The 57671-nt window shown below is 58.6% G+C and carries 46 protein-coding genes and 1 pseudogene (1 of these 47 running past the window's edge); 15 read left to right on the top strand and 32 right to left on the bottom strand.

The window, feature by feature from the left end; all coding sequences use genetic code 11:
• A protein-coding gene (gene parE, locus M6G53_RS16800) for a DNA topoisomerase IV subunit B (protein WP_253333121.1) crosses the window boundary here: on the top strand, positions 1-583 show its 3' end. The gene continues 1313 nt to the left of window position 1, outside the view; only the last 583 of its 1896 coding nucleotides appear in the window; its start codon lies beyond the left edge, outside the window; it ends in the stop codon at positions 581-583.
• Positions 584-666: 83 nt separating this feature from the next.
• Positions 667-1581: a LysR substrate-binding domain-containing protein gene (locus M6G53_RS16795; protein WP_253333119.1), complete on the top strand. Its 915-nt coding sequence runs from the start codon at positions 667-669 to the stop codon at positions 1579-1581.
• A 5-nt stretch (positions 1582-1586) separates the two neighbouring features.
• Here M6G53_RS16795 and M6G53_RS16790 read toward each other — a convergent pair whose 3' ends face one another.
• Entirely contained in the window at positions 1587-1895 is a 309-nt protein-coding gene (locus M6G53_RS16790; RefSeq protein WP_253333154.1) for a putative quinol monooxygenase, read from the bottom strand.
• A gap of 33 nt (positions 1896-1928) precedes the next feature.
• Complete coding sequence (locus M6G53_RS16785; RefSeq protein WP_253333117.1) at positions 1929-2510, bottom strand: NAD(P)H-dependent oxidoreductase; 582 nt, start codon at positions 2508-2510, stop codon at positions 1929-1931.
• 316 nt (positions 2511-2826) lie between these two features.
• On the opposite strand from M6G53_RS16785, the gene parC reads away from it, so the two are divergent.
• The 4 genes from parC (at position 2827) to M6G53_RS16765 (ending at position 9158) form a co-directional block, all read left to right on the top strand.
• Positions 2827-5100, top strand: coding sequence for a DNA topoisomerase IV subunit A (gene parC / locus M6G53_RS16780; protein ID WP_253333115.1), 2274 nt, complete (start codon positions 2827-2829; stop codon positions 5098-5100).
• 247 nt (positions 5101-5347) lie between these two features.
• Positions 5348-6082: a 1-acylglycerol-3-phosphate O-acyltransferase gene (locus M6G53_RS16775; RefSeq protein ID WP_253333113.1), complete on the top strand. Its 735-nt coding sequence runs from the start codon at positions 5348-5350 to the stop codon at positions 6080-6082.
• A gap of 132 nt (positions 6083-6214) precedes the next feature.
• Positions 6215-7630 carry a cell division protein FtsP gene (gene ftsP, locus M6G53_RS16770; RefSeq protein WP_253333111.1) on the top strand — a complete coding sequence of 472 codons (1416 nt, stop codon included), beginning with the start codon at positions 6215-6217 and terminating at the stop codon, positions 7628-7630.
• Between the two features lie 232 nt (positions 7631-7862).
• Positions 7863-9158: an SGNH/GDSL hydrolase family protein gene (locus tag M6G53_RS16765; protein ID WP_253333110.1), complete on the top strand. Its 1296-nt coding sequence runs from the start codon at positions 7863-7865 to the stop codon at positions 9156-9158.
• A gap of 306 nt (positions 9159-9464) precedes the next feature.
• On the opposite strand, the gene M6G53_RS16760 is transcribed toward M6G53_RS16765, so the two are convergent.
• The 4 genes from M6G53_RS16760 to M6G53_RS16745 all read right to left on the bottom strand — a co-directional run bounded on the left by M6G53_RS16760 (position 9465) and on the right by M6G53_RS16745 (position 14375).
• Positions 9465-10340: a LysR family transcriptional regulator gene (locus M6G53_RS16760; RefSeq protein ID WP_253333108.1), complete on the bottom strand. Its 876-nt coding sequence runs from the start codon at positions 10338-10340 to the stop codon at positions 9465-9467.
• A gap of 743 nt (positions 10341-11083) precedes the next feature.
• A complete protein-coding gene (locus tag M6G53_RS16755) occupies positions 11084-11887 on the bottom strand; it encodes a hypothetical protein (protein WP_253333106.1) in 804 nt (267 codons plus the stop codon).
• 52 nt (positions 11888-11939) lie between these two features.
• Positions 11940-13016: an HBL/NHE enterotoxin family protein gene (locus tag M6G53_RS16750; protein ID WP_253333104.1), complete on the bottom strand. Its 1077-nt coding sequence runs from the start codon at positions 13014-13016 to the stop codon at positions 11940-11942.
• A gap of 30 nt (positions 13017-13046) precedes the next feature.
• Positions 13047-14375, bottom strand: coding sequence for a hypothetical protein (locus M6G53_RS16745; RefSeq protein WP_253333102.1), 1329 nt, complete (start codon positions 14373-14375; stop codon positions 13047-13049).
• Positions 14376-14501: 126 nt separating this feature from the next.
• Here M6G53_RS16745 and M6G53_RS16740 point away from each other — a divergent pair, with 126 nt between their 5' ends.
• On the top strand, positions 14502-14987 hold the full coding sequence (locus M6G53_RS16740; RefSeq protein WP_253333100.1) for a lysozyme: 486 nt from the start codon (positions 14502-14504) through the stop codon (positions 14985-14987).
• 42 nt (positions 14988-15029) lie between these two features.
• On the opposite strand, the gene M6G53_RS16735 is transcribed toward M6G53_RS16740, so the two are convergent.
• Positions 15030-15953, bottom strand: coding sequence for a LysR family transcriptional regulator (locus M6G53_RS16735; RefSeq protein WP_253333097.1), 924 nt, complete (start codon positions 15951-15953; stop codon positions 15030-15032).
• A gap of 137 nt (positions 15954-16090) precedes the next feature.
• Here M6G53_RS16735 and xapA point away from each other — a divergent pair, with 137 nt between their 5' ends.
• Both xapA and M6G53_RS16725 read left to right on the top strand, forming a co-directional pair.
• A complete protein-coding gene (gene xapA, locus M6G53_RS16730; protein ID WP_253333095.1) occupies positions 16091-16912 on the top strand; it encodes a xanthosine phosphorylase in 822 nt (273 codons plus the stop codon).
• An 81-nt stretch (positions 16913-16993) separates the two neighbouring features.
• Positions 16994-18241: a nucleoside permease gene (locus M6G53_RS16725; protein ID WP_253333093.1), complete on the top strand. Its 1248-nt coding sequence runs from the start codon at positions 16994-16996 to the stop codon at positions 18239-18241.
• A 33-nt stretch (positions 18242-18274) separates the two neighbouring features.
• Here the strand turns inward: M6G53_RS16725 and M6G53_RS16720 are convergent, their stop codons facing one another.
• Positions 18275-19207, bottom strand: coding sequence for a PfkB family carbohydrate kinase (locus tag M6G53_RS16720; RefSeq protein WP_253333091.1), 933 nt, complete (start codon positions 19205-19207; stop codon positions 18275-18277).
• Positions 19204-20601 carry a purine-cytosine permease family protein gene (locus M6G53_RS16715; protein WP_253333089.1) on the bottom strand — a complete coding sequence of 466 codons (1398 nt, stop codon included), beginning with the start codon at positions 20599-20601 and terminating at the stop codon, positions 19204-19206. Before M6G53_RS16715 ends, M6G53_RS16720 begins: the two co-directional genes overlap by 4 nt.
• 657 nt (positions 20602-21258) lie before the next feature.
• Between M6G53_RS16715 and M6G53_RS16710 the strand changes: the two are divergent.
• Positions 21259-21993: pseudogene (locus M6G53_RS16710) on the top strand (GntR family transcriptional regulator).
• 80 nt (positions 21994-22073) lie between these two features.
• Complete coding sequence (locus tag M6G53_RS16705; RefSeq protein ID WP_253333087.1) at positions 22074-24242, top strand: YgiQ family radical SAM protein; 2169 nt, start codon at positions 22074-22076, stop codon at positions 24240-24242.
• A gap of 63 nt (positions 24243-24305) precedes the next feature.
• On the opposite strand, the gene M6G53_RS16700 is transcribed toward M6G53_RS16705, so the two are convergent.
• The 3 genes from M6G53_RS16700 to yqhD all read right to left on the bottom strand — a co-directional run bounded on the left by M6G53_RS16700 (position 24306) and on the right by yqhD (position 27328).
• Positions 24306-24911: a transglycosylase SLT domain-containing protein gene (locus tag M6G53_RS16700; protein WP_253333084.1), complete on the bottom strand. Its 606-nt coding sequence runs from the start codon at positions 24909-24911 to the stop codon at positions 24306-24308.
• A 142-nt stretch (positions 24912-25053) separates the two neighbouring features.
• Entirely contained in the window at positions 25054-25878 is an 825-nt protein-coding gene (gene dkgA, locus M6G53_RS16695) for a 2,5-didehydrogluconate reductase DkgA (protein WP_253333082.1), read from the bottom strand.
• A 286-nt stretch (positions 25879-26164) separates the two neighbouring features.
• Positions 26165-27328, bottom strand: coding sequence for an alcohol dehydrogenase (gene yqhD / locus M6G53_RS16690; RefSeq protein ID WP_253333080.1), 1164 nt, complete (start codon positions 27326-27328; stop codon positions 26165-26167).
• Between the two features lie 226 nt (positions 27329-27554).
• Between yqhD and M6G53_RS16685 the strand changes: the two genes are divergently transcribed.
• Entirely contained in the window at positions 27555-28442 is an 888-nt protein-coding gene (locus tag M6G53_RS16685) for an AraC family transcriptional regulator (RefSeq protein ID WP_253333152.1), read from the top strand.
• Positions 28443-28449: 7 nt separating this feature from the next.
• Here M6G53_RS16685 and M6G53_RS16680 read toward each other — a convergent pair whose 3' ends face one another.
• Positions 28450-29478 (bottom strand): zinc-dependent alcohol dehydrogenase family protein, encoded by a 1029-nt coding sequence (locus M6G53_RS16680; protein WP_253333078.1) that lies wholly within the window; start codon positions 29476-29478, stop codon positions 28450-28452.
• A 107-nt stretch (positions 29479-29585) separates the two neighbouring features.
• Here M6G53_RS16680 and M6G53_RS16675 point away from each other — a divergent pair, with 107 nt between their 5' ends.
• Entirely contained in the window at positions 29586-30506 is a 921-nt protein-coding gene (locus M6G53_RS16675) for a LysR family transcriptional regulator (protein WP_253333076.1), read from the top strand.
• A gap of 10 nt (positions 30507-30516) precedes the next feature.
• On the opposite strand, the gene M6G53_RS16670 is transcribed toward M6G53_RS16675, so the two are convergent.
• Both M6G53_RS16670 and metC read right to left on the bottom strand, forming a co-directional pair.
• A complete protein-coding gene (locus tag M6G53_RS16670; protein ID WP_253333074.1) occupies positions 30517-31176 on the bottom strand; it encodes a DedA family protein in 660 nt (219 codons plus the stop codon).
• Positions 31177-31321: 145 nt separating this feature from the next.
• Positions 31322-32518, bottom strand: a complete 1197-nt coding sequence (metC, locus tag M6G53_RS16665) for a cystathionine beta-lyase (RefSeq protein ID WP_253333072.1) — start codon at positions 32516-32518, stop codon at positions 31322-31324.
• A 431-nt stretch (positions 32519-32949) separates the two neighbouring features.
• Between metC and exbB the strand changes: the two genes are divergently transcribed.
• A complete protein-coding gene (gene exbB / locus M6G53_RS16660; RefSeq protein WP_074188568.1) occupies positions 32950-33927 on the top strand; it encodes a tol-pal system-associated acyl-CoA thioesterase in 978 nt (325 codons plus the stop codon).
• 3 nt (positions 33928-33930) lie between these two features.
• Positions 33931-34353, top strand: a complete 423-nt coding sequence (gene exbD / locus M6G53_RS16655; protein WP_025304282.1) for a TonB system transport protein ExbD — start codon at positions 33931-33933, stop codon at positions 34351-34353.
• A gap of 55 nt (positions 34354-34408) precedes the next feature.
• Here exbD and M6G53_RS16650 read toward each other — a convergent pair whose 3' ends face one another.
• The 17 genes from M6G53_RS16650 to M6G53_RS16570 all read right to left on the bottom strand — a co-directional run bounded on the left by M6G53_RS16650 (position 34409) and on the right by M6G53_RS16570 (position 56337).
• Positions 34409-35452, bottom strand: coding sequence for a LacI family DNA-binding transcriptional regulator (locus M6G53_RS16650; RefSeq protein WP_253333069.1), 1044 nt, complete (start codon positions 35450-35452; stop codon positions 34409-34411).
• A 21-nt stretch (positions 35453-35473) separates the two neighbouring features.
• On the bottom strand, positions 35474-36883 hold the full coding sequence (locus M6G53_RS16645) for a sucrose-6-phosphate hydrolase (RefSeq protein WP_253333150.1): 1410 nt from the start codon (positions 36881-36883) through the stop codon (positions 35474-35476).
• The gene (locus M6G53_RS16640; RefSeq protein WP_253333067.1) at positions 36883-38253 is read right to left on the bottom strand and encodes a sucrose-specific PTS transporter subunit IIBC; all 1371 of its coding nucleotides are present in this window, start codon (positions 38251-38253) and stop codon (positions 36883-36885) included. Before M6G53_RS16640 ends, M6G53_RS16645 begins: the two co-directional genes overlap by 1 nt.
• Positions 38254-38316: 63 nt before the next feature.
• The gene (locus M6G53_RS16635) at positions 38317-39726 is read right to left on the bottom strand and encodes a carbohydrate porin (protein WP_253333148.1); all 1410 of its coding nucleotides are present in this window, start codon (positions 39724-39726) and stop codon (positions 38317-38319) included.
• A gap of 195 nt (positions 39727-39921) precedes the next feature.
• Positions 39922-40848, bottom strand: coding sequence for a fructokinase (cscK, locus tag M6G53_RS16630; protein WP_253333065.1), 927 nt, complete (start codon positions 40846-40848; stop codon positions 39922-39924).
• 197 nt (positions 40849-41045) lie between these two features.
• Positions 41046-43169 carry a TonB-dependent receptor family protein gene (locus M6G53_RS16625; RefSeq protein ID WP_253333063.1) on the bottom strand — a complete coding sequence of 708 codons (2124 nt, stop codon included), beginning with the start codon at positions 43167-43169 and terminating at the stop codon, positions 41046-41048.
• Between the two features lie 159 nt (positions 43170-43328).
• Complete coding sequence (locus M6G53_RS16620) at positions 43329-44465, bottom strand: ABC transporter substrate-binding protein (protein WP_253333060.1); 1137 nt, start codon at positions 44463-44465, stop codon at positions 43329-43331.
• Between the two features lie 86 nt (positions 44466-44551).
• Positions 44552-46699, bottom strand: coding sequence for a phosphocholine-specific phospholipase C (locus M6G53_RS16615; protein ID WP_253333058.1), 2148 nt, complete (start codon positions 46697-46699; stop codon positions 44552-44554).
• Between the two features lie 124 nt (positions 46700-46823).
• Positions 46824-47663, bottom strand: coding sequence for an NADPH-dependent 7-cyano-7-deazaguanine reductase QueF (gene queF, locus M6G53_RS16610; RefSeq protein WP_253333146.1), 840 nt, complete (start codon positions 47661-47663; stop codon positions 46824-46826).
• A complete protein-coding gene (locus M6G53_RS16605) occupies positions 47641-48537 on the bottom strand; it encodes a queuosine precursor transporter (protein WP_004937338.1) in 897 nt (298 codons plus the stop codon). Before M6G53_RS16605 ends, queF begins: the two co-directional genes overlap by 23 nt.
• On the bottom strand, positions 48538-49152 hold the full coding sequence (locus M6G53_RS16600; RefSeq protein ID WP_253333056.1) for a helix-turn-helix domain-containing protein: 615 nt from the start codon (positions 49150-49152) through the stop codon (positions 48538-48540).
• Between the two features lie 532 nt (positions 49153-49684).
• Positions 49685-50986 carry a cytosine permease gene (locus tag M6G53_RS16595; RefSeq protein ID WP_253333054.1) on the bottom strand — a complete coding sequence of 434 codons (1302 nt, stop codon included), beginning with the start codon at positions 50984-50986 and terminating at the stop codon, positions 49685-49687.
• A gap of 20 nt (positions 50987-51006) precedes the next feature.
• Positions 51007-51696: a helix-turn-helix transcriptional regulator gene (locus tag M6G53_RS16590; RefSeq protein ID WP_033636032.1), complete on the bottom strand. Its 690-nt coding sequence runs from the start codon at positions 51694-51696 to the stop codon at positions 51007-51009.
• A 27-nt stretch (positions 51697-51723) separates the two neighbouring features.
• The gene (locus M6G53_RS16585) at positions 51724-52134 is read right to left on the bottom strand and encodes a GNAT family N-acetyltransferase (RefSeq protein ID WP_019453029.1); all 411 of its coding nucleotides are present in this window, start codon (positions 52132-52134) and stop codon (positions 51724-51726) included.
• Positions 52135-52562: 428 nt separating this feature from the next.
• Complete coding sequence (locus M6G53_RS16580; RefSeq protein WP_253333053.1) at positions 52563-53477, bottom strand: alpha/beta hydrolase; 915 nt, start codon at positions 53475-53477, stop codon at positions 52563-52565.
• A 628-nt stretch (positions 53478-54105) separates the two neighbouring features.
• Positions 54106-54990, bottom strand: coding sequence for an ATP-grasp fold amidoligase family protein (locus M6G53_RS16575; protein ID WP_253333051.1), 885 nt, complete (start codon positions 54988-54990; stop codon positions 54106-54108).
• 51 nt (positions 54991-55041) lie between these two features.
• The gene (locus M6G53_RS16570) at positions 55042-56337 is read right to left on the bottom strand and encodes a lysine N(6)-hydroxylase/L-ornithine N(5)-oxygenase family protein (RefSeq protein ID WP_253333049.1); all 1296 of its coding nucleotides are present in this window, start codon (positions 56335-56337) and stop codon (positions 55042-55044) included.
• Between the last annotated feature and the right edge of the window lie 1334 nt (positions 56338-57671).

Here is a 57671-nt window from a genome sequence, read left to right as displayed (position 1 = left end):
CATGCCGCTGAAGGGCAAGATCCTGAATACCTGGGAAGTCTCCTCGGACGAAGTGCTGGCCTCGCAGGAAGTGCACGACATTTCCGTGGCGATCGGCATCGATCCGGACAGCGAAGATCTCAGCCAGCTGCGCTACGGCAAAATCTGCATCCTGGCGGATGCGGACTCCGACGGCCTGCACATCGCCACGCTGCTGTGCGCGCTGTTCGTGCGCCACTTCCGTTCGCTGGTGAAAGGCGGCCACGTTTATGTCGCCATGCCGCCGCTGTACCGTATCGATCTCGGTAAAGAGGTGTTCTACGCGCTGGATGAAGAAGAGAAAGCCGGCGTGTTGGAACAGCTGAAACGCAAGAAGGGCAAGCCGAACGTACAGCGCTTTAAAGGGCTGGGCGAGATGAACCCGCTGCAGCTGCGCGAAACCACCCTCGATCCGAACACCCGCCGCCTGGTGCAACTGACGGTGGCAGAGGATGACGTCGATCAGACGTTGGCGGTGATGGACATGCTGTTGGCCAAGAAGCGTTCGGAAGATCGCCGCAACTGGCTGCAAGACAAGGGCGACATGGCCGAACTGGCGGTCTGAGCCTGACCCTGGCCCGGTGAAACGCCGGGCCTGCTTTCCCGCAGGGCGTTGCATGCGGCGCCCGTCAACCTGGGGCGAACCGCGTGAAGATCACCCTCGAAGAGCTGCTGGCGTTCACGGCGGTGGTCGACAGCGGTTCGGTCACCGCCGCCGCCGATCGGCTCGGCCAAACCACCTCCGGCGTCAGCCGCGCACTCAGCCGCCTGGAAACGAAACTCGACGCTACGCTTTTGCGCCGCACCACGCGCCGCCTGAGCCTGACCGAAGAAGGGCAGAGCTTCCTGGCGCCCGCGCGTGAAATACTGCGTTCGGTGGATCAGGCCGAAGAGTTGATGGCGCTGCGGCGCCGGTTGCCCGCCGGTCGGCTGCGGGTCAACGCCGCCGCCCCTTTCATGGCGCACGTGCTGGTGCCGATGGTGGCGGAGTTTCGCCGCCGTTATCCGCAGATTGAGCTGGAGCTGGACACCGACGATCGCAATATCGACCTGCTGGAGAAACGCGCCGATATCGCGATCCGCATCGGCGCGCTGCGTGACTCCACGCTCCACGCGCGCCTGCTGGGCAACAGCCGGTTGCGCATTCTCGCCAGCCCGGATTACCTGCAACGGCATGGCGAACCGCGCGGCGTGGAAGATCTGCACCGCCATTGCCTGTTGGGATTCACCTACCCGGAGGCGCTGAACCAGTGGCCGCTGCGTCATCGGCAGGCGCGGCATTTCGCCATCGAACCGACGATCTCGGCCTCCAGCGGGGAGACGCTGCGTGAGTTGGCGCTGCGCGGGGCGGGCATTGTCCAGCTGGCGGATTTCATGACCCGACGCGATCGGGAAGCGGGCAGGCTGGTGCCGCTGCTGGTGCGGGAGACGCTGGACGTGCGTCAACCGATCAACGCGGTGTATTACCACAACGCCCAGCTGGCGGCGCGCCTCACCTGTTTTCTCGACTACGTCAGCGCCCGCCTTGAGGGGGAGCCTTCAGAGGCCGCAGAGGGCCTCTGAAGGGATTACCGCGCGTTTTCCAGCACGTAGATCTCGGTGCCCAGCACGGAGTCCTTGATGGTCTCGCGGTGCTTGAGCATATGCTCGATCTGCAGGTGTTTTTCCAGATGCGCCTGGCTTTGCCATTTTTCCAGCATAAACACCGAGTCCGGCGACAGTTTCTGCCAGGGCGCCTGCGTGTGGCTGTCTACCATCGGCGTGTATTCGCCGCAGCCTTCTTCCGCCAGCACCAGCGGCACCAGTTTTTCAATGGCTTGCAACACGGTGGCGCGGTGGCCGGGTTTGACTTTGATTTCTGCGATTACGGTGATCATCATTACCTCGTTGGTTAAGCCCTTCGCTGCCAGTTAAGCAAATATTTCCGCCAGATGCTCGCGATAACGTGCGATGTCCGTTTCGATATCCGGTTGTTTTATCACGTCATTGCAGATAAAGGTCGGCAAGGCTTCCATCCCCAGGAACTGGTTGGCCTTGTGGAAGTGCAGGTAGACGCCGTCGACGCCGACACCGTGGAAGAACTGGTTCGGATCGGTGAAGGCCTCGAGCGGGGCGTTCCAGGTTAGGCTCAGCAGGTATTTTTTTCCCTGAATCAGGCCGCCGGAACCGTACTTTTTGCTGGCGTCGGCGCGGCTGCGGCCATCGCTGGCGTACAGGCTGCCGTGGCCGGCGGTGAACACTTCGTCGAGGTATTTTTTCAGGATCCACGGCTCGCCCATCCACCAACCCGGCATCTGATAGATGACCGCGTCGGCCCACAGGTATTTCTGTACTTCGGCTCCGATGTCATAGCCGTCGTCGACCACCGTGACCTGCACCTGGTGCTGCAGATCGCGCAGGAAGCTTTCCGCTACGTCGCTCAGGGTTTGGTTGAGTTGGCCGTTGGAATGGCCGAATTGCTTTTTAGCGTTGATAATCAGGATATTGCTCATCTTTTGCGGCTCCCGTCAGAGTTAAGATAGAGACCGTTTTTCCGCGGCGACGCGCAAAAACGGCTTGCTGACCGAGAGTGTAATCGCTGGCTAAGCAAGTAAAAATGTGACGGCAGGCACAATAGTGTTGATTCCTAGTCAACAATAGCGACGGGGTTTTGCCTAAACCACCCGCTGGCAGCGGCTTCGACCGGCGATCCTTGCGCCAACTGTGACAGCCACCCCGCAGATGGGTTACTATCGCGGGCAGAATCGACAAGCGATACCTTATTGTCGTCCAGGGATTGCCAAGCCACGGTCTGAGGATAATTGAGTAATGAGTGATCTGACTCATGACGGTGTAGAGCGTTTACCGCTGCACACATTCACTGAAAACGCCTATCTGAACTATTCCATGTACGTCATCATGGATCGGGCGTTGCCGTACATTGGCGACGGCTTGAAGCCGGTACAACGCCGCATCATCTACGCCATGTCTGAGCTGGGGCTGAACAACAGCGCCAAATTCAAGAAATCCGCCCGTACCGTGGGTGACGTGTTGGGTAAATATCACCCGCACGGCGACAGCGCGTGTTATGAAGCCATGGTGCTGATGGCGCAGCCGTTCTCATATCGCTATCCGCTGGTGGACGGCCAGGGGAACTGGGGGGCACCGGACGATCCCAAGTCGTTCGCGGCGATGCGTTATACCGAATCGCGCCTGTCCAAATACGCCGAAGTGCTGCTGGCCGAGCTGGGGCAGGGCACCGTCGACTGGATCCCGAACTTTGACGGCACGCTGCAAGAGCCGAAGATGTTGCCGGCGCGTCTGCCGAACATCCTGCTGAACGGCACCACCGGCATCGCCGTCGGCATGGCGACCGACATTCCGCCGCACAACGTGCGCGAAGTCGCGGCGGCGGCGGTGGCGCTGCTCGACAAGCCGGGCGCCTCGCTCGACGATCTGCTCGAGTTCGTGCAGGGGCCGGACTTCCCGACCGAAGCCGAGATCATCACCCCGCGCGATGAAATTCGCAAAATTTACCAGAGCGGCCGCGGCTCGGTGCGCATGCGCGCCGTGTGGAAGAAAGAAGACGGCAGCGCGGTGATCACCGCCTTGCCGCACCAGGTGTCCGGCGCCAAGGTGCTGGAGCAGATCGCCAGCCAGATGCGCGCCAAGAAGCTGCCGATGGTCGAAGATCTGCGCGATGAGTCCGACCACGAAAACCCGACGCGTCTGGTGATCGTGCCGCGCTCCAACCGCATCGATCTGGAGCAGGTGATGAACCACCTGTTCGCCACCACCGATCTGGAACGCAGCTACCGCATCAACATGAACATGATCGGTCTGGATAACCGCCCGCAGGTGAAAGGGCTGGTGGAGATCCTCACCGAATGGCTGGCCTACCGTCGCGACACGGTGCGTCGCCGCCTGAACTACCGCCTCGAGAAAGTGCTGAAACGCCTGCATATCCTCGAAGGTTTGCTGGTGGCGTTCCTCAATATCGACGAGGTGATCCACATCATCCGCAGCGAAGATGAGCCGAAGCCGGTGCTGATGCAGCGTTTCGGCATCTCCGACACCCAGGCGGAAGCGATCCTCGAGCTGAAACTGCGCCACCTGGCCAAGCTGGAAGAGGTCAAGATCCGCGGTGAGCAGGATGAGCTGGCGAAAGAGCGCGATCAGCTGCAGGCGCTGCTGGCGTCCGAGCGCAAGCTGAACACGCTGATTAAGAAAGAGATCCAGGCCGACGCGCAAACCTACGGCGACGATCGCCGTTCGCCGCTGACCGAGCGTGCGGAAGCCAAGGCGATGAGCGAGCACGACTTCGTGCCGTCCGAGCCGGTGACCATCGTGCTGTCGGAAATGGGCTGGGTGCGTAGCGCCAAGGGCCACGACATCGATCCGGCCGGCCTGAGCTACAAGGCCGGCGACAGCTTCCGCGGCGCGGCGCGCGGCAAGAGCAACCAGCCGGTGGTGTTCATCGACTCCACCGGGCGCAGCTATGCGCTCGATCCGCTGACGCTGCCATCGGCGCGCGGGCAGGGCGAGCCGCTGACCGGCAAGCTGACGCCGCCGCCGGGTGCCACCATTGAGCAGGTGCTGATGGCGGCCGACGATCAGAAGCTGCTGATGGCGTCCGACGCCGGTTACGGCTTCGTCTGTACCTTTAACGATCTGGTGGCGCGCAACCGCGCCGGCAAGGTGATGATCACGCTGCCGGACAACGCCAGGGCGCTGCCGCCGATGGAGATCCACGGCGCAGACGACATGCTGCTGTCGATCACCGCCGCCGGGCGCATGCTGATGTTCCCGGTTGCCGATCTGCCGCAGCTGTCGAAGGGCAAAGGCAACAAGATTGTCTCCATTCCGGCGGCCCAGGCGGCGGCCGGTGAAGACAAGCTGGCCTGGCTGTTCGTGCTGCCGCCGCAGGCGTCGGTCACGCTGCACGTCGGCAAACGCAAGCTGACGCTGCGGCCGGAAGATCTGCAGAAATTCCGCGCGGAGCGCGGCCGCAAGGGCACCCAGTTGCCGCGCGGCCTGCAGCGTATCGATCGCGTCGAAGTGGATGCGCCGGTGCGGGTGCCGGGTGGCGACAGCGAAGAGTAAGCGTTACCGTCGGCGTTAACGGGCGGGGGCAGCATGCTGCGCCCGCCTTATTTATTTTTACTGGCGTTTATTTTCCAAATAGTTAACATTTCTGCGCATAAAATTATTGTGCGTATTGCCGGCTGGCGGGAAAATAGCGAGAAAGGTTAGGCGACATCGGCGTGCTTGTCGCCTGGCCGGCAAATAATGAGTAAAGGAATCTGCGCAGCGAAGTGAACTGCGTTGGCAGTGTGCTAATGAGGTTGTTATGTTATTGATTTTGCGTGCCGTTCTCGCCACTCTTTTCTGTATTCTGGTGTGTATTTTCGGTTCTGTTTATTGCTTGTTCAGCCCGCGCAATCCCCGCCATGTGGCGACCTTCGGCCACCTTTTCGGCCGCCTGTCGACGCTGTTCGGCATCAAGGTTGAGACTCGCGTGCCGGCCGATGCGGCCAACAATGGCAACTGCATCTATATCGCCAACCACCAAAATAACTACGACATGGTGACGGCCTCCAATATCGTGCAGCCGCGCACCGTGACCGTCGGTAAAAAAAGTCTGGTGTGGATCCCGTTTTTCGGCCCGCTGTATTGGCTGACCGGTAATCTGCTGATAGATCGTGATAATCGCGCCAAGGCGCACGGCACCATCGCCCTGGTGGCGGAGCAGTTCAAAAAGAAAGACATTTCGATCTGGATGTTCCCGGAAGGGACCCGCAGCCGCGGTCGCGGGCTGATGCCGTTTAAAACCGGCGCGTTCCATGCGGCCATCGCCGCCGGTGTGCCGGTTGTGCCAATCTGCGTATCGACCACCAGCGGTAATATAAATCTTAATCGCTGGAATAACGGTCATGTGATCGTCGAGATGTTGGCGCCGGTGGATACCAGCAAATACGGCAAAGAAAACGTGCGTGAGCTGGCAGCCCATTGCCGCGAGCTGATGGAGGCGAAGATCGCCGAATTGGATGCCGAAGTCGCCCAGCGCAACGCCGCCAAAAAATAATCGTCTACCGGCTTCAAAGAATATGTTTTTAATTGGCGTTCAGCGCCGTTAACGCCTGAGCGCCTGCTAATCTTGATTGGCGGGCGTTTGGGTTTTGCACACGGTTTAGTCATTGCTTTTCATGGAGAAAATATGTCACTCAGTCGACGTCAGTTTTTACAGGCATCGGGCCTGGCGCTGTGCGCGAGCGCCGTGCCGCTGAGGGCAGAGGCGAGCGGAACGCAGACCCCGTTACCCATTCCCCCACTGCTGGAGTCTCGCCGCGGCCAGCCGCTGTTCCTGACCCTGCAGCGCGCCCACTGGGCGTTTATGGATAACCGCAAAGCGGCGGTGTGGGGCGTCAACGGCATGTATTTGGGGCCGACGGTGCGGGTTTACAGCGGCGACGACGTCAAGCTGATCTACAGCAACCGCCTGCAGGAGCCGGTGGCGATGACCGTCAGCGGGCTGCAGGTGCCGGGCACGCTGATGGGCGGCGCGCCGCGCATGATGTCGCCGAACGTCGACTGGTCGCCGGTGCTGCCTATTCGTCAGGCGGCGGCCACCTGCTGGTACCACGCCAACACGCCGAACCGCATGGCGCCGCACGTTTACAACGGGCTGGCCGGGCTGTGGCTGGTGGAAGATGCCGTCAGCAAAGCGCTGCCGCTGCCCAACCACTACGGCGTCGACGATTTCCCGCTGATCATTCAGGACAAGCGCTTCGATAACTTCGGCACGCCGCAATACGATGCGCCGTCGCAGGGCGGCTTCGTCGGCGATACGCTGCTGGTTAACGGCGTGCAAAACCCGTATGTCGAAGTATCGCGCGGCTGGGTCCGTTTGCGCCTGCTCAACGCCTCCAACGCGCGCCGCTATACCCTACAGCTCAGCGACGGGCGGCCGTTCAACGTGATCGCCAGCGATCAGGGCTTCCTGCCCGCGCCGGTCGCGGTGCAGCAGCTGTCGCTGGCACCGGGCGAACGCCGGGAAGTGCTGATAGACATGTCGAAGGGCGACGAGGTGACCATAACCGCCGGTGAAGCGGCGGGCATCATGGATCGCCTGCGCGGCCTGTTCGAGCCGTCGAGCATTCTGGTGTCCACCCAGGTACTGACGCTGCGCCCGACCGGCCTGCTGCCGCTGGTGACCGACAACCTGCCGATGCGCCTGCTGGCGGATCAGCTGTTGGACGGCAGTGCCAGCCGCACCCGCGATTTCCGCCTGGGCGACGGCGGCGTCGGCATCAACGGCGCGATTTGGGACATGAACCGCACCGACGTACAGGCGCAACAAGGCACCTGGGAGCGCTGGAACATCCATGCAGATACGCCGCAGGCGTTCCATATTCAGGGCGTGCAGTTCCTGATCAAGCGCGTCAACGGCGCGCAGCCGATGGCGGAAGATCGCGGCTGGAAGGACACCGTCTGGGTCGATGGCGACGTCGAGCTGCTGGTGTATTTCAACCAACCTACCTCCGAACACTTCCCGTTCCTGTATTACAGTCAGACGCTGGAGATGGCCGATCGCGGCACCGCCGGCCAGCTGATGGTGCAGCCGGCGATGTAATCTGCGCAGCAGGCCCCTGCGATCGCAGGGGCCATTAAGCTTCTGCCCGTATTGTGGTTCGGTTTTAATTTTTATTTTTTATATTCTCGTTTTTCCTTTTTAATAACGTCAATTATTGAAATAGCACCCTGCCAAATAGTCCTGATATGCGTCTTTAAAGGACCTTTCTATGCCATTTTCTCGGTGTCATATTTTTATCGCACGATTAGGTGCGATAAACGGGAAAATAGCTATGAAGAAGATACTCTGTACTTTGTTTTTATTATCGACAGCGGCTTTTGCCAAGGGCGATTTATCACCATTGCCGGACGGCGGAGCCAATAATTTCCTCTCCCCGAAGGGGCCGGATATTATAGAAAAAGGGTCGCCTTTATTATTAGGCAAGGCAAATCGCACCTATACGTATATGCGCTGCTATTATCGCATTAATTCCGCCAGCACCACGCCACAGGCGGATTATCTCTGGGCAAGAGCGCTGAATTCAACGGCATATTATCGCCTGGAGGGAAATTGGTGGTCGTCGCTGGCAGTATCATGGAAAAACATGTTTTACAGCGACACGCCACTCAGCGCCTTGCAGCAAGTGTGTGACAACACCTTGAGCCGGGCCGGCGTTCACCAGCCTCTGGCGATGATTGCCGCGGCTAACAATAAGTTGTCCTTCAACTATACCGTCTGGAGTAACGATCCGCCGGCACAGAGCGCCGCGATCAATAAAATCATCGTATTTGGCGATAGTTTAAGCGATACGAATAATGTTTTTAACGCCTCTCTATGGCGTTTCCCTAACCCGAAAAGTTGGTTTTTGGGGCGGTTCAGCAATGGCCCAACGTGGGTGGAATATCTGGCTAAACAAAGTCGGCTGCCCCTTTATAATTGGGCTGTGGGCGGTGCGGCTTCCAAGCAGCAAAAATGGGTGATACCCGGCCTACTTGAGCAGGTGGACTCGTGGTTGATTTATATGAAGGAGGCCAAAAACTATCGACCTGAAAACTCACTGTTTACCGTTTGGATCGGAGCCAATGATTTGGTGACCTACAATCAAGGTGTCGACGGGCTTATTGAAAACCAAGGCAAGGCGTTAACGCGATTAGCCAGCGCCGGTGCGAAAAAGATATTGGTGCTTAATCTGCCAGACATTACGCGCGCGCCTGAATTTGCTCATCGTAAGGATGGAGCAGAGATAAAACGACAGATTGATGATTATAATCGGCGCATCAAACAGGTGGCGGATGATATCAACAGCCGTTATCCATCACAGCCGGTGATGTTGTTTGATCTTGCGGCGCTGTTTACGGATATGCTGGATAATCCGGAACGTTATCAGGTCAGCGAAGTGAAAACGTCGTGTCTGGATATCCAGGCACCTTCATCACTGAATTATATCAATGCGATCCCTGTGCGCGCTGCTTGCACTGATGCGGATAGCTACGTGTTTTGGGATCTTCTGCACCCGACAACACATACTCATCGGCTATTGGCGGAGCATATTTTTAACTATTTGAAACAACAGCAGGTGTGGCGCTAACGCCATTGGGCGTCGTGACAACGGCCTGTAAAGTATCATTAGAACCTTAAGTGAAAGTTGCCGGTCTGAATTCCGTCCATGGCGGGGTTCAGGCCTTTTTACCTGCCCTGAAGCATAACGATGTCTGCCGCCTGGCATAGGTTGGCCACTCAGGGGGAGTTAATCGCTTGCTATTTCAAGTGAAGTAAAAATGAGTGGGATTGGTGGCCCGATGGCCAGGGCAAGGAAACTGGTGTTGTGCGCAGGCAAAAGTACCTGAAAGTAATTTAAAATTCAAAGCAAGTTGAATCGGTCATGCTCTACTTGTTATACGGGCATTGATACCGAGTGACTCCACTGTTGCGCGCCCCTTTTGGCCATATGCGCGATCAGTTGTTGGCTGTCATTTAACTGCGCCACATTACTGTAGATGTGGTGGGTTAAATTGGTGTTGGGTAAACATAGGCTGTGGCATTCGTATTCGTCGAAATTGATGACGGATCTCATCGACTCGAGAATAAAGGTGACGGCTTTGCCTTGCCTGATCAAATTAAGCCGCAGTTGAAGGTTATCGATATTCATCACGTCTCGGGAAAAGCCCTGCAGCTGCAGCTGTGCATGATAATGCTTGAATATCGGTGTCTCGGAGACATAGTTGCTCTGTACCCAAGGCAATGTGCGGTAGCGTTCAGAGGGCTGTTTTACCTGGTGAAGCAGCAACAGTCGCTCTTCGGCGCATAAATGTTGGGTGAAGGGAGAGAGTTCAAGAGGCTCTATGCTGAAGAGCAAATCAAGCCGATTGAGCTCGTTACGGCTTATGCCATCGGTCGGCATCAAACGCACCAGATTAATGGTCATTGCGGGGTTTTTCATTAGCAGATAGTCAATCACCGTATTGACGTGAGTGGGCTCGGGGCCGTAAATGCCAACCTGAATATGGTTCTTCTCTTTATGGCTTTCTTTGATGCGGTTGAGCTCTTCATAATGGACGATGACATTACTATACAAATGTTGCCCCTCTTTCGTCAGGGAAAGGCCTTGGTTGGTTCGTTCGAAAAGAGTGATGTTTAGATTCTCTTCCATCTCTTTAATTCTTTTGCTCAATGGCGATGGTGTAATGCACAACCGATCGGCGGCCTTGGTAATAGATCCCTCTTGCGCTACGGCGATAAAATAATTTACGCGTTTTGACATAAATTCCATATGTGTTCCTTTTAATACGCTGTGTACAATAATGTTTTGTTTTTAGAGCGAGATGTCCTGAGGGTGTTCATTATCTTTGAGTTAATTTACAATGAATTACACTTCTTGCCACCTTATTCCTGATGGCAAATATCATTATGCGTGATGATGATCTCCTTTTTATAAGAAGGAGGCGGTTGCGCGATAGAATATATCGCAACAATAACAATCAATACGCTGACAATACCTTTGTCGGGGTATTTTACTAGAGTAAGTTCTGGTGTTCTTAGGTTGCGGTTCGAGTGTTTAGCTTCTGTTAAATATCCGGCGACGAAATATCGTGAAGGTGAGGTCTCATCCCTGACTGGCATCTGTCGTTCGCGAACCGGCTGCGAGATACCCGGGATGGGGGAGGAGGCCAACGGCGAGCGAACAGGGATCGTGCTATGACGCGCATTGTCCGAGAAATAACGCGGCCAGGCTTCACCGCCTTATAGAGTAAGATCGCAGAAGCGAAAGAGCAGGCTCTCTTTTCCATGAAACTCCTTATCCGTGTGTGTAGGTGAAACTGAACGGGCCAAAGTATTTTGGAATGCTGACTACAGGGTGTATAGGGTTGAATGGAGCAGCACTCATGATTAAAAAGGACATTTGCATGCGTGTTCCGATGGCGGAGCGATGCATAAAAGGACATGGCGGCGTGACTTCGCCGATGAAGATACCGGCAATCTGTCGGCGCAGAGCCGCACCGCTTGTCCATGTGATCAGGAAACGTCCGTCAACAGAGTGCCGACACTCATCTTGGCAGCGGTAAGGAACAGCTTCGCGAGCTGCTGCGCTTCGGCGCCAGAGAGGTTCTTCTCCGCGTTATTGATGTCATTGCTCACAAACTCAATGGCATTGCCGATTTTCAACATTTGGTTGCTGAGTTCGAGCAGGTCTTGTGAAAACGCTGCGGTTTGCGTGGCAAAGCTCTGCTGCTGTCGAATACTCGATTTTTGCTCAGAGATTTGCCGTTCGATGCTGCGCACTTTGTCTTGCGCCTGGCTAAGCAATACCGCCATGGTGATGAGGCCTGGTATGCCAAAGATACCTAGCGCAATAAAGTAAAGTTTTTTCTTATTCAACTCATCGAGCTGCTGTTGGCTGCCCTGCAAATTCGATTGCAGCCCGGAGATAGTGGCCTGCAAATCGATAATGATGCGTTGCAGAGCGAGATTATTCTCGGTTACGGCGGCGTCCGTGCTTTGCGTTCGGCTTTGCACTTTGGCAACCTGCGCCATGACGCCGGCGATCTCTTCTTTGCTTTGACGAATGAAGCGACTCAGTTCTGCTACCGGCAGCGTTTCCAACGCCGCCAGCTTTTCGTCCAACTGGGCTTCCAGTTTTACACCCCAGGCGGTCACATCGCGTTGCATCTGCTTAAGGTCCGGCAACAGCGCGTTGATCGCGGTTTGGATATTGCGTTGAAGTAAGACGGCGTTCGCCGGCAAACCTGGGAACTTTTGAATGGCGTCGCCGGTGCGGGACAAATTGTCGATAACTTGCGTCAGCATTCCACTGCTCATAAGGGGGTCTCCTAAAAGGGGCAAGGGAAGCTTGCCCCGGTGATATAAGCCGTTAAGCTGCCAGGCGCTTAACGAAATCGGCAATACTTTGGTTCGCCGGTACTTCTCGCACCACCACGCCGGCCATCTGCTGTTTGATGATTTTCGTTCCATCCAACACTTTGGTTACTGACGTTTGCGAAGCGGTCAGGAACAGTTGGCGCAGGAAGCTGTCATCAATGATCCCTTTGCGCAAGTTCGCGTTGAGGGTATCCAGCTCGGAGGTGAGGGAGTCCCAGGCGTTGCTCATTTGCGTTGCCGCAGTCACTGCGCTTTGTGCCTGAGTCTGCAGCCCCTGGTAGCCGGAGCCGATCTGGCTGGCGACCAACACTTCACTGTTGAGTTGGCTGCGGTCACGGTAAAGTTTTTCACGTGCACTCAATGATTTATCCAGCACGATCGCGCCGCCGATCACGCCGCCCGCGCCGGCGGTCATCATGGCGATCCCGCCCATGACGACCGGTGTTGAGGTGCCCGCAGTCACCAGCCCGGCTACGGCGCCGATGGCGGTTACAATCGCCCCCCCGATAATTAACAACCCGCCCACGACGATGCCGGCAATGGCACCGTCGATTGCGGCGTTAATGCTGTCGATATCCCGATTGAGCTGTTCCAGAACGCCATTGTTGCCATTGACCACGTTATTCAGGTTGACCACAATCAGTTGATAATTGTTTGAATCGATGATCAGCTTATCATTCAACGAACCGATCGTTCGGCGAGTGTTCGCCGAGATTTCCTGATACTCTCTGGCTTTATCGCTGACCATGCCCAGAGCGCTCAGCCATTGTTCTTTCGTTGCACCCGACGGCATGACGGTGGAAATCAGGTTCTGCGTTTCAAAATAGTCTTGAATATTGGTAACGTTTCGAATGATTAATGGCTGGATATCATTGAGATAGTGATTGGCATGTTGTTTTGCCGTTTCCAGTCCGGTATTGATCTGACGCTGGCTTTCCCGAAGATTAGGGAAACGCTCGAAATCAACCGGTATTTGCTGCCGCACGCTGTTGCAATAGGTCTGAATGTGAAGTGCCTGCGAAGACTGAGTATTCATGCCGTCGTTAATGTAGAGTGTTGGGATCGTCATGGTATTTTTCCTTATTAATGGGATTAGAGGTTAAACTTCCGGCAGGATGTTATTTCCTGCATAATTAGCTTTGGCGTTATCAATGGATTTGGAAAAAAGTTGCCACCTTTCCGCATTAAGAGAAATAATTTGTTTGGCTTGTTTAATTTCCGATGCGCTGCCGGCTTGGTTAATAATGGGCGCAGCAGCCAGATAGGCTTCTGCCACCTTGCCCCATTCTGTCGGCAGTAACGCCATGCGCTGCTCGGTGAGAGCATAGGTGTCGACAAATAATTGGGCCTGGGCTTGCACGGACTTGGCGACGGAGAGCAGTGCATTGGCGGTAGCCAAAGCCCGATAGGCCACGGCCAATTTGGCGTAGTTTGCCTTCAGTTCATTAACGGCCTGTTGTGCACCGGAGGCGCCCGCCGAGATCGCCTGAATACCGGAGATCATATAGCTGGCCTGGTCGCCAAGCGGCTTCGGAGGTGCGATTGGCGCTTCTTTCGGTTTGTTATCCGTCGGGCCGAGCGGCACGGCGGCGACGATGGATTGTCCAAGCTGCACAACCCCTTCACCCGCTTTAAAACCCGCATCTGCGATGCTTTGGATATTTTTGGCAATCGCTTCGTTGAGCTCAGCGATGATTTGTGCCTGTTGTTTCGCCTCGGCGTTCAGCCCTTGTTCGATGGCGTCAATGACATTAAGGAAATTGCCCATCAAAGGCTCCAGCATTTCGCGTCTTGCCTGCAACTGTGTGTGGACGGCTTGTGCTGCGGCCTGGTAGTGTTGCGCGACCTCGGAAAGCGCAGCTACCATTTCTGCACCTTTCTGCGACACCTGAGGATCCTCGGTGGAATACAGCGCATTGACGGCGTTGACCAGGGCGGCGAAATTTGACGCTTTGGTATATAACCCGATCAGCTCTGCGACCGTATTTTGTTTGAATACTTGCGCCTGTTGCCGCAGTTGATTTTGGTAAGCCTTGATTTTAACGGTCAGGCCAGGGTCCATACTTTGTGATGTTAATAATTGCTGGCTGAGCAACAAATTACTGTAGCTTTGATTAAGCAATGCCTGTGATGAAATGGAGATATGCATTGCCATTAGTGTTTGCGGGCTTAAATCAATACTTGTCAAGTTATTCATAATGTCCCTTTTTTGTGGTTGCTTAAATAATGCTGCGGTCGTTAATGTGATCCGTCCTCCATGCGGTTTTCCTTTTGGTGAAATAAACTTATCGCAGTTTTTCGACAATTGAATATCGTCAAAATCAACACCTAATTGTTCAAAATGGATAACGGTTTTTTTGATGGGGATGAACGATAGTTTATTTATGGGGCGTTGTGTTGCGGCTAAAAAGATCGTTTTGGTTTTCACCCCTGTCCTTTTTGATGATTAATATGACGCTTTGAGGGGATTACATTGTTGAAACGGCGGCAGGGGAATAACGCCCTGACGATGTCTTGAGGGAAAGGATTAATTGCATGAGCAAGGGGAGGGGATATGCAGCAGATTTTGTCGGCGCGCGGATTGTCATTAATTAAAAGTTATGAGGACCTGCGGCTTTCGTCCTATCGAGACAGCGGTGGCATTTGGACGATCGGGTACGGGCACAGCGGGGAGGTCAGAGCGGGGCAAACCATCAGCGAGCTTACCGCGCTGACATTGCTGCAGGCGGATGTGATGGAGTGTGAAGCGCTGCTGCACAGGATTATCGAGGTACCCCTGAATCAGGGGCAATTCGATGCTCTGGTTTCTTTTCTGTTCAATGTTGGCCCTGGTAAGGCCGGGGTGAAAAGCGGGCTGCGTTATCTGAAGTCCGGCTCGCCTTCAACATTGTTGCGGCTACTGAATGCCGGGCGATATCAAGAGGCAGCCGAACAGTTTCCTTTGTGGGCGTATGCCGGCGGCCAACGTTTACCGGGGCTGTTGCGGCGGCGCAGAGAAGAGCAGCGTCTGTTCCTGTCGGAAATGCGGCGAGTCGCCTGACCGTCTCGCGCACGCTTGCCGAGCAAGCCGCTATCGTGGTCTTTAGCGTGCGGCGGAAGGCGATTTCAATGTCGCCAGAAAAGCCTGCACCACCGGCGTAACGCTGTCGGTACGGTATACCGCGTACAGATCCGCCGGCGGCGCCTGTTGCAGCGAGCAAAAGCGCACGCCGGGCCACGGGATGCGGCCGTAGCTGTCCGGCAGCAACGTAATGCCGCAGCCTTCCGCCACCAGCGCCAGCAGGGTTTGCGGCTCGTTGACCTGATAAGCGACGTCCGGCAAAAATCCCTGCTGCAGACACAGATTGTGCAGGTACAGCCCCAGGCTGGCCTCATGCGGCGGCAGCACGATGAAGCTGTCGTTTTGCAGCGCCGCCAGCGGGATGTTTTCCTGCTGCGCCAGCGGATGGTCGAGCGGTAGCACTACGGCGATGTTCTCGCATGCCAACCGTTGGCAGGTCAATCCCGGCAGCGTCTGCTGCTGCGCCTCTCGCCAGACCCCGATATCGATATGCCGCTTTTGCAGTGCGGCGATTTGCTGGCTGGGCGTTAGCTCGTTCAACGACCAGGTGATACCGGCGCTTTGCTCGCTGAACCGCCGCAGCGCCGCGATCAGGCCCCCCCAGGCCGAGGTGCCGACCATGCCGACCACCATGTGGCCGCCTTCGCCGCGCCCCATCTGTTGTACCTGATGCAGCGCGCTGTCGGCCTGATCCAGCAGCCGCTCGACGTTGCGCAGCAGCGTGCGGCCAGCCGGCGTCAGCGTCATGGAGCGGGTGGTGCGTTTGAACAGCACCACGCCGAGCTGGCTCTCCAGCTCCTTGATGTGCTTGCTGAGCGGCGGCTGTGACATATTCAGCCGCCGAGCCGCCTGGGTGAAGTTCATCTCTTCCGCCACCACGCGGAAATAGTGCAGCAGGCGGAAGTTAATCCGGCCGGGGTCGGGCAGGGCATGGGGCTGATTCATCCGGGATATCGTCTCCTTGTGACGCAGCTCAACTTATAGGTAAATGGAATAAATCGGCCGCCAAGAATGTATTGGTCTCGGCTGAGCCTCGCTCTCTACTATGGGGATTATTATCCCCCGCTGAAAGAGAGAATACGATGTTTAATCAAGAAGATGCTTTTACCTGCGCCGATGTCGTCCGCGCACGCCTGCCGGGTTTCCAGCCGAAAGCGGCCTTGATTCTCGGCTCCGGGCTCGGCGCCCTGGCGGAGGTGATGACCGACACCGTCACCATCGACTACGCGGAGCTGCCGGGCTTTCCGGTGAGCGGCGTCGCCGGCCATGCCGGGCAGCTGGTCGCCGGCAAGCTGGAGGGCGTACCGGTAGTGTGCATGAAAGGGCGCGGTCATTTCTATGAAGGGCGCGGCATGCAGGTGATGACCACCGCGGTGCGCACCTTCAAGCTGCTGGGCTGCGAATTCCTGCTGGCGACCAACGCCGCCGGTTCGCTGCGCCGCTCGGTGGCGCCGGGCAGCCTGGTGGCCATTACCGATCACATCAACTTCATGCCGGAATCGCCGCTGGTCGGCGCCAACGACGAGCGCTTCGGGCCGCGCTTCTTCAGCCTGGCGAACGCCTACGATCGCGATCTGCGCGCCCAGCTGGCGGCGGTGGCCGAAGGCGCGGGTATCCCGCTGGCGGAAGGGGTGTTCGCCGCCTACACCGGGCCGAATTTCGAAACGCCGGCGGAGATCCGCATGATGCAGACCCTGGGCTGCGACGTGGTGGGGATGTCGATCGTGCCGGAAGTCCTGACGGCGCGCCACTGCGGCCTCAAGGTGCTGGTGGTGTCCGCGATGACCAACTACGCCGAAGGGCTGTCGGATACGCCGCTCTCCCATGAACAAACGCTCAGCTGCGCGGCGCTGGCGGCGGACGATTTCATGCGCCTGATCCGCGAGCTGTTCAAAACGCTGTAAGGCCGCAAGCAAACCGGCGGCGGGCTGCAGGGGGCCTGCCGCACCAATCATCGTTGAAAGCATAATAACAAGGTGATGGCGATGGCGATAAAAACACGATTGAAGGTAATGATTTTCCTGCAGTTCTTTATCTGGGGCGCCTGGCTGGTCACGCTGGGCTCCTACATGATCAACACGCTGCATTTCAGCGGCATGCAGGTGGGGATGGTCTACAGTGCCAAGGGCATCGCGGCGCTGATCATGCCGGGGCTGGCGGGCATCATCGCCGATCGGTGGATGAAGGCCAACTACCTGTATGCGCTTTGCCACCTGCTCGGGGCGCTGGCGCTGTACTGCGCGGCGCAGGTCGAGCAACCGATGCTGATGTTCTGGGTGATGCTGTTCAACGCCATGGTCTATATGCCGACCATCGCGCTCTCCAACGCCATTTCCTATTTTTGCCTCGAGAAGCACGGCTTTGACACGGTGAAGGACTTTCCGCCGGTGCGGGTGTATGGCACGGTGGGGTTCATTCTGGCGATGTGGCTGGTAGGTTTTAGCCGAATCGAGCTCAGCAACCTGCAGCTGTATCTGGCTTCTGCGGCGTCGCTGCTGCTGTCCGCTTATTCGCTGACGCTGCCGCGCTGCCCGACCAACCGCGCGGCCGAGTCAAAGAGCTGGGTGAGCGTGTTGGGGCTGGATGCGCTGGTGCTGTTCCGCCAGCGGCGCATGGCGCTGTTTTTCCTGTTCGCCATGTTGCTCGGTGCGGCGTTGCAGATAACCAATACCTTCGGCAACCCGTTCCTGCACGATCTGTCGCTCAATCCGCTGTATCAGGACAGCCTCAGCGTCCGGTATCCGGCGGTGCTGCTGTCGCTGTCGCAGATCTCCGAAGTGTTCTTTATCCTCACCATTCCCTTCTTCCTGCGCCGCTACGGCATCAAGCAGGTGATGTTGATCAGCATGGCGGCCTGGACGCTGCGTTTCCTGTTCCTGGCCTACGGCACGCCGGTCGGCTTTGGTTTCGTTCTGCTGCTGCTGTCGATGATCGTCTACGGTTGTGCGTTCGACTTCTTCAATATCTCCGGCGCCATCTTCGTCGAGAAAGAGGCCGATCACCGCATCCGCGCCAGCGCGCAGGGGCTGTTCATGACCATGGTCAACGGGTTGGGCGCCTATCTGGGGGCGATTGCCAGCGGCGAGGTGGTGGACTTCTTCAGCCATGACGGCGTGAAAGACTGGCAGAGCATCTGGCTGGTGTTTGCACTGTATACGCTGGTGCTGGGGATTGTGTTCGCGTTGAGTTTCAACTATCGCCACCCGCCGCAGGGGAGTGCGGCGGCGCAGTAAGGCAGGGGACGCAGCTGGCTGCGCCCTGAAACGTCAGGCCTGCGGGAAGCGCTGTTGCAACTGCTGCCAGCCCGGCGGATTGGCGGCCCCGAGGCTGGCCACCACGCAGGCGGCGACTCGGTTGGCCAGATCGACCGCCTGCGGCAGCGGCCAGCCGGCGGACAGGCCCGCCAGCAAACCGGCGCAGTGGGCATCGCCCGCGCCGATGGTGTCGACCACGTCTACCGGATAGGCGGGAACGTGCAGCGGCGGCGTGCGGCCGTCGCAGATCCACGCGCCATCGCGATCCAGGCGGCAGATCAGCGTCAGGTTACGGGCGGCGGCATAGCGCTGCGCGGCCTCCACGGCGTCGCCGACACCACACAGCGCAGCCACTTCGTCGCGGTTGAGCGTCAATAGGGTGTGGCTGTCGCTGAGCATGGCGAAGAAATCTTCGCTGAGCTGAGCGATGCGCGGGCCGGGATCGATCAGGCGCGGTTGGTCGAACGGCATGCGCGTCAGCCACTCGCGCAGCGCTTCGCCGCTTTCGCCCGCCAGCTCGTAGCCGCTGGCGTAGATCAGGGTGTGCTCCGTCAGCGGCAGCGTCGCCAGCTGCGCTTTATTCCATTGGCTTTCGCAGCCGGAAACCGTGATGAAGGTGCGTTCGCCGTTCGGCTCCACCAGCGCCAGGCACCAGCCGTTGTCCATTTGGCCGTGGCGCAACAGCACCTCCAGCCCCAGCTCGCCCATGGCGGCTTCAACTGCTGTGCCCCATTCGCCGTTGCCAACCGGCATGCCGTTAATCACCGGCGTTTCCAGGCGCACCAGCGCGCGCGCCACGTTGAACGCGCAGCCGCCGATTTGCCGCGCCTGCGGCTGGGCTTCGATATCTTCGCCGCTGGTCGGCAGGCGCGGCAGCGTCATCACCAGATCGCCGACCGCGCCCCCAATCACCAGGACAGGTGTTACAGCTTCCCACTCACTCATTGATGTTCTCTGCGTTGGGTCAGGTACAGACCGTAAGCGATCAGACTCACCGCGAACGACACAAACAGCCCCAGGCTGGAATCGGCGAACAAGCCTTTGGCCAGCGGGCCGTCGATAAAACCGGTTTTGGTGACCAGCAGGCCGCACAGGGCGCCGAGGAACCAGCAGAACAGCGGGGCCTTGCGCACGCCACGATTCTGGCCATGCAGGCCATATAAAGCGTTGCCATCATACCCGTGGCGGCGGCGCAGGCACAGGTAATCGAGCAGGAAAATCGCCTCCCAAGCCGCCAGGAATACGCCGCAGAACACCAGGAAGGAGATGAACGGTCCCATGAAATCGCCGGAGATGAACAGCACGTACAGGGCGATGCCCAGCACCACGACTGCGTCGATCGACACCGCCAGCCACTGTTTGACCTGCACGCCGATGGTCAGCAGGTTAAGGCTGGCGGAATACAGGCTGAGCACTGCGATGGTAACGATGCCGGCGGTGGCGGCCAGCAGATAAGGGATGGCCATCCAGGCGGGCAGCACCGAGCCTATCAGCGCGATGGGGTTGGCGGCGCTGGCCAGATCGGGCAATTGTACGGAAAGCAGAATACCGGCCAGCATCAGCAGCATTAGCGGCAAACAGGCGCCACCCATCACCGCGGCGAAAATGCTTTTGCTCGACGAGCTCGGGCTTTGGTAGCGACTGTAATCGGCGCCGGCGATTGCCCAACTGATGCCGGTGCCGGCGGCGATCACCGATACCGCAGGCAGGAAGCCGGTCAGCCAGCTGCCGGAAGGCAGCGCCAGCACCTGGCTCCACTCGGTGTTGAACAGGATATAGAGCACCACGATCAGCGTCATGGTGCCGAAGATGCGGCTGAACCAGCTTTGCATCCAGACTACCGTGCTTTGCCCCAGCAGACTGACAATGATGGTCAGCCCGCCGAACAGCAGCAGGCTGAGTGCGGTCAACAGGTGGCTGGCTCCCAGCCCGAAGGCCTCGAACAGCGCCGCCAGCGTCAGGGTGCCGGTGATCACGTTGACCGCTTCCCAGCCCATCAGGTTGATCCAACTGAAAAGGGTGGGCGCCACGTTGCCCTTCAGGCCGAAAATCACCCGCGAGAGCGTCAGCGTAGAGGTGCGCCCGCGCTTGCCGGCGAAGCTGGTGAGGCCGACCAGCACGAAGCTGGCAACGCCGACCAGCGCGGCGAGTACCGATTGCAGGAATGACAAGCCGAAGCCGACGATGATGGCGCCGTATACCACGCCGAGGATGCCGATATTGGCCGCCGACCAGATCCAAAACAGCTCGATGGGCTTACCGGTTTGCTCCGCGTCCGGCACCCGGTCGATCCCGGTGCTTTCTACCTTCCATGCTTCATTGCGATTGATATCGGTCATAGCAAATGATCCCTGTTACGCAGCGCCGCGAGGGTCGCCGCAGTTGACTAAAAATCGGTTCCTGTGGCGCGGTTGACGCCGGCTATCCTGTTGCCGTGGAAGACGTCGATACCGCACCCTGTGTGGCAGCTGCCGCCGCCAGGTCTAGCAAAGCGAGGGCGGTATCCGCCTTATCGGGTGAGGCACGTCGGCCGCACGGCGCCAATGAGTGTAGTCAAAGAGTGGGTCTGCAGCGGAGTTTGGCGGAGCGGGAGCGTTTTTATTTGCCGGCATCGATCCGTTTCGCTCACCGTAAGGGGAGCCTGAGATGAGGTTATGGGCAGTGAGCAAGCTATCCATTAGCTCCGTTGCTTATTATAGGTCGTTTGTGCTGACAGTATATGCCCGCTGCCGGCCGTCAAGGGTATCCTTTAGGGTTGGCAGCGGGTTTTTTATTGTTTTTAACGTGGGTCCCTGGTGTTGGTGCTATTGATGTATCAACATCAATAAGCACAGATTACGCGCGATCTAGATCCAATGAAAGTCCATTAGGAAAAAATTGTGATGCCGCGCTGAAAACATTAGCAATATTTTAGTTATGGTGAAGGACTTATCGCTGGACCGGCGATAGTATAAAAACGAAATCCAGAGAAATGGCATCGGTAAGAGGGCGGGTGAATGGCGGAGTTTATGGCCTGGCTGCGTGAGCATCTGGCACAGGGGCCGGTGGCGCCCCGCTATATTCAGCTGGCGACGGCGATAGAAAACGCGATCAGGCAGCAGGTGCTGGTGGCGGAGGCATTTTTGCCGCCGGAACGGCAAATGGCGGAGGGGTTGGCGCTGTCGCGCGTCACCGTCAGCAAGGCGATGAAGCTGCTGGAGGAGAAGGGGCTGATTTCGCGGCAGCAGGGCGTTGGCACCCGCGTAGCGATGCGCATCGGCTATTCCCTCGATAAGGACAGCGGTTTCACCGCTCAGGCGCTGCGCCACGGCAGCAACGTCAGCAACCGATGGCTGTTGCGCACCCGGGTCGGCGCGCCAGCCAGGGCCGCAGCGGCGCTGGGGCTGGCGGAAGGGGATGAGGTGGTCAAACTGCGACGTTTACGCTTGCTGAACGGCAGCCCGGTCTCGCTGGAAACCACCTATATTCCGCCGCGCTTCCTGCCCGAACCGGCACATCTGGAGCATTCGCTGTATGCGTTATGACAATCGCGCGGCATCGTGCCTGAAGATAAACACTTTCTGCTGAAGGCGGTATCCTGTAGCGACGAGGTCGCCGAGTTGCTCAACGTGCCGTGCGGCGCACCGTTGTTGCACATCACCCAGACCAGCCGCAACGCTCAGGGCGAGGCGCTGGAGTTCAGTGATATTTTGTGCCGCAGCGACGTGTATGAATTCGAAGTGAACGGTTAGCGAAATAACCATGCTCTTTTTGTTTGTAGTGCGTATAATCGCCGCCCGGCGATTAATTAACCTGTAAAAAGAGCAGCAGAATGAGCACCACCAGCCTGATCCAACCCGATCGTGAACTGTTTTCCTATAAGCCCTATTGGGCGGAATGTTATGGTACCGCGCCGTTTTTACCGATGTCGCGCGCCGAGATGGATCAACTGGGCTGGGACAGCTGCGACGTGATCATCATCAGCGGCGACGCCTACGTCGATCACCCGAGCTTCGGCATGGCGATCATCGGTCGCATGCTGGAAGCGCAGGGCTTCCGCGTCGGTATCATCGCGCAGCCGGACTGGAGCAACAAAGAAGATTTCATGCGGCTGGGGAAACCGAACCTGTTCTTCGGCATCACCGCCGGCAACATGGACTCGATGATCAACCGCTACACCGCCGATCGCAAACTGCGCCACGACGACGCTTACACCGCCGGCAACGTCGGCGGCAAGCGCCCGGATCGCGCCACGCTGGTGTACAGCCAGCGCTGTAAAGAAGCCTACAAAGACGTGCCGATCGTGCTGGGCGGCATCGAAGCCAGCCTGCGCCGCATCGCCCACTACGATTACTGGTCGGATACCGTGCGCCGCTCGGTGCTGGTGGATTCCAAAGCCGACATGCTGATCTACGGCAACGGCGAACGCCCGCTGGTGGAAGTGGCGCATCGCCTGGCCGCCGGCGAGAAGATCGGTGACATCCACGATATTCGCAATACTGCGGTGATGCGCAAAGAAGCGCTGCCGGGCTGGAGCGGCGTGGACTCCACCCGCCTCGACAAACCGGGCCGCATCGAACCTATCCCGAACCCGTACGGCGACGATCTGCCGTGCGCCGACGGCGCCAAGCCGAAAGAGCCGGAAGCCAAGCCTGTCACCGTGCGCGCCGCCAAGCCGAAGCCGTGGGAGAAGACCTACGTACTGCTGCCGTCCTTCGAGAAAGTGAAGGGCGACAAGGTGCTGTATGCGCACACCTCGCGCATTCTGCACCATGAAACCAACCCGGGCTGTGCCCGCGCGCTGATGCAGAAACACGGCGATCGCTACGTGTGGATCAACCCGCCGGCGATCCCGCTGACCACGCCGGAGATGGACAGCGTCTTCGCGCTGCCTTATCAGCGCGTGCCGCATCCGTCCTACGGTCAGGATCGCATTCCGGCCTATGACATGATCCGTTTCTCGGTGAACATCATGCGCGGTTGCTACGGCGGCTGCTCATTCTGTTCGATCACCGAACACGAAGGGCGCATCATCCAGAGCCGTTCGGAAGATTCGATCGTTCGCGAAATCGAAGAGATCCGCGACAAGGTGCCGGGCTTTACCGGCGTGATCTCCGATCTGGGCGGCCCGACCGCCAACATGTACATGCTGCGCTGCACCAACCCGCGCGCCGAGCAGACTTGCCGCCGGGCCTCGTGCGTGTATCCGGAGATCTGCACCTACATGGACACCAACCACGAGCCGACTATCAAACTGTATCGCCGTGCGCGTTCGCTGGAGGGCATCAAGAAGATCCTGATCGCTTCCGGGGTTCGTTACGATCTGGCGGTGGAAGATCCGCGTTATATCAAGGAGCTGGCGACCCACCACGTCGGCGGCTACCTGAAGATCGCGCCGGAGCACACCGAAGAAGGCCCGCTGTCGAAAATGATGAAACCGGGCATGGGCAGCTACGATCGCTTCAAGCAGCTGTTTGATCACTATTCGAAGCAGGCGGGCAAGGAGCAGTACCTGATCCCGTACTTTATCTCGTCGCACCCGGGCACCCGTGATGAAGACATGGTGAACCTGGCGCTGTGGCTGAAGAAGAACCGTTTCCGCCTCGATCAGGTGCAGAACTTCTATCCTTCACCGATGGCCAACTCCACCACCATGTACTACAGCGGTAAAAATCCGCTGAGCAAGGTGGGATACAAGAGCGAAGACGTGGTGGTGCCGCGCGGCGATCGCCAGCGCCGCCTGCATAAGGCGCTGCTGCGTTACCACGATCCGGCCAACTGGGCGCTGATCCGCACCGCGCTGGAAGAGATGGGGCTGAAGCACCTGATCGGCAGCCGCCGCGAGTGTCTGGTGCCGGCGCCGAGTATCGACGAGCAGCGCGAAGCGAAACGGCTGCAGCGCCATACCCGACCGGCGCTGACCAAACATACCGATATCCATCGGCAGCGCACGCCGTCCAACCGGCCGCCGCGCAAACCGATTCGCAAGGCCAAGCCGTAACGGCCACGCCGCCTGCGCAAACAAAAAGGAGAACCCCCGGGTTCTCCTTTTCACTTTTGGGCATCAAAGCTGTTCGTAGGCGGCTTCCACTTTCATCAAATGGCGCGGCGCCTGCGGAGCGGGATGGTATTTGCGCACGTGCCAGTTAAAGGCTTCCGGCGACAGGTTGTTGATCATCGCGATGGCCTGCTGGCGGTTGCTGGAGAAGGTGCGCAGCAGCGCGCCGGTGCCGTTGACGTAGGCGATGATGGTGGCATAGCGCAGCGTAACAGGGTTCGCGATCCCTTTAAGCTGCTGTTTTTGCAAGACGGCCAGGTAGGCGGCACCGAGATCGATATTGGTGTCGGGATCCCGCAGGTCGTCATTGTCCGGGCAACCGCGTTTGCCCTTGTAGCGGTAGGCATCGCAGCCGGCGGTATCGGCTTTCAGCTGCATCAGGCCGATAGCGTTGGACTTGCTCACCGCCGCGGGGTTGAAGCCGGACTCTACCTGGATCATGGCTGTGATCAGCTTGGCGTCCACGCCGTATTCGCTGGCGGCGTCTTTAATGGCGCTATCGAAAGCGTGGCGATCGTAGCTGACGCGCTGTTTCTTGCCGGCGCAACCCGCCAGCACCAGCATGACGCAAAGCATGCCCAGCCGTAACCCGTGTGAGAAAGAGAATGTCATGGTGCTCCGTGCTTGTCTGTTTTTTAACGGCGTTAACCGGCGGGCGAGGCCTCCGGCGTCGTCATCATAACGTCAGGCGGCGCAAGGGAGCAACGTGCAGGAAGGAAAAGCCCCCTCCGGCGGGAGAGGGCTTGGGGAGGGATTACAGGGTATCCGGATCCGGCCCGAGGCGGTTGCCGACGTCCAGCTTGGCGATCTCGCCCAGTTCATCCTTATCGAGTTTGAAATCAAACACCTCGAAGTTTTCGCGGATGCGCGACGGCGTGACCGATTTCGGGATCACGATAAGGCCGCTGTCCAGATGCCAGCGCACCACGATCTGCGCCGGGGTTTTCTCGTATTTCTCGGCCAGCGCCTTGATCAGCGGCTGGTCGAATACCCCTTCACCGCCCTGCGCCAGCGGGCTCCAGGATTCGGTGGCGATATGGTGCGTGGCGTTCCAGGCGCGCAGCTGGCGCTGTTGCAGCAGCGGGTGCAGCTCGATTTGGTTGACGACCGGTGCCACGTTGGTTTCATCCAGCAGGCGTTGCAGGTGCGGCGTATGGAAGTTGCATACGCCGATGCTCTTGGCCAGGCCTTGCTCGCGCAGTTTGATCAGCTCGCGCCAGGCAGAGACGTATTGATCCTGCTGCGGGCGCGGCCAGTGGATCAGATACAAATCCACAGAGTCCAGTTTGAGCTTCTCCAGGCTGGTTTCCAGCGCCGCCAGCGGATCGCCCTGATCGTCGTTCCACAGCTTGGTGGTGATGAACAGCTCGCTGCGCGGCAGCGAGCTGGACTGCAGCGCGGCGCCGACGCCTTCTTCGTTCTTGTAGATCGCGGCGGTGTCGATGGAGCGGTAACCGATCTCCAGCGCTTTGTTCACCGCGCGGGTGGTCTCTTCAATACTCGCCTGCCAAACGCCGAGACCCAACTGCGGCATCAGATTACCATCGTGGAGTTTGATGATGGGTTGTTGCGTTGTCATGCGCATCTCCTCGTGTACGGATTGCGGCGCCTGTGGCACCGAAACGGCTATAGATAAATTCTAGTTGGCAAAATGGGCGGTTGCCGGGTTTGCCTGCCTAATTTCAGCGGTGGCGGGAGGGCGATTTTCTCCCTGCTCTCCCTGCGAATGAGCGGTAAGACGGGGGGGCGAAACGATCGGCGGCGCGCGCAGGCGCCCGACTGCACCCGGTGATCGGCCGGGCGCAGGATGCGGCGAAAAATGGCTGGCGGAGACTAAAGCCTAGCAAAAAATCGCCGTTTTGCGCTTAACGCGCGGCTTCGTAAATGCGGCGGCTGACGTCCAGGGTGATGTCCCGATGCTCGCCCAGGGCGGTCATGCCGTGCTGATGCAGTTTATCGAGCAGCGCCGGAATGCTGCTGCCGTCGAGCTGATAATCCGCCATGCGGGTCGGTACGCCCATCTGTTCGAAGAAGGCGCGCGTAGCGGCGATCGCGCCGTCGATGCGGCTGTCTTCGCTGCCTTCGCGCAGGCCCCAGACGCGGTCAGCGTACTGCAGCAGTTTTTCGCGCTTCTGCGCTTTCTTCTCGTGCAGCAGCGCCGGTAGCACGATGGCCAGCGTTTGCGCGTGGTCGAGACCGTGCATGGCGGTCAGCTCGTGGCCCAGCATGTGGGTTGCCCAGTCCTGCGGCACCCCGGCGCCGATCAGGCCGTTCAACGCCATGGTGGCGCTCCACATTACGTTAGCGCGCACCGCATAGTTCTCCGGCTCGGCCAGCGCGCGCGGGCCGTCTTCCAGCAGGGTCAGCAGCAGGCCTTCGGCGAAGCGATCCTGCACCTTGGCGTCGACCGGGTAGGTCAGATACTGCTCCAGGGTGTGCACGAAGGCGTCGACCACGCCGTTGGCTACCTGGCGCGGCGGCAGCGAGTAGGTCACCACCGGATCCAGCACGGCGAAGCGCGGCTGCACCCGCGGCGAGAAGAAGTGCTGCTTGTCGCCGCTGCTTTTACGGGTGATCACCGCGCCGCTGTTGGATTCGGAACCGGTGGCCGGCAGCGTCAGCACGCAGCCCATCGGTATTGCGTCGGCGATATGGCTGCCGACGGTCTGCAGGATATGCCAGGCGTCGCCGTCGGCGGTATAGCGGGCGGCGGCGGCGATGAACTTGGTGCCGTCAACCACCGAACCGCCGCCGACCGCCAGCAGGAAATCGATGTTTTCCGCCTTCACCTCCTCGACCGCTTTCATCAGCGTTTCGTAGGTCGGGTTCGGCTCGATGCCGGAGAACTCCCGCACGTCGCGGCCGGCCAGCGCGCTGTACACCTGATCCAGCACGCCGTTTTTCTTCACGCTGCCGCCACCGTAGGTGATCAGGATGCGTGCGTCCGCCGGGATCTGGCCGGCCACGTCGGCAATTTGGTCCTTGCCGAACAGGATTTTGGTTGGGGTATGCAGAATGAAGTTTTGCATGGATGATTTCTCTCTTTCTGTCAGGCGGGCGCCAACGCGGCGCAAAGCTTTCTGGCCCGTATTGTCAGGAACCTGGCGGCAACGCACAATGCACATTCCTGTCGGCTTCTTGCCTATTCCTACAAGTGGCTGTAGAAATAGCGAGTTTTAAATTATTATTTATGCCGAATCGTTCTGACTGTAAGAGGGTGTTTCCGTGATTGAAATCGATGCGCAGCGCAGCCGCATGGCGCGCCAGGCGATGGCTATCGCCACCGGCAACGGTTACACGCCGTCACCGGTGCCGCGGGTGAAGATCCTGTATGTCGATCGCCACAGCCCGCGCCAGCCGGTGATGTACGAACCGGGGATCGTGATCGTCTTTCAGGGGCACAAGGTGGGCTACTGCGGCCACAAGATGTTCCAGTACGATCCGCGTAACTATCTGCTGATGACGGTGCCGCTGCCGTTCGAGTGCGAAACCTTTGCCAGCCCGGAACTGCCGCTGGTTGGGTTGGCGGTCAATATCGATACCCAGATGCTGCAGGACTTGCTGATCGACATCGGCGACGACGACTACCTGATGCAGCCGCGGGCGGAGAGTAACGGGGTAAATCTGGCTGAGCTGACGGAAGAGCTGCTGTGCGCCACCGAACGCTTGCTGGACGTGATGGCCAAGCCGCTCGATGCCCGGGTGCTGGGGCCGCAGATCGTGCGCGAGATGCTCTACTACGTGCTGCGCGGCACCTGCGGCGCGTCGCTGCAGGAGCTGGTCAACCGCCATACCCACTTCAGCCAGATCGCCAAGGCGCTGCGGCGCATCGAAAATCAATATGCCGACAACCTCAACGTCGAACAGTTGGCCAGCGAGGTCAACATGAGCGTCTCGGCGTTCCACCACAACTTCAAGGCGGTGACCAACACCTCGCCGCTGCAATACGTGAAGTCGTACCGGCTGCACAAGGCGCGTCTGTTGATGGTGCATGACGGCCTGAAGGCCAGCACGGCGGCGATCCGCGTCGGCTACGAGAGCGCGTCGCAGTTCAGCCGTGAATTCAAGCGCCTGTTCGGCATGACGCCGAGCGATGAAATCGCCCGGCTGCGCGACGCCAACCCTCCATTATTGGAGGGCTAAGCCACGTTTACGGGGTCAGGACGATCTTGCCGAACGGCCCGCGATCGAGGTGATCCAACGCCTGCGGCAGCTGATCGAAACGGTACACCTGGTCGATCACCGGCTGCAGATTGACGGCGTCCACCGCGCGCACCAGATCTTCCAGCGCGCGGCGATGGCCGACGCCGATGCCCTGGATCTGCGCCGATTTCAGCAGCAGCAGGCCCGCGGGGGCGACAATTTCTGCCCCCGCCAGCACGCCGATCACCGAGATGCGGCCGCCCACCGCCACGGCGCGCACCGAGTTGCCCAGATTCGGGCCGCCCACGGTATCGATCACATGGTCGATGCCGCGATCCTGCGTCAGCGCATACACCGTTTCCACCCAATCGCCGTTCAGCCGGTTGATGCCGTGACTGGCGCCCAGCGCCCGGGCACGCACCAGCTTTTCGTCGCTGCCGGAGGTCACATACACCTCGGCGCCGTGCGCTTTGGCGATCTGCAGCGCGAACAGCGCCACCCCGCCGGTGCCTTGCACCAGCACCGTCTCGCCGGCGTGCAGCTTGCCTTGCTCCACCAGCGCGAACCAGGCGGTCAGCCCGGCGCACGGCAGGGTGCTGGCCTGCACGTCGTCCAGCGACGCCGGCGCCGCCACCAGCCAATCCTCATGCAAAATCACATATTCCGCCAGCACGCCCTGATAGAAGCCGCCGAGGGTGTGGTAAGGCGCATGGCGCGCATTTCCGTACGGTTTTTGCCGGCCGTCGAGCCAGCCGGGGCTGAAGGTAGAGATGACTCTAGCGCCGGGTTGGAAACGGCTGACGCCGGGGCCGACAGCGTCGACCTCGCCGGCCAGGTCCGAGGCGGGGGTGAACGGCTGCGGCAGCGTTAGCCCCATGCCGCTTTCAATCATCAGTTTGTCGCGGTAGTTGAGCGCGACCGCGTTCACTTTCACTCTGATCTCGTGTGGCCCCGGCTGCGGGATGGCGCTGGCGATCAACTTCAGGTGTTCGCGCCCCAGGGCGTCCATCGTCCAGCGTTGCATCGTGTCGGTCATGATGTTCTCCAAAGTCAGCGATTAACGACCGGTCGATAATATCGTTGATGAAGGTTCGCCAGTGGCGATAAGATTTCCGCAGATTGTTTCTTTCAGGGCGACAAATCATGAGCGATCGATTGAGCGGCATTTCGGTATTCGTCACCGCCGTGGAGGCGGGCAGTTTTGCGTTGGCGGCCGGTCGGCTGCACCTGTCGCGTTCGGCGGTGGGGAAAACCATCGCCCGGCTGGAACAGCGGCTGGGCGTGCGGCTGTTTCATCGCACCACCCGCAGCCAGAGCCTGACCGACGACGGCGCGCTGTTTTATGAGCGCTGCCTGCGGGCGCTGGAGGAGATCCGCGGTGCGGAAACGCTGCTGGAGTCGGGCAAGCGGCAGGTCAGCGGCCGGCTGCGGGTATCGATGCCGGTGCTGTTTGGCCGCATGTGCATTGCGCCGCTGTTGACCGAACTGACGCGCGAGCACCCTGGCCTGGAGCTGGAGCTGTCGTTCAGCGATCGGGTGGTGGATCTGATTGAGGACGGCTTCGATATGGCGATCCGCAACGGCACGCTGGCCAACAGCGGCGGGCTGGTGGCGCGCCGTATCGGCGATCACCGCATGACGCTGTGCGCCTCGCCGGCCTATCTGCAGCGGTGCGGCGAGCCGCACAGCATCGAACAGCTGGCGCAGCATGAGGCGGTGACCTATATGCGCGCCGGTGCGCGGCGCAGTTGGTTGGTATTGGATAGTGACGGCAAGCCGCAGGAAGTGATGCCGACTCACCGGCTGCAAATGGACGATCTGCAGGCGATTGCGGATGCGGCCACGGCGGGGTTCGGCATTGCCTGGCTGCCGTGCTGGCTGGTGCGTGAGCAGCTGCTGAGCGGGGCGCTGGTGCGCTTGCTGCGCGACCGGCCGGGCGCCGCCTTTGAAGCGCATGCGGTGTGGCCGCACACGCCTCACCTGCCGCTGAAGGTGCGGCTGGCGGTGGATACGCTGGTGAGCAAGTTGCCCGCCAGCCTGGCGTTGGTCGAGAAGGTGCTGTAGCGCGCCGGGCTCAGGAGGAGGCGCGCTTTTTACGCCAGATCACCAGCATGGCGCCCAGCAGGCCGATGAACAGCAGCAGCAGCGGCAGCAGCATCAGGCCGGTCATCACCTGGCTTTCGTAGCGCTTCACCAGCGGGATTTGGCTGAAAGCGTAGCCGAGGCCCACCAGCGCACAGACCCAGATCGCCGCGCTCAGCCAGTTGAACACCTGGAAGCGCGAGCTGTTGAGCCCGGAAATGCCGGCCATGGTCGGCAGCAGCGTGCGTACGAAGCCGAGGAAACGGCCGATCAGCAGCGCCGTCAGCCCGTGGCGGTTAAACAGGTTGTGCGCGCGCTGGTGGTATTGCGCCGGCAGCTGCAGCAGCCAGCTTTTCACCAGGCCGGTGTGGCCCAGCCAGCGGCCCTGGATATAGCTCAGCCAGCAGCCGAGGCCGGCGGCGGCAGTCAGAATCAGCAGGGTGGGGGCAAAGCCCATCACGCCTTTGGCGATCAGCGCGCCCGACAGCAGCAGCAGGCTGTCGCCGGGAAGGAAGGAGGCGGGCAGCAGTCCGTTTTCCAAAAACAGAGTGGTGAAAAGTACGGCGTAAACCACCCAAATTACGCTCGGATCGGCGAGGGCGATAAAGTCCTGCTGCCAAAGCGCATGAATAATCTCTCGTAATACATCCATTTTATGTCCTGTTGCATGCCGGTTGCGCCCGGGGTCACGTTCTCCAGGATGCGGCGGTTACCGTATCTGACAGTTACCCGGCTAGTGTACCGCTAATAGCTTAAGCCGACATTAAACGAGACGAAGAAAATTAGCGGAATCCGCTTCAGCGCACGCCGTTGAGGCGATCGAAACCGGCCGCCAGATCGGCGATCAGGTCTTCGACGTTCTCCAGGCCGATGTGCACGCGCACCAGCGTGCCGGAAAAATCGACGCCGCCCGCCGGACGGATCGCCTCCAGCTCTTCCGGCTGGTTGGCCAGGATCAACGACTCGAAGCCGCCCCAGGAGTAGGCCATGCTGAAGTGGTTGAAGTTGTCCAGGTAGGCGGCCAGCTGCGCATCATCCAGCCGCTCTTTCAGCACGAAGGAGAACAGCCCGTTGCAGCCGCTGAAGTCGCGGCGATAGAACTCATGGCCCTTGCAGCTGGGCAGGGCCGGGTGATTGACCGTCGCCACCTCCGGCCGTGCCGCCAGCCAGGTGGCGACTTCGATGCTGCTGCGCTCGTGCTGCTTCAGGCGCACGCTCAGGGTGCGCAGGCCGCGGCTCGCCATGTAGGCGGTGTCGGCATCCACCATCTGCCCCATCAGGTAGGAGTACTCGCGCAGCCGATCCCAACAGCGTGCGTTGGCGACGGCGGTGCCGAGCATGTAATCGGAATGGCCGATCAGGTATTTGGTACCGGCCTGGATAGAAATGTCGATGTCGAAATCCAGCGCCTTGAACAGCACGCCCGCCGCCCAGGTGTTGTCGATCATGATCACCACCTCCGGCGCCACGGCGCGAATGGCCTGCACCATCGCCGGAATGTCCTGTACTTCCAGGGTGATGGAGCCGGGCGACTCAAGGAATACCACGCGGGTATTGGGCTGGATCAGCCCGGCGATGTCGGCGCCGATCAGCGGATCGAAATAGGTGGTGCTGACGTTCATGCGGCCGAGGATATGGGTGCAGAAATCCTGGGTCGGTTCGTATGCCGAGCCGGTGACCAGCAGGTGATCGCCGGCGCCGACGAACGACAGGATCGCATTGGCCACCGCCGCTGCGCCGCAGGGGTACAGCACGCAGCCGGCGCCGCCCTCCAGTTCCACCATCGCATCCTGCAGGGCGAAGTGGGTCAGCGTGCCGCGTCGGCCGTAAAACAGCTCGCCGTGGGCGCGTTGCGCGGTGGCGTGTTTTTTGGCGGCGACGGAGTCGAAGACCAGGGAAGAGGCGCGTTGCGTGACGGGATTGACGGAGCCCTGGGTGTAGCGTTTGCTGCGGCCGGCGCCGATCAGCGTGGTTTCGATGTGTTTTGACGTCATGGTACCTGGCTCACCTTTGGTTGCTCTGCACGTGCCCGTTTGCGATAGCCCTTACGTTAGCATGAGTTAATATAGCCATCCAGACGTTTTAACTTCCAGATACAGAAACGGCTATAATTGGCTGCCGGGCGCACATTTATCACCTCATCCTTCTGGCGTGGTGCGAGAGAGAAGCCTATTCATCGGTCGAGATGCCGTTCGGCAGCGTGGCGTTGTTGCGCCGTTGTGGGAGAAAAGTAACGAAATAACCCTATAAAAGGGGCGTTTGGCGGTGAACGGACGCGGATTGGCGTTTTGCGGCGGGGCTGGCTAAAATTTTCTCGTTTATTTGGTAAATAATAATGAGAACTACTATCAATCCCCGGTTGGTTTGATATGATCGCACGCTGAATTATTCCTTAATTTTGATCGGTAATGGGTGGAGGCACAGCGTGAAAACGGCTGGCAAGAATTTAAATCAAGGATCGTTCGGCCAGGGCCGGGCGCAGTGGGGCAAGGCCTTTGGCCGCAGCCTGATGGCTTCTATGGTGCTGGTCGTAGGGCTTGCCGGCAGCGCGCAGGCTGCGCCGGCGGCCAATCCGGCCGTTACCGAAAGCGTTGCGCCGACCACCGCGCCTGCACCGGCCGCCGCTGCGCCGGAGAGCATCACGCCGGTGAACCCGGCGCCCACGATCCAACCCCCGGAAACCCGCGGCATGGACCTGTCCGTTTGGGGCATGTACCAGCACGCCGACGCGGTGGTGAAAGCGGTAATGATCGGCCTGGTGCTGGCCTCGATCGTGACCTGGACCATTCTGTTCTCCAAAGGCAGCGAATTACTGCGCGCCAAGCGCCGTCTGCGCCGCGAACAGCTGGCGCTGGCCGAAGCGCGTTCGCTGGATGAAGCCTCCGAGCTGGCGCAAAACTTCGGCCCGGAAAGCGTCAGCGCGGTGTTGCTGAACGACGCGCAAAATGAGCTGGAGCTGTCCGCAGAGTCCAACGACAACAACGGCATCAAAGAGCGTACTGGTTTCCGCCTTGAGCGCCGCGTGGCGGCCTACAGCCGCAACATGGGCCGCGGCAACGGTTTCCTGGCCACCATCGGCGCCATTTCACCGTTCGTCGGCCTGTTCGGCACCGTCTGGGGCATCATGAACAGCTTCATCGGCATCGCCCATTCGCAGACCACCAACCTGGCGGTGGTGGCACCGGGCATCGCGGAAGCGCTGCTGGCGACCGCGCTGGGCCTGGTCGCGGCGATCCCTGCCGTCGTTATCTACAACATCTTCGCCCGCGTCATCAGCGGCCACCGTGCCCAGGTGGGCGACGTGGCGGCGCAGGTCTTGCTGCTGCAGGGCCGCGATCTGGATCTGGCCGCGACGGCGGAAGCCAAGCGCTCACAGCACGCACATCAACTGCGGGCGGGGTGAGTCATGGCGATGCGCTTAAATGAAGATCTGGACGACAGCGGCGAACTGCATGAAATCAACGTGACGCCGTTTATCGACGTCATGTTGGTGCTGTTGATCATCTTTATGGTGGCCGCACCGTTGGCAACGGTAGATATTCGCGTCGATCTGCCGGCTTCTTCCGCCAAACCGCAGCCGCGGCCGGAAAAACCGGTGTTCCTGTCGGTGAAGGCCGACAAGCAGCTCTACGTCGGCGATCAGCCGGTGAATGCCGAGCAGTTGACTTCGGTGCTGGATCAACGCACCCAGGCGAACAAAGAAACCACCATCTTCTTCCAGGCGGACAAGAGCGTGGACTATGAAACGCTGATGAGCGTGATGGACACCCTGCGTAAAGCCGGCTACCTGAAAGTGGGGCTGGTGGGCATGGAAGGCGCCGCCAAGTAGCGGCAGCAAAACGATAAAGGGCGCTCAGGCGCCCTTTTTTATTGATTCAGCGATATTACTCTCCGGCCAACAATGCCCGGGAACCGGCATGGCGCCAGTGGATGCGGCCCGGCAGATAAAGCGCGTTCTGCTCCAGCGGCCGCTCGTCGATGAGCGCGGTGACCTGGTCGAAGCTATGCTGCGCCAGCGCCCGGCAGTCTTGTGCGACCGTGTCTATTTTCAGCGTCATGCAGTCGAACAGGTAGTGATCGTCGAAGCTGCACAGGTGAATGTCGCTTTCCATCAGCTGATGCTGAGTCAGATAACGCAATACGCCTTCCAACAGGCCGCAGGCGGCGGTAAACAGCGCTTTGGGCGGACGCCCCAGCTGTGCGCACAGCTGAGCGAACATCTCGTAACCTGAGCTGGGATGGTAGTTGCCGTTGATGATCCATTCCGGTTTGCACGATACGCCGGCGCGCTCCAGGCCAAGCTGGAAGCCGGCCAGCCGATCGCGGGTCGGTGAAATGCGCGGCTGCCCGCCGAGAAAATAGATCTCATCCGGATGTTGGCGTGCGACCTTTTCCACCAGCTCGGCGGTCGCGTTAACCGAGTCGGTGATCACCAGCGGCAGTTCTGAACCGGCGATCAGGCGATCCATCTGCACCACCGGCAGCCCGACGTTGATCTTCTGGTATTCTGCATCATTCAACTGGCTGGAGGCGACGATCAAGCCATCCACCTGCCGCTGTACCAGACTGTTCACCGCCATCATCTCCTGCGCCGGGTTTTCATCGGTGCAGGCGATCAACAACTGCAGACCGCCTTCGCGGCACAGCGTTTCCAACTCGCGCGAGATCACCGCAAAGCCGTAGTTGGTCATCTCCGGCACTACCAGCCCCAGCGTGTGGCTGCGGTTTGAGCGCAAAGAGCGGGCGTGGATGCTGGGCTGATAATGGTGTTCGTGTGCCAGCGCCAGAATGCGATCGCGGGTGTCGTCAGACACCCTATATTCCTTGCTGCGGCCGTTCAGCACCAGGCTGGCGGTCGATTTCGACACCCCGGCCAGCGTGGCGATGTCACTGATGGTAATGCGTTTATTTTTTTTCACTGACGCCATCTGAAGTCATCGGAGGATGCGTCATTCTAGCATGCATGGCGTCAGCGGCCAGTATTCCAACGCCAGCGGCGCGCTCCCGTTCAGCCGCAGTTGCGGTTCACCTGCCGGGAAGTAGCGCGCGCTCATCACCGCCTCGCCGTGGTTGATGAAGATCTCCACGCTGGAGCGATCGAACAGCAGCTGCAGATGCGTGACCGGGCCGCGCCAGTAACGATGCTCCGGCCGGCCGTTGGCCAGGGAGGCTCGCGTCAGCTGCAGCCGCTCGCCATCCCAATTCAGCGTCATCGCGTCGCCAAAGGCGGCGCTGAACGCGCCTTGTGGCGTCAGCTGCAGCTCCGCGGCGCCCAGCGCACAGGCGGGGGCATCATCGGCGCGGCCTTGCCAGTCTTCTCGCTCGCCGCGCAGCTGTTGCAACTCGCGCGCCGGGCGCTGGTGGAGGCGGCCATGCCGCAGCGACAGCTCGCGTGGACAGGTCATGGTGTGGATCCAGCCGTAACGGCGCGTCGGATGGGCTTCTTCATCTTGCTCGGGCACGCCCATCCAGGCGAACAGCAGGCGGCGGCCATCTTCCGCCTGCGTCGTCTGGGGCGCGTAGAACTCGAAGCCGGCGTCCAGCTCGTGAAATTCGCCGTGGCTGAAGGCCGCCTGCCGATAATCCAGCTTACCGAGCAGATAGCCGGCCTGATAACGGTTGCGATAGCGTTCCGGCTGCGGCGCCAGCCCCTGCGGGCAGCAGATCAACACGTCGTCGCCGTCCAGCGAGAACAGGTCCGGGCACTCCCACATGTAGCCGAATTCACCCAGGTCGTTCAGGCCGGAGCCGGCGATCTCTCCCAGCGCTTGCCAGTCGCGCAGATCGCTGGAACGCAGCAGCAGCACTTTGCCGCGATCCTGCAAGTCTCGCGCGCCGAGCACCATGTACCAGGCATCCTGATGACGCCACACTTTCGGGTCGCGTACGTGGCCGCTGTAGCCCTCCGGTAGCGGCAGCACCGGCCCGAGCTTGCGGTATTCGCCCCGATCGCTTTCCTGAGCCAGGCATTGATAGGCAGTACGTGAGCCGTCGGCGAATTTCACGTTGCCGGTGTAGATCAGCGTGATTTTGTCTTCCGCCACTACCGCCGAGCCGGAGTAACAGCCGTGGCTGTCGTAACAGGCGCCCGGAGCCAGGGCGAGCGGCTGATGTTCCCAACGCAATAAATCGAGCGACTGCCAGTGTCCCCAGCACTTGTTGCGATGATCGCAGCCCAGCGGATTCCACTGATAGAACAGGTGATAAACGCCGTTGTGCTGGATAAAGCCGTTGGGATCGTTCAGCAGGCCAACGCTGGGCGCCAGATGCCAGGCCGGGCGGTGCGGATCGCGCAGCGCGAATGGCTGGCCATTCATGACCGCCCGCAGTGCCTGTTTGATTAAGCTGAGTTCTTCCATCATTGCGCGTCCGTTTTATATTTCAGCAGCAGGGAGAGCACGAAGGCGGTGCCAAACGCGATCGCCAGGCCGATGATATAGCTGACCAGCGAACTGGCCTGTACGATCGCCATGCCGGGGATCGCCGTCAGCCCGACCGCGTTCATGCCGACATGGTTGGCCACCACCCAGGCGCCGCCGAGCGCGCCGCCCGCCAGCGCCGCCAGGAAAGGCTTCACGAAGCGCAGGTTGATGCCGAACAGCGCCGCCTCGGTGATGCCGAGCATGGCGGAAAAGGCCGAAGGCACCGCGATGGCTTTGATTTTGGCGTCGCGGGTTTTGAAATACACCGCCAGGCAGGCGCCGCCCTGAGCGATGTTGGCCATCGACCAGATCGGCAGCAGGAAGTTGACGCCGATATGGGGGTTGCCGAGCAGCCCGGCCTCTACCGCATGGAAACTGTGGTGGATGCCCGTGATGACGATAGCGGAATAGAGGCCGCCGAACAGCAGCCCGGCGAACCACCCCGCATGGGTAATCAGCGTGCTGAGCACGAAGGAGATGCCGTCGCCCAGCGCCCGGCCGGCGGGGCCGATAAACAGCAGGGCGACAAAGCCTGAGATGACCACCGTCAGGAACGGCGTCAGGATCAGATCAAGCGCGTTGGGGATCACCTTGCGCAGCCGCTTTTCCAGCAGGCTCATGAACCACACCGTCAGCAGCACCGGGAACACGGTGCCCTGATAGCCGATCATGGCGATGTCCAGACCGAAGAAGTTCATGGTGTGGAACCCTCCGGCGACGCCCCAGGCGTTGGTCAGCGCCGGATGCGTCAGAATGCCGCCGAGCGTGGCACCCAGGTAGGGGTTGCCGCCAAATTCGCGTGCGGCGGTGAAGCCGATCAGAATCGGCAGGATAATGAACGCCGCCGAGCTGAACATATCCAGCATGATGAACAACGCGCTGTTGGCATCGGCCCAGCCGTAGGTTTTCACCATGCCGAGCAACCCCATCAACAGACCGGAAGCGACGATCGCCGGGATGATTGGCACGAAGATGTTCGACAGCAGGCGGGCGATGCGCTGCAGCGGGTTGAGCTTTTTCGCCGCGATATCGGCGGCTTCGGCCTTGCTGGATTCGCTGACGCCTGCCGCCTTGATGAATTCCGCATGCACCTTGTTGACCAGCCCGGTGCCGAAGATCACCTGGATCTGGCCGGCATTGCTGAAGCAGCCTTTGACGCCGTCCAGTTTGCCGATGGCCTCTTTATCCACCTTGCTGTCGTCCACCAGTACCAGGCGCAGGCGCGTGGCGCAATGGGCAGCGCTGGCGATATTCTCTTTACCGCCGAGCAATGGCAACAGCGCGTTGGCGGTTGCGTTAATGTCCATGTTGTCCCCTTGCTAAATAACAATGCCGCCGCGCAGTTTGCGGCGTAGCGGCGTGAATCGATGTCAGAAGAAATACTTGAATCTGGCGCGCATGCCGTAACGCTGGTCGTTGTCGCCGTTGGCTATCTTGTTGTCGACGTTGGCTTCCAGCAGCGAGACATAGGCGCCCAAATACAAATTGAAATTCTTCATATTCATAATGTTAGGTATCTGATACGACGCATGAACGGTGTGGATGTCGTAGTTGCCCGGTTCGCTGAGCGGGTTGTGGATATCGGCGGCGATCCCGGCGGTATTAAACTCTTTGATATTGTTATGGGCATAGATATAACCCAGTTCGAAGCGCCGCCACAGCACGTTGACGCCGGCGGTGAAGTCTTGCTCGCCTGACGCATCCAGATAGGCGGTGCTCAGGTTGGCCACCACGCCGTTGTCCGGAGCGGCGGCGCTGTTGTTCCAGCTCATCGTCATGCCGTAGCCGTTGCGCTTGGACTGATCGACGAAGCGGCCCAGGCTGTCCTGATAACCGTAGGCGTTATTTACCACGTTGCTTTCCATCGCCGCCGCGATGCTGAAGGCGTCTTTTTTCCAGGCGATCACCGGGCGCAAATAGGCGACGTTTTTCTTATTGTCCAGGGCGTTGCCGTGGTAGCTGTTGTCCTGGAACAGCGAAGTGCCATCCTCCACCAGCGTGTTCAGCTCGAAATAGACATCACCGGCGTATTTGCTCAACATCAGGTTGCCGCCGCTGCTGCTGCGGCCGCGGCCTTCTTTCATCATGTAGATATAGCCGAAGCCGTCGGCGTACAGATCGTTGGCGGTGTTACCGGAGTATTGAATGAAGGTGTCCTGATTCAGCGGGAACATGTCGTAGGCTTCAAAGCGGCCGATTTTGGTTTGCCAGTTCTTTTCATTGCCGAAGAAGAAGGCGGCGTCATCCAGGTTCATTTTGCCGGTCATGTCCGCCAGCGGTTGCACGCTGAAGCCGGAGAAGTTGCCGTCCGGATTGCGGCGGTAGCCGTCCAGCCCGACCAGAATGCGGCCGTTGATATCCCAACGTTCTTTGCTGCCGGGCTTCCAGTCTTTGTGGTCGCTGCCTTTCAGCGACGTCAACTGGCCGCTGCGGCTGGCGCCGTCCAAATTGAACTCTACGTCGCCGTACAGCTTCAGCTCATTGAATCCACTCAGTTTCAGCGCGCTGGCCGGGGCGATCGGTGTTTCCGACGTGGCGGCATGCTGCGCAATCTGTGCGGTTTGCCGTTCGGTATTGGCGGTGCGTTGTTCCAGTTGTTGCGCCCGGCGTTCCGCCGCCGTAGCGCGGGTTTCGGCCTGTGCGGCGCGCCGTTCCGCCTGCGCCAGGCGTTGTTCCAGCGCGTTGAGGCGCGCCTCGATGCCGCCGCTGCCCGAGGCCGCTGCGCTGGAAGCAGAGAGGAAAAGCCCTGTTGTTATCGCCAAATAGCTGAGTTTTTTTATCATCGTCTATCATCCGGGTAAGGGTTGTTATTATTTTTTGCTAAATTGCTAAACCGGTTTTTCAAGGCGAAAGATAGCGAGTGGGAAGCGAGCTGGCAACTCAGTTAGCTAACCCGATTCAGCTATTGTGATCGAGCGCGCAAATCGTGGGCAAAAGACCACGGCGAGCCTGAGGATCGCCGTGGATGCAGAGGATCAACGCAGGAAAGCCGCCAGCTCGTCGGCGTGGGGCAGGGCGGTCATCGCGCCTTTGGCGGTGGTGGCCATTGCGCCGCAGGCCTGCGCCTGGGCGATAACCGTCGGCCATTGCGCTTCCTGCGGTAATTCGTGAAGGCGCGCCAGCGCCGCTAACAGCCCGGCGACGAAAGCGTCGCCGGCGCCGGTGGTATCGACCGGCACCACAGGCGGCGCGCGGAAATGGCGCAGACGATGCCCATCGTGTATGCAGACGCCGTCGCCGCCCAGCGTCACCAGCAGCAGGCGCAGCGGGTAGGTTTGCATCATCCAGCGAATGGCGTTCTCCAGATCGTCAAGATGGCTGATGAAAGCCAGCTCTTCGCGCGACAGTTTCACCACGTCCGCCAGCCGCAGTGCCTTTTGCAGGCAAGGGCGCAGCGCTTCCGGCTGGCGCCAGACCTCTTCGCGGATGTTGGGATCAAAACTGACCCGGCCACCGGCCGCCCGAATGCGTTCCATCGCCGCAAAGGCCGCGCTGCGGCTGGGCTCCTGCGAAAGCGCGATGGAGCAGAGGTGCAGCCATTCACCCTGTTGGAAAGCCGGCAAATCGTCGGGTTGCAAAAACAGATCGGCGCTGGGCTGCACCATAAACGTGAATGAGCGCTCACCCAGCAGATCGAGATCCACGACCACCGTGGAGGTGTGGTGTTCCGGATCCGGCCGCATATGGCCGATATCCACCCCTTCGTCGCTCAGCACCTGCTGCAAAAAGGCGCCGAAGCTGTCTTGCCCCACCCGCCCGATAAAAGCGCTGTCGCCGCCGAGCCGGGCGATACCCACCGCCACGTTAGCCGGCGCGCCGCCGGGGCATTTGAGATAACCGTTGGCATTTTCCGGCACCAGGTCGATCACGGCGTCGCCCAGCCCCCATACGCGATTCATCATGCTTAATCCCTGTTTTTGTCCTTGTCAGATGGGTAGCTAAAATAGAAGAACCGGTTTAGCAAGGCAATAAAATAATACTCCAAGCTGTTTAGCCAGTGGGGGAAGATCAAAAACAGGATGGGCAAGATGCGGGAAAACCGCCCGCGATTCGGTCGGGCGGTTTGATGAGCGAAGCGCCTGTGGTGGGCGCTGGAGCGTCAGAAGGCGACGGAACCCTGCACGAAGAAGGTGCGCGGTTCGCCGACGTACTTGCCGAAGTTATTGTCGTTGGAGCGGGTGAAGTAGCGCTGATCGAACAGGTTTTTCACCCCGGCACCCAGCGTCAGGTTCGACAGCTGCGGCCCAAAGTTATATTCCCCGCGCATATTCCACACCATGTAACCGGCGATATCGCCGAATTGGCCATCGGCGCTTTCCTGCGTGATGTAGTCCGGCCCGGTGCCCGGCGAATGCTGTTTGGACTGCGCATAGCCGTCCAGATTCCACACCCAGCTGCCGGTGGCATAGCGGGTGCCGACGGTATATACCTGGCGCGAGTAGAACGGCAGGTCTTTGCCGGCGAAGTCGCCTTTGTCGGTGCTGGCCTTGGTGTAGGTATAGCTGGTGTAGACGCTGGCGCCGTCGAGCGCATGATTCAGCTCGCTGAGATCGTAGCTGAACGCCAGCTCGATGCCTTTGTGCTTGGTGGCGCCCATGTTGGTCCAGCCCACGTCGTTGCTGATGTACTGCAACTGGTTGTCGAAATCGATATAGAACAGCGTGGCTTCGGCCTTGACGACGGTGTCGTCGTAGCGGGTACCGAACTCATAGGTGTGTGCTTTTTCCGCCGTCAGCCCCGGCGCCGGCTGGTTGCCGTTGCCGCCTTTGGTCAGCTGGAAATACTGCATGCTGCCGAACGAGGTGTTGGCGTTGGCGAACAGCTTCCAGGCGTCGGACAGGTGGTACATCACGTTCAATGACGGCAGCGGTTCGCTGTAGCTTTTCTCGCGGCTGATGTTGTTGAACGAATCGTCCACGTGGGTGCGGATGCTTTCATAACGCAGGCCCGGCGTGACCGTCCAGTTGCCGACGTTAATGGTGTCGTCGATATAGAACGCGTTGGCCGCGGTGCCGCCGGAGGTATGCTGGTAATAGTCCGGGGTATCCGGCGTGGCGCCGATATTCGCCGGGTTATACCAGGCCGAACGCGAGGCCTTTTCATCCATGGTTTCATTCAGGTAGCGGTAGCCGAGGGTGATCTCGTGCGCCATATCCCAGAAACGGAAGAGCTGCGAATAGCTGGGTTCGATCGCCCAGGTTGAATAGTGGCGCGGGTAGGAGACCATGCGCCGCTGACCGGCGTTTTTGTCGGTGCCTTCCGATTCGATGTTGCTGCCGCGGTAGCTGTCGGTGAAGTAGGTCAACACTTCGAACTGCTTGTCGTCTTGCTGATGTTTGTACTTGAACGACATATCCTTGCGGCGGCCTTCGAACTGGTCCCACGGCCGCGTGGACTGGAACGGGTTCTGCGCGTACTGCGCGGTGCTCAGCCCGCCCGGCATGCCGGCTTTGGCGTCGTAGTAGTGGAAATTGGCCAGCAGCTCGTCGCGATCGGTAAACGCATAACGCGTTTTCAGCATGAAATCGTCGATGTCGGTGTTGTCGTTGTTGTCGCGGTAGCCCTGACCGTGCAGGCCGGAGTAGAGCAGCTCGGCGCCGAAGCCGTTATCGGCGGTGCCGCCCACCGAGGCGCTGGTCAGGGTCTTCAGGCCGCCGTGGCTGGCGCCCTGGGTTTGCACGCCGGCGGTGCCGCCAAACGTTTTGGGAATGTCGCGGGTAACGAAGTTGATCACGCCGCCGACGTTTTGTGGCCCGTAGCGCACTGCGCCGCCGCCGCGCACCACGTCCACCGATTGCAGATTACCGATCGACAGCGGCGCCATCGACAGCTGGGGCTGACCGTAAGGCGCGACCGCCAGCGGGACGCCGTCCATCAGGATGGTGGAGCGCGGAGAAAGTCGCGAGGTCAGGCCGCGCACGCCGACGTTGAGCGAAATGTCGCTGCCGCCGGTGCCGTTGCTGTCGCGCACCTGCACGCCGGGCACGCCGCGCAGGCTGTCGGCGAGGGTTTGGTTGCCCTGTTCATGCATCTGCTGTTGGGTGACGATGGAACGCGCCCCGGGATGGTTGAGCAGCACCGAGCTGGTGTCGGGGTTGTCCAGCCAGTTGCCGACGACGGTCACGGTATCGGTATCGTTTTGAGATGAGTTATCAGTAGCAAGGACGGGAAAAGCGACCGCGACGGAGACCGCCAGCAGGGAAAGCCGAAAAAGAGATGACATAATAATGCCTTAGAAATTTGAAACCCGGATGTGTTTTTTTGAAATGACAATCTTAGTGATAATTATTAGTAAGTAAATAACCTTGTTACGGGATAGTTAAGCGGGTAACTAAAAGAAAGGGGCAGGGAACAAGGCCCGGCTGGCGGGCCCTGTCGGGGATTACTGCGGCGTGAGCCAGAAGACGCCGCTGTAATCCAGTGCGGTGAATTTCTGGTGTACCATTTCAATATCCGCTTGCGGATCAATATCTTTAAACAGCGCCGGGTGCAGGAACTTGGCGAGGGCCTCAACCGCGATAAAGTTGAGCGGCGTGTCGTAAAATTGATGATAAATCGCCATCACGCGTTTTTCTTTCACCGCCGTGAGCACGTTAATACCGGTGCGGTTCAGCAGATGCGCCAGCTTCTTTTGGCTGGTGGCCATGTCGGCGGAGTAGCCCAGCGGCACCGCCAGCGTCCCGCGATGCCCGCGGCTCCAGTCGGCCCCGGTCAGCAGATAAAAATCCGGGTTGCTGCCGATCACCTGTTCAACGTTCACTTCGCCGCCCATGTCTGAAAACAGTTTGCTGCCGATATTGTTGCCGCCGGCGGTCTCGATGAACTGCCCGAAGCTGCCTTTGCCGAAGGTGTTGCAGCATTGTTCGCCTTTAATGCCGGCGCTGCGTTCGATGAACACGCTGGGGCGCTGCGCCGGTTTCAGCGTGGCGATCCGTTGGCGCACCAGGTTGAGGCGTTGCTGATAGAGCTGGATAAAGGCGTCGGCGTTAGGCTGCTCGTCGAACACTTTGCCCAGCAGCTGCATGCTGACGACGGTGTTGGTCAGCGGTTGCTGGCGGAAATCGATGATCAGCACTGGGATGCCGACTTTTTCCAACTGGGTTAACACGCCGCTGTCCTTTAGCTTACTCAGCAGACCGATATCGAAAATGATCAGGTCCGGTTGGCGTACCACCGCGCTTTCCACGCTGAAATCGCTGGTGTAAGGATTGTCGAAGGTGGGGATTTGCATCACCTGCGGGAATTTTTTCGCGTAGGCCTCCACCAGATCCGGCGCTTTGACCTTCAGCGAGTTGTCCCAGGCGATGATGTTTTTCAGCGGCTCCTGCGGATGCAGAATATTCAGCGCGAGCAGCGCGCGAGCATCCGCCAGGATCACTCGCTTGGCCGGTTGCGGCAGCGTGACCTGGCGGCCGGCGACATCGGTGACGACGATCGGTGCGGCCTGGGCGGCGCCGGCCAACAGCAAAACACAGGTGGCCAGCCAGCGGCCGGCTTTGGCGATAAGAACAGCGGACATGGAGATCCTTGAAAAGTCGACTCGGGACAAGGGCGTAATGATAAGCGATATCCTTCCGCTTTTTGAACCTCTTTGCCGCCGATAGGTTATGCCTGGCCCATCAACGGATCGCTGACGCTGTGTTCGCCGTCCTCAAGCCGCCCCGCCAGACGGCGCAGCCAACCTCCCGGGCTGTGTAGCGTCAGATCGTACCAGCCGCCGCTGGCGCGGGCGTCAAACGTTTGCTGGCGGCTGCCGCCCGCCGGCAGCGTGATGTGCCACGGGCCTTGCCGCGTGTAGGGGCAGCGTTCGAGAGTGACCGCTATCGCTGCGGCGCTCGGGTTATTCAGTTGCAGCTGCAGGCTGCGGCCCGTGGGGCGCAAACGCACCTCCGGCTGCGGCCGGCTCAGCGCGCCGCGCAGTTCTCGATGAAAGCCGTTGGGGCCGAGCAACCACAGATGGTACTCATCGTCCGTTTGCCAGTCGTCGCTGACCGCTTTACCGGCCTCGACGGTAAAGCGGCGCGGGATCTGCGTCAGGTCCCGCCGGTCGTAAACGTGAAACACCGCGCCCTGCTCGCCGGTATTGAGCAGGTTCAGCGTCACGCGACGCTGCTCGGCCGCAACGGTGGCCTCGACGTGCAGCTGGTAGGGCAGCGCGCGGGAAGGGCGCGCCAGCCGGCGCTGGTGTGGCAACCGCTGGTGGGTGGGTGGGGGCAGCGGCACCTGCGGCAGCTGTTCCTGACGTTGACGCAGGCCGTCGGCAGCGCGGCGGCTGGTGGCGGGCAGGCTCGGCAGCGCTTCGCCGTTAGGGTCGACAAAGTTGAACGCCGAAGTGAGATCGCCGCACACCGCGCGGCGCCAGGCGCTGATGTTGGGCTCATGCACCTGAAAACGTTTTTCCAGAAATTGCAGCACCGAGGTGTGGTCGAAGACCTGTGAGTTGACCCAGCCGCCGCGGCTCCAGGGCGACAGCACCAGCATCGGCACCCGCGGGCCGGGGCCGTAGATGCGGCCGTCCGGCGGCGGTTGATCCTGTGAGCCGGGCGGCGCCACGTGCTGGAAGATCTCGCTGTCGAACGGCACCGTCGATTTGCCGGCGAAGCTGCCGTCTTCTCGCAGCGACGGCGCGGAAGGCGAGGGCATATGATCGAAAAAGCCGTCGTTTTCGTCGTAGTTGACCAGCAGGACGGTTTTGCTCCACACCGCCGGGCTGTCGGTCAGCGCGTTGAGGATCTCTTGCGTAAACCAGCCGCCCTGCACCGGGCTGGAAGGATCGGGATGCTCCGAATAGGCCGCTGGCGCGATGATCCAGCTGACCTGCGGCAGTTTGCCCTGCTGCACGTCGGCGCGGAACCCGGCCAGCATGGCGCCCAGATCGTTGCCGTCGGCGGCCGGCAGGGTGTTGCCGTTGCCCTTGTACAGCGGCGCGCTTGCGTTGAGTTCATCGCGATAGGGCACGAAGGCGTTGAAGTCTTTCGGCGGCCGCGCCGGGTTGCCCACCTGAATGCTGGCGGCGCGGTATTGGCGAAAGCCCGCCAGCGGGTTGTCGGTAAAGTTGTCCGGCAGGAATTGATACACCTTCCAACTGACGCCGCTCGCCTCCAGCCGTTCCGGATAGGTGGTCCACTGGTAGCCAATGTCCGCCGGGCCGGGGCTGTCCCATTCGTTGACCACCACCGCCACGTCGGCGGCCGACGGACCGTTGGTGCCGGTCCAGTGGAACAGCCGGTTGGTGTTGGTGCCGGCGTGAATAGCGCAGTGATAGGCGTCGCACAGGGTAAAGGCGTTGGCCAGCGCGAACTGGAACGGCAGCTCATGCTGACGGTAGTAGCCCATCGAGGCCGGCGTTTTGTAGGTGGGCCAGGCGCTCATGCGGCCGTGATCCCAGGCGGCTTGTTCATCCACCCACGAGTGCGGCGTGCCGGTCACGCGCTGGGCGTTGCCGCGTTTGCTGTCCAGGTGGTAGGGCAGCACCAGCCGGTCGGTGCCCTGTTGCTGCCAGACGTGGCGATCGCCGGGCAGTGGAATGGTAAAGCGATCGCTGAAGCCGCGCACGCCCGGCAGGGTGCCGAAGTAGTGGTCGAAAGAGCGGTTCTCCTGCATCAGGATCACCACGTGTTCGACGTCGCGCAGGGTGCCGGTGCGGTTGTTGGCGGGAATGGCCAGCGCTTTGCGAATCGAAGCGGGCAACAGCGAGAAAGCCGATCCGATGGCGGCAGCCCGCAGGATGTCTCTGCGTGAAAGGTCAGGCATGCGTCGTTAATCTCCGTCAGTGTGCTTTGAAGATAGCCGCTGACGACGATAATGGCGAAAAATAACAGCGAGATGAACGCGCGGGAAACAATGCTCCCAGGCGGGAGCATTGCGGGGATAACGCTTACTGTCTGATCAGGCGACCGAGCGCCGGCGCCGTTTCGAAATCGCTGCGGAAGGGGTTGATATCCAGGCCGCCGCGGCGGGTGTAGCGCGCGAACACGCTGAGTTTTTCCGGGCGGCAGCTCTGCTTGATGTCGTTGAAAATGCGCTCGACGCACTGCTCGTGGAATTCGTTGTGCTGGCGGAAGGAGATCAGATAGCGCAGCAGGCTTTCACGATCGATTTTGCGCCCTTCATAACGGATCACGACGCTGCCCCAGTCCGGCTGGTTGGTGACCAGGCAGTTGGATTTCAGCAGATTGGAAGACAGCGTCTCCGCCACCGCTTCCCCTCTCTCGGCCGCGCCGCTCAGGTATTCAGGTTTGAAGGCGAAGTCGTCAACCGCGATATCCAAATCGTCGATATTGATGCCCGGCAGGCTATCGATCTGCGCCGGGTAGCCTTCCAGCCCCGGATAGAGCCTGACGATGACCTGGCCGTTGGCTGCCTGCGACAGATCCTTTTGCATGGCTGCGCTCACCTGCTCCACGCTGTCGAAGCGCGTTTGGTTGAAGCTGTTGAGATACAGCTTGAACGACTTGGATTCGATCAGGTTCGACGAGGAGTGTGGGAAGGTAAATTCGCCGATGCCTACCACCGGCTTGCCTTTGGCGTTGAGCCAGGACAGCTCGAAAGCGGTCCACAGATCAAAGCCGCTGAACGGCAGCTGCCGCTCGTCTACGCCGATCAGATCGCGGCCGCGCGCACGCGGCAAGGCTTCGAGCAATGCGGGAGCATATTGATCCGGATAATCGGAGTTGGCGCCAAGATGGGTGATCTTATCTTGCTTTTGGATATGCATATTCATTGCCCTTTGCTTGTTCGGTATTGATGTAACGGTTAAACAGACTGCGGGTGGCGTAGATCGGCCCGACGCCCAGCAGGGCGTAAACCACTTTGATCAGGAACTGCGACAGGATCATGGTCTTGATGATGTCCCAGCTCAGCACGTTGTAGAACGCCAGCGTACAGAACACCACGCTGTCGATGGCCGAAGCCACTACGGTACTGGTGATCACGCGCACGAACAGGTAACGGGAGTTGGTCAACTCTTTGATTTTACACAGCAGATAGGAGTTGACGTTCTCGGAGATCAGATAGGCGGCGGAAGAGGCCACCAGCACCGCCATGATGCTGTGCACGATGCCGTTATAGGTCTCGCTGTACTCCCACTGTGGAATGCTCGGCACCAGCGTCGTCACCCAGACCCCCAACACGAAGGTCAGGTTGGCGATAAACGAGATGATAATCGTGCGCCGGGCCAGCCGTAATCCATAAAATTCGTTGAGAATGTCCACCAGAATGAACGTGAGCGGGTAGATGAAGATCGCCGGCGGGGTGATGAGGTTCAGCACCGGGATTTGGATCGGTTTGACGCCGCACAACGTTGAGAAGATATAAATCACGCTGAGTGCCACGGTGATGATCAAATAGGCATACCAGGAGCGTTCGTGGCGATCGCTGAGCTCGTAGGCGGTTTTTTGCTGGTTGTCGCCATAGAGTTTGCGGTATAGCGCCTGCAGCTCGTGCCGGCTCAGATCTTCTGATATTTCGCTGTCGGCCAGCTCATTCAGCCCCATGGTAATGGTTTTGCCGGTGGCCAATACCATGACATTGGCCGCGATGGTGCCATGCCGGGTAAAGCCCAACAGCTTGAACTTCTGATTCGGTTCCATTTATAGCCTTTCTCCAACGATATAACCCAGGAATTGCACGCTGTCCTGGGGGAGTTTGTCCATGCTTTCGCTGTCTTTGTCGTTAACCACAAAGAAGCCGCTTTTTCCCGAGTGATACAGCAAAGGCGAATCGCAAATCAGTACCGGCGGACGTTTGATGATAATGACTTCGCCGGGGATAAATGACCCTTTAATTTCGGTCTCTATTTTCATTGCCAACATGTTCGACTCGTCGCCGAAGAAATACGTCAAAGGAAACTCGGTGACCAACTGCCCTATCTTGCGTTGCGAGACGGCCAGATAGCGCGACTGCGGGATCACCGGGATGGCGGAAGGGTTCTTGTTGCCTTCGGTGGACAGCGTTTCGTTGAGCAGCTCCAGTTTTTCCAGATCGTAGTCTTCTATCTCTTCACAGGAGACACCGAAGAAATCGGAAATCCGGTTCACGGTGGATTGCTGAACGTTGTTCACTCTTCCGTCAAGAATTTTGTAGAGGGTAGTGCGCGTCAGGCCGCTGCGGTTGGAAAAGGAAGCCTTGGTTTCACCGCGGGTACGCATCAGATATTCAATATTTTTAATGATGTTGATTTTGCGTTGTGCGTTGGTGGTTTTCATCGGCTGTCCTTACAAACATTACGCAGGCTTCACTATATCTTACGCGTTGGCGTTGTCCAGACAAAAAGGCGCTGGCGGGTAGGTAACAGGCTGATTATTGGTGGTAATTATTGTTTCTTGTCAGCCTTTTAGCTCAGTGATGTTAGCGAGGGAAGCCAGGCGTATCTGCGGGGATGATAAAACTGTGTAAATCAATTGATTAGCTTTTGCTTATGGAAAAGTGAACACAAAAGCCGGTTTTATGTGTACTTTTATGTTGACCAAAGCCGATTTCATGAGCTACTGTTCATGCAAGCTGAAGTTTTTCTTTACGAGCAAAACACTGAAGCCAACGACTTTTATAATAAAAAACTCAGAGGGGCCGTTGCCGCACTCTGAGCATAATGGATAGCTTGCTACCGACACCAGGGACCCTAACCACCATGGCCGTTTGTCCACGCGATCGGCCCAGTCTTTTACGTTACACCCATCTTTCTCGAGCATAAAACACTCCCCCGTCACCGGAGGAGTGCATTAACGCATGCGCGAAAAATCAGAGCGACTTCTGCGAGGCCAGCGGTTTTTGCGCCCGGCTGAAGGCCAGTTTGAGCACCCAATACAGCAGGCTGGCGGCCACCAGAGAGTTGATGGTCGGCACGCCCCATTCGGTCGCCAGGCCAACGGCGCCGCCGGCGATGCTGGCGGCGATCGCCGCCCAGCCGATGGTCGGCGTTTCGTTCGGCAGCTGGCCCGTACGGCGGCTCTCGTCCAGGATTTTGCGGTGGCTGCGCAGCAGGTAATAGTCCACCAGCATGATGCCGATAATCGGCGGGAAGACCACGCCAAGCACCGTCAGGAAGTCGACGAAGCGATCGAGAATGCCCAGTACCGACAGCGTAGTGCCCAGAATGCCGATCACCAGCGTGGTATAGGTGTACTTCAGCCTTTTGCCGGTGATGCCTTCCACCGCGTTGACGATGCCCAGCGAAGAGGAATACAGGTTGAGATCGTTGACGCGCAGGGTGGAGAACACCACCACCAGCAAACCGGCGCCGCCGGCCGCTTGCGACATGATGGTGACTACATCCGCGGTGCCCAGGGTTTTGGCGATCAGGATCGCCAGGCCGTTCACCACGAACTCGCCGGCGATGATGGTGAAGAGCGTGACGCCGAGCACGTGCTTGCCGTTTTTGGAGTAGCGGGTCAGATCGGGCGTCATCAGGCTGGCCACGATGGCGCCGCCGACGACGATGGTGATGCCGGCGCTGATGGTCAGCGGTTCACCCGGCGGCACCAGCTGGATGATCTCCTGCAGGTTATGGCCGGAAAGCGCGGTTACCGAAATATAGGCCACCAGCATGATGAACATCGGCACCGCGATGCGGGCGGCGATGCGCAGCGCCTTGAAGCCGAACGCCACCAGGATGGTCAACAGCGTGCCAGAGAGCCCGGCGGCCAGGCCAAAGCCCAGCTTATTGCCGAGTGCGAAGTCGAGCGACTTGGCGAAAATGGCATTCTGAATGCCGAACCAACCCAGCAGGCTGACGGCCACTACCACACCTATCAGCACCGAGCCCAGACGGCCGAAGCCGCACCAGCGCGCCAGCAGGCTGCCGGAAATCCCTTCGCGCATGCCCGCCAGCCCGAGGCCGTAGGTCACCACGCCGAAGATCAGGCTGCCGACGAAAATGGCGGTGAAGGCGTCAATCAGCGTCATGGAGTTGCCGAGCACGGCGCCGAGCATGAACTGGTCCAGCGCGGTCAGCATGCCCATATGCACGATGGCCACGCTTAAAAACGAAACTCTTTTATCCTGCGGCACGCGGGTGAGCGGATAATCTTCGATCTTTATCACGGTGAGATCTTCCTTGCGGTTCAAATAAACTGAATGCCTTTGGTTATCAGGCGATCGGGAATGTAGTTATCCAGATTGGCGTATTTGCAATACTCCTCAAATTGCTGCTGAGTATGCACGTTGGCCTTCTGGTAAATGTTATAAATGCGGTTTTCGATGGTCTTATTGCTGACGTTATAGATTTTGGCGATCTCTTTCACCGTAAATCGCTGCAGCATAAGGAAAATAACATCAAGTTCGGCCCGGGTGAACAGCTCGTTGTTGACTTCGGTGGTCAAGACGCTGGGCTTTTGCTGATTGATGTATTTCAGCGGCGACAGGCTGTTCATCGGCTTGGCGTTCCAGATCACGCCAATCACCTGTTTGTCATCGTTGTACACCGGCAGCTTTTCGCTGATAAACGGCGTCAGGCTGTCTTTGCCGTACCAGTAGTGCGTCTCTATGACCGTGACCCGATCGCGCGCCGCTTCGGTCATCTTGTCATGCTCGATAAAGTCGGCGGCGGAGTCGGCCCAGTCGGCGGGGAATTCATGGTCATATTTGCCGGCGACGTCGAAGTTCAGCGGCGTATTGGTATAGAGATAAGCGGCACGATTCATGTAGAGGTGGCGGGACAGCTGGTCCTTGATGCCCCAGGGCTCGCTCAGGTGCTCCATCATGGTGATGAGCCCCTTAAAATAAGATTCATTATTTTTATGCGATGAACCCATACCTACCTCTGCGCCGCTCAGGCCGCGTTACAGGCTTTTAGCCAGGTAATGGCGAGTGTGGCGATGCGCGTAGTCGCCCAGTTCGCCGTAGACCCGGTAGCCCAGTTTTTCGTAGAAGCCTCGGGCCTGGAAATCGAAGGTATCGACATAAGCCATGTGGCAACCGCGCTTGCGGGCTTCTTCCTCGGCCAACTGCATCAGCTGACGGCCATAGCCGCTTTTGCGACATTGATCGCCGACCCACAGATACTGCACTTCCAGGCCGCCCCACCAGGTGCGCGCCACTAAACCGCCGACGATCTGCTGGTTGTCGTCGGTGACGGTCAGGAACAGTGGGTGAATGTCTACGGGCTGGGTTTTGTGGTTGTGCGCCCAAAGGCTGTCGATAACGAACTCTTCATCCTGCGGGTTGGGTTTGTCGGTGATATTAATATTCATTTTTAATATAATTCCCTGATTTAATTATTCAAAACTGAATTAGGCGCTTTTGCCCTAACCGCTTCTAATATCACTTCCATTAATGTATTTCAAGGGTGGTTTTCACCCTTTTCCGCCGGGTAAGAGGACGCTTATAGTGACCGTCACAGGGTGAAGAAAATAGTGAACAGGCGGTATTCAAACGCTGAAATGCCCTGCTTACACCATCTTTTCCTACTTGCGCCTCACCAGGGCCCCACCGGGAAAACTGCAGTACTGTATGGCTCCACCGGATAGAGCAAGCTCACTTGCCGACGGGGGAGCCACTTTGTTTTTGACGTATCCTATCCCACGACGCCTACCCTCTGTCTCAGATATTAAACACTCTTCTCATCAGAAGATATGAATCGCAGATGAAAATGTGGCCGATCCCTCCCTGATCCGCTGATTTAGTCCTCTGACGCGACGCTGCTCAGCGCCGGCTCGATGGCGGCACCCAGCATGGCGCCGTGTCCCAAGGCGGGCCATTCCCGATAGCCGACGGTGAGGCCGTCGAGCTGCGCCAGGTGTTCGGCCAATAGATGCGTCGCATCCGCCGGCAGAGCCGGGCTCTTCACACCGGGCGGGGCCGCGCGATCGCGTTCCGCCAGGCCAACCCACAATTGCAGCCTTGCCGCCGGCGCCGGACGCCGTTCCGTCATCTGCTGCGCTTCTTGCAGGATCAGGCCATTGCCCCACCACAGCGAAGGCTCCACGGCGATGTAGCGCTGGAAAGCGGTGGGATGGGTGAACAACGTGTGCAGCACAAAGAGCCCGCCGTAGGAGTGGCCCCACAGCGTTTGCCGCTGCGGATCGACCGCCAGTTTGGCGGCAATCGCCGGTTTGATGCGAGTTTCAATCAATTGCAAGAATGCATCCGCGCCGCCGCTGGCCCGCGGCGGCTTCTTCATGCCGGCCGGCAGTGGGAGCGTATAGTCGTAGGCGCGGCCGGCGGCATCGATGCGCAGATCGTTATCGGAGCCGATCATCACCAGCACCGGCGGCCGCTTCGCCGCCGCCAATTTGGCCAGTAAGGCGGCGTTCAACTCCATCAGCACCGCATTGCCGTCGAGGAAATAAACCGTTGGATAGCCGTCAGGTGCAGGTGCCTGACGCGGCTGGGCGATGCGAACGCGGTAATGCCGTTGGCCATCGACGGAGGTAAAGCGCAGATCGCTGAAACGGTAATCCGCAGAATCGCTGTCGGCAACGGTTGTGCCGATCTTGCGTTCCAGGTCGGGCCTGGCCTGCGCGCAACCCGGCAACCCAAAGCCGATGGCGAGCGCGATAAGTGCGGATATAAAACGCTGGTTAGACAATAACATGCGGATTAACACCTTCAGAAAAAGGCCGATAGTAGCATCCGCACGCGCCCGGAAAAAACCAACTCTTAGGGCGGGCATTCCAGCGGCGAAGTGGGATGAAACCTGGAGAGGGCCGCACTTCGCTTCGCAGGCTGAATAGCAACCCATTGTTATTATTGGCAAGTCAGAAATAAGAAGGATTACAATTAATTAATAATGGTTATGATTTTATTGCGGGCGAAAACTGGGGGGATAGGTGAAAACATACGTTTATCAACGACGTTTAACAAAAAAAGCCCTATAAAATAGGGCAAAGACACACAACAACACCAGGGAAACTTTCCGGTATCTTATATTATAGCTTCCTATGCATATAGAACATTTTATTATAAACATGTAAGTGATTCTTATTAATCGTTCAATACCATTGTTTTTCAAATGGTTATGCAGACTGGCTGAGGTCGTGTTCTTGGGGCCGGTGCGGGTAGCCAGGGGCAGGAGGCAGGGCGCTTTGCTGTTACGGCGGCTGAACAGGCGGGATCGTCGGCCCGATAACCCTCAGGGCAATACCGACTGGCGTGCGGCAAAAAATGCCGGCCGGTATTTCCCCTCAGGCGCGCTGGCCGATCTTCCCTGTGGCAGGTGCAAATCAGTGCTGTTGCAGCGTCAACATCTTGCCAAGCAAAATATCTGTCGGCGGCAGAATATCCGTATCCAGCCCGGCGGAGGGGGTAAAGGTCAATTCGCCAAAAATGATTTGGCCCTTAGAGATGTAGAAATCAACGCGGACAAACTCGAAGGGCGCCGACAAGCGCGCGGCATATTCAAACAGCTCATCGTATCCTTCCGGCTTCTCGAAGGCGTCGATCTCCTCCTGATTCAATGCCAGACAATCCTCGCTGTAGCACAGGAACTTGAAATCCTTGTCAAAGAAGTAGTATTTCGGCGACCCGGTCTCTCTGCCGACACACAGCAACGTGCAGTAAGGCACACCGCGGAAACAATAGATTTTATAGTCTTCAGGCCCGTGACCATTGGCCGATTCGATATACTTCTCCCCAATGATCTTTTTGTGTATCCCTTTGTAGTTGAGCTCTACATAGGTTTTCCAATAGTCATCTTTCATCCAGCCGTCGATCAATCGGGTGGCATTCTTGATATTCAGCAATTTTTTATTCTGGCAAATCAGGTTATATCCGGAGCCGTGATTCCCTTTGATCACAAACTTCTCCGGCAATGTGTCCCACGGAATGTCGTTGACTGAATCACAGGCGAAGTACAATTCATTCAGGATCTCTTCGCACCCTTGATCTTTGATGTACTGTCTTACCGCATATTTATCGGCGCACTGCTTCACCAACGCATTATGACTGTAGCCATTCAACTTCAGGTGATTGATCTTTTCATTCCAGGTGGACGGTGCCCGTAAGTTCAGCGGTTTGCCAAATGCCCTTTTGTAGATCAACCTGGCCTTGAATTCGGGGGCCAATACGGCCAGCTGATTCATGATAAATTTATTGATTTGTCTCTTCATATACGTAATTCCATCAAAGCATCGTGACAATGATTAAGACGTTCTTGTTATTTAGAACGTGGATGGCACGCTTTCACTGCGCCAGTGAATGGCCGTCGGCGTTGTTCCCAGATCAAAGGGCTTGTGGTCTAACGCCCGATTAAGAATGCGGGCCGATCGCCACGCCATCAGGCTCAACTGAGGATCGGCAATGCCGTGATTATGCATACTGGCGTTCATGGCAAATAAGCAGTTTTCCGCGGGGCCTTCCCACTCAAAGGTAAAGTCCGGGGCGATGCGGTATTCGCCGTCCGCCGTGGTCAGCAAACGGTGGGCCAAAGGTTCAAGGAACTCCGGCGTTGCAGATTGATAACCGGTGGCAAAGATCACCACGTCCGCCTTGAAGGTTTCTTCGCCGTGATCGAGATGATGATGCGTTTCGAGTTGGTAGGCGTCATCCTGCGTGTGTTTCACTGCCGTCAACGAACGGCTGGGCAGCAGGCGCACCCATAATTTCTCGCGCAGGACGTCGAAGCGGTGGTACATGGCGCGATAAATCGCCAGCAGCGACTCACTGGTGATGCCGTCTGAGGTCATCTTCTGTTCGGCCAGCATATGCCGCTTGGCCGCGCTATCCAGCGAGTAAAAGCTCTCGACGTAATCGGGCGTGAAATATTCGTTGGCAAAGGCAGCCTCATCAAGCGCGTTGTAGTTGTTGCGGCGCGATATCCAGTCGAGCTGTGCCGGTTGCCCCCATTCCCCTTTAAAAATATTCAGGAACAGGTCGGCGCCGCTCTGGCCGCCGCCGACGATCGCCACGCGTTTGCCCGCCAGATCGGGGTTGCGCAACATCATTTCGCTGGCATGAAAACAGCGATCGCTTTGTGCCGTCACGCACTCCGGCAGCTTTATCTTTTTGCCGATGCCGATGCTCACGTGTTTGGCATGGAGCACCTCATTTGAGGTGGTCACCACAAACTGGCGCTGCCGATCGTCGAACTCGATCCGCTGGACGTCTTGATTGAACGCCAGCGAGCCCATCCCGCTTGCAGCCCAGGTAAGGTAATCGGCGAACTCTTCACGCGATGCGGTGCGCTGTTCAGTGGTCAGGAAACGGTAGAATTTTCTATTCGTTACCAAATAGTTGAGAAAACTGTAGGGGTTGGTTGGCGCGACGGCGCTCACCAGATCCTTTAAGAAGTTGGTCTGCATGCTGCAATCTGCCAGGATCATGCCGGGGTGCCAGGAGAAATGAGGTTTGCGCTCAAGGAATTTCCCCGTAAATCCCTCTATTTCGCTTCCTAATGCCGCCAGGCTAAGGTTGGACGGGCCAAGGCCGATACCGATGATATCCAAACGCTGATTCATTAATAAGCTCCAGTATAATGAGAATAATGCCCAGGAATATGACCGCAGAGGGGGCGCCAAAGTGAATAGGCTCCCTTTTTCTTATAATTAAGCTTCACGGATTACATATAATTAAACGGTGCGTGGTTCAAAAATACCGTATTAGCAAATGCCCGTTTAAAATACGATGATACGTAAGATAAATGTTATGGGGTATTTCTTTCCATGAAAGTCCCTATGAAAGCTTGCGCGTGTTGTTAATTAACGCTCTTAAGTAAAAGTCCGGGAAAACCGAATCCATCACGCCATGAAAGCGGCAAGCTGGAATAGGAATAAACCGCTTTGGTTTTCATTGGCTGTTTTCGTGTTTGCGCCGGCCAGCGCTCTTCTTACGTTCCTGAGATCAACGATTCGCTGCTTAGAATACCCCTAAAATAGGTCCTGGGAAGGTGAAATAACGTGATATTAGAAACAGAGTGCTTTTTGAAGATATGAAATGAAAAGTGAAATTATGAAATCAGCTTATTGATTGGTTTTTTTTATCATTTAATTCAATATGTTATCTTGGTTTTGGCGGGAGGGTATTGAGCCCGTTTGCCGGGCCGGCCGCACTGTTTTCAACCTTGTTACCGCCTATCACCGTGAGATTTTACCCCCGTAGCGTAAACCGGCGAACGCGGATTGTTTGCGTTAACTCCGGGGTTTAGCGTTTGTTTAACTCACGCCAGGGAAAGGTCAGTGGGAAAAGAAGATTTTTCGAGCCGGGGGTGAAAGATTCTGGCCACCACGGCGAAGTGAGCAAGTACTACCCGGCAATCAGTTTGGGGGACGTTAACCCGCAGCGACAACAAGAATACCTCGATTAATTCGACGTAGAGCGAAACACCTGCCGGATCGCAGGAATGAAGTGGAGTGCGTTAAAATCTCTTGTGATTTAGGAAGTGCTGTAACACCTTCATTACTAGGATACACGATATTGTAATTGTATTATTAGCGTGGCAACCCATCTGTAAATAACTCATTTTATTGTCTTGATTTGCTTGCTCACGACATTCTGTTAACACTTTTTGGCATGAAGGGAGTCATTAATACGGTACCTAATGCCGATAAATTAGGTCTGGGCAGGAGCAATGCATTTCCAAAATAATGCGTGAATACCCCACTTTTTGAGCGCTGGCCCGCAGGGTGAGGCTTTTGGCCTCATAATCGAACGCAGTTCGATGGAGAGTGTAGTGGTCAAGTAATATTGGCCACGGTTTTACAGTAAGAACGGTACCTGTTCTCTGATTCTTCCGGCGTCAGCCCTCCGTTATAGTGGTGTGGTCTGACGCTATTGTAGTAATTCAATATATAGC

It is taken from the genome of Serratia nevei, from assembly GCF_024160145.1.
Lineage (GTDB): Bacteria > Pseudomonadota > Gammaproteobacteria > Enterobacterales > Enterobacteriaceae > Serratia > Serratia nevei_A.
This window is presented reverse-complemented; position numbering and strand designations above follow the sequence as displayed.

Bases quoted from the DNA above. Each gene is read 5' to 3' on its own strand.
- M6G53_RS16685 (WP_253333152.1), top strand. From the start codon at position 27,555: ATGGCGCGCCAGGCGATGGCTATCGCCACCGGCAACGGTTACACGCCG.
- M6G53_RS16640 (WP_253333067.1), bottom strand. From the start codon at position 38,253: ATGGACATTAACGCAACCGCCAACGCGCTGTTGCCATTGCTCGGCGGT.
- M6G53_RS16755 (WP_253333106.1), bottom strand. From the start codon at position 11,887: ATGAGCAGTGGAATGCTGACGCAAGTTATCGACAATTTGTCCCGCACC.
- M6G53_RS16575 (WP_253333051.1), bottom strand. From the start codon at position 54,990: ATGAAGAGACAAATCAATAAATTTATCATGAATCAGCTGGCCGTATTG.
- M6G53_RS16765 (WP_253333110.1), top strand. From the start codon at position 7,863: ATGAAGAAGATACTCTGTACTTTGTTTTTATTATCGACAGCGGCTTTT.
- M6G53_RS16585 (WP_019453029.1), bottom strand. From the start codon at position 52,134: ATGAATATTAATATCACCGACAAACCCAACCCGCAGGATGAAGAGTTC.
- M6G53_RS16570 (WP_253333049.1), bottom strand. From the start codon at position 56,337: ATGAATCAGCGTTTGGATATCATCGGTATCGGCCTTGGCCCGTCCAAC.
- metC (WP_253333072.1), bottom strand. From the start codon at position 32,518: ATGACGTCAAAACACATCGAAACCACGCTGATCGGCGCCGGCCGCAGC.
- M6G53_RS16670 (WP_253333074.1), bottom strand. From the start codon at position 31,176: ATGGATGTATTACGAGAGATTATTCATGCGCTTTGGCAGCAGGACTTT.
- M6G53_RS16750 (WP_253333104.1), bottom strand. From the start codon at position 13,016: ATGACGATCCCAACACTCTACATTAACGACGGCATGAATACTCAGTCT.
- M6G53_RS16760 (WP_253333108.1), bottom strand. From the start codon at position 10,340: ATGGAATTTATGTCAAAACGCGTAAATTATTTTATCGCCGTAGCGCAA.
- M6G53_RS16625 (WP_253333063.1), bottom strand. From the start codon at position 43,169: ATGTCATCTCTTTTTCGGCTTTCCCTGCTGGCGGTCTCCGTCGCGGTC.
- yqhD (WP_253333080.1), bottom strand. From the start codon at position 27,328: ATGCAAAACTTCATTCTGCATACCCCAACCAAAATCCTGTTCGGCAAG.
- M6G53_RS16620 (WP_253333060.1), bottom strand. From the start codon at position 44,465: ATGTCCGCTGTTCTTATCGCCAAAGCCGGCCGCTGGCTGGCCACCTGT.
- M6G53_RS16650 (WP_253333069.1), bottom strand. From the start codon at position 35,452: ATGGCGTCAGTGAAAAAAAATAAACGCATTACCATCAGTGACATCGCC.
- M6G53_RS16705 (WP_253333087.1), top strand. From the start codon at position 22,074: ATGAGCACCACCAGCCTGATCCAACCCGATCGTGAACTGTTTTCCTAT.
- M6G53_RS16590 (WP_033636032.1), bottom strand. From the start codon at position 51,696: ATGGGTTCATCGCATAAAAATAATGAATCTTATTTTAAGGGGCTCATC.
- M6G53_RS16725 (WP_253333093.1), top strand. From the start codon at position 16,994: ATGGCGATAAAAACACGATTGAAGGTAATGATTTTCCTGCAGTTCTTT.
- dkgA (WP_253333082.1), bottom strand. From the start codon at position 25,878: ATGACAACGCAACAACCCATCATCAAACTCCACGATGGTAATCTGATG.
- M6G53_RS16790 (WP_253333154.1), bottom strand. From the start codon at position 1,895: ATGATCACCGTAATCGCAGAAATCAAAGTCAAACCCGGCCACCGCGCC.
- M6G53_RS16775 (WP_253333113.1), top strand. From the start codon at position 5,348: ATGTTATTGATTTTGCGTGCCGTTCTCGCCACTCTTTTCTGTATTCTG.
- M6G53_RS16680 (WP_253333078.1), bottom strand. From the start codon at position 29,478: ATGACCGACACGATGCAACGCTGGACGATGGACGCCCTGGGGCGCGAA.
- queF (WP_253333146.1), bottom strand. From the start codon at position 47,663: ATGCATATCCAAAAGCAAGATAAGATCACCCATCTTGGCGCCAACTCC.
- cscK (WP_253333065.1), bottom strand. From the start codon at position 40,848: ATGATGAATCGCGTATGGGGGCTGGGCGACGCCGTGATCGACCTGGTG.
- M6G53_RS16715 (WP_253333089.1), bottom strand. From the start codon at position 20,601: ATGACCGATATCAATCGCAATGAAGCATGGAAGGTAGAAAGCACCGGG.
- M6G53_RS16615 (WP_253333058.1), bottom strand. From the start codon at position 46,699: ATGCCTGACCTTTCACGCAGAGACATCCTGCGGGCTGCCGCCATCGGA.
- M6G53_RS16700 (WP_253333084.1), bottom strand. From the start codon at position 24,911: ATGACATTCTCTTTCTCACACGGGTTACGGCTGGGCATGCTTTGCGTC.
- M6G53_RS16785 (WP_253333117.1), bottom strand. From the start codon at position 2,510: ATGAGCAATATCCTGATTATCAACGCTAAAAAGCAATTCGGCCATTCC.
- M6G53_RS16605 (WP_004937338.1), bottom strand. From the start codon at position 48,537: ATGGAACCGAATCAGAAGTTCAAGCTGTTGGGCTTTACCCGGCATGGC.
- exbD (WP_025304282.1), top strand. From the start codon at position 33,931: ATGGCGATGCGCTTAAATGAAGATCTGGACGACAGCGGCGAACTGCAT.
- M6G53_RS16600 (WP_253333056.1), bottom strand. From the start codon at position 49,152: ATGAAAACCACCAACGCACAACGCAAAATCAACATCATTAAAAATATT.
- M6G53_RS16720 (WP_253333091.1), bottom strand. From the start codon at position 19,207: ATGAGTGAGTGGGAAGCTGTAACACCTGTCCTGGTGATTGGGGGCGCG.
- ftsP (WP_253333111.1), top strand. From the start codon at position 6,215: ATGTCACTCAGTCGACGTCAGTTTTTACAGGCATCGGGCCTGGCGCTG.
- M6G53_RS16735 (WP_253333097.1), bottom strand. From the start codon at position 15,953: ATGAATCAGCCCCATGCCCTGCCCGACCCCGGCCGGATTAACTTCCGC.
- M6G53_RS16645 (WP_253333150.1), bottom strand. From the start codon at position 36,883: ATGGAAGAACTCAGCTTAATCAAACAGGCACTGCGGGCGGTCATGAAT.
- M6G53_RS16580 (WP_253333053.1), bottom strand. From the start codon at position 53,477: ATGTTATTGTCTAACCAGCGTTTTATATCCGCACTTATCGCGCTCGCC.
- parC (WP_253333115.1), top strand. From the start codon at position 2,827: ATGAGTGATCTGACTCATGACGGTGTAGAGCGTTTACCGCTGCACACA.
- M6G53_RS16675 (WP_253333076.1), top strand. From the start codon at position 29,586: ATGAGCGATCGATTGAGCGGCATTTCGGTATTCGTCACCGCCGTGGAG.
- xapA (WP_253333095.1), top strand. From the start codon at position 16,091: ATGTTTAATCAAGAAGATGCTTTTACCTGCGCCGATGTCGTCCGCGCA.
- M6G53_RS16740 (WP_253333100.1), top strand. From the start codon at position 14,502: ATGCAGCAGATTTTGTCGGCGCGCGGATTGTCATTAATTAAAAGTTAT.